45 protein-coding genes and 1 pseudogene (1 of these 46 running past the window's edge) are annotated in these 57,671 nt (G+C 65.0%); 25 read left to right on the top strand and 21 right to left on the bottom strand.

Annotation, left to right across the window (positions count from 1 at the left end; genetic code table 11):
• Positions 1–585: the end of a bifunctional diguanylate cyclase/phosphodiesterase gene (locus P0R31_RS25365; RefSeq protein ID WP_275517013.1), read on the top strand. 1,110 nt of this gene lie to the left of the window's left edge; only the last 585 of its 1,695 coding nucleotides appear in the window; its start codon lies off the left edge, out of view; the stop codon is at positions 583–585.
• Positions 586–699: 114 nt separating this feature from the next.
• Here the strand turns inward: P0R31_RS25365 and P0R31_RS25360 are convergent, their stop codons facing one another.
• The 7 genes from P0R31_RS25360 to P0R31_RS25330 form a co-directional block, all read right to left on the bottom strand.
• The gene (locus P0R31_RS25360) at positions 700–2,208 is read right to left on the bottom strand and encodes a tripartite tricarboxylate transporter permease (protein WP_275517012.1); all 1,509 of its coding nucleotides are present in this window, start codon (positions 2,206–2,208) and stop codon (positions 700–702) included.
• Between the two features lie 4 nt (positions 2,209–2,212).
• On the bottom strand, positions 2,213–2,698 hold the full coding sequence (locus P0R31_RS25355) for a tripartite tricarboxylate transporter TctB family protein (protein WP_275517010.1): 486 nt from the start codon (positions 2,696–2,698) through the stop codon (positions 2,213–2,215).
• 148 nt (positions 2,699–2,846) lie between these two features.
• Positions 2,847–3,824, bottom strand: a complete 978-nt coding sequence (locus P0R31_RS25350; RefSeq protein WP_275517008.1) for a tripartite tricarboxylate transporter substrate binding protein — start codon at positions 3,822–3,824, stop codon at positions 2,847–2,849.
• Positions 3,825–4,025: 201 nt separating this feature from the next.
• Positions 4,026–6,893 (bottom strand): PAS-domain containing protein, encoded by a 2,868-nt coding sequence (locus tag P0R31_RS25345; protein WP_275517007.1) that lies wholly within the window; start codon positions 6,891–6,893, stop codon positions 4,026–4,028.
• Positions 6,894–7,120: 227 nt separating this feature from the next.
• Entirely contained in the window at positions 7,121–7,996 is an 876-nt protein-coding gene (locus P0R31_RS25340) for an acyl-CoA acyltransferase (protein WP_275517005.1), read from the bottom strand.
• A 41-nt stretch (positions 7,997–8,037) separates the two neighbouring features.
• On the bottom strand, positions 8,038–9,018 hold the full coding sequence (locus P0R31_RS25335; RefSeq protein ID WP_275517003.1) for an amino acid--[acyl-carrier-protein] ligase: 981 nt from the start codon (positions 9,016–9,018) through the stop codon (positions 8,038–8,040).
• Between the two features lie 56 nt (positions 9,019–9,074).
• Positions 9,075–10,292 carry an acyl-CoA/acyl-ACP dehydrogenase gene (locus P0R31_RS25330; RefSeq protein ID WP_275517001.1) on the bottom strand — a complete coding sequence of 406 codons (1,218 nt, stop codon included), beginning with the start codon at positions 10,290–10,292 and terminating at the stop codon, positions 9,075–9,077.
• 359 nt (positions 10,293–10,651) lie between these two features.
• On the opposite strand from P0R31_RS25330, the gene P0R31_RS25325 reads away from it, so the two are divergent.
• From P0R31_RS25325 to mtnA, 3 genes are all read left to right on the top strand, one after another.
• Positions 10,652–10,924, top strand: a complete 273-nt coding sequence (locus P0R31_RS25325) for a phosphopantetheine-binding protein (protein ID WP_275516999.1) — start codon at positions 10,652–10,654, stop codon at positions 10,922–10,924.
• A gap of 86 nt (positions 10,925–11,010) precedes the next feature.
• The gene (locus tag P0R31_RS25320; RefSeq protein WP_275516998.1) at positions 11,011–11,886 is read left to right on the top strand and encodes an S-methyl-5'-thioadenosine phosphorylase; all 876 of its coding nucleotides are present in this window, start codon (positions 11,011–11,013) and stop codon (positions 11,884–11,886) included.
• Between the two features lie 30 nt (positions 11,887–11,916).
• Positions 11,917–13,023, top strand: coding sequence for an S-methyl-5-thioribose-1-phosphate isomerase (mtnA, locus tag P0R31_RS25315; RefSeq protein ID WP_275516997.1), 1,107 nt, complete (start codon positions 11,917–11,919; stop codon positions 13,021–13,023).
• 122 nt (positions 13,024–13,145) lie between these two features.
• On the opposite strand, the gene P0R31_RS25310 is transcribed toward mtnA, so the two are convergent.
• A complete protein-coding gene (locus P0R31_RS25310; RefSeq protein ID WP_275516996.1) occupies positions 13,146–13,781 on the bottom strand; it encodes an HAD-IA family hydrolase in 636 nt (211 codons plus the stop codon).
• A gap of 104 nt (positions 13,782–13,885) precedes the next feature.
• Here P0R31_RS25310 and P0R31_RS25305 point away from each other — a divergent pair, with 104 nt between their 5' ends.
• Together P0R31_RS25305 and P0R31_RS25300 are read left to right on the top strand one after the other, a co-directional pair.
• Positions 13,886–14,644, top strand: coding sequence for a S1 family peptidase (locus P0R31_RS25305; RefSeq protein ID WP_275516995.1), 759 nt, complete (start codon positions 13,886–13,888; stop codon positions 14,642–14,644).
• A gap of 125 nt (positions 14,645–14,769) precedes the next feature.
• Entirely contained in the window at positions 14,770–16,272 is a 1,503-nt protein-coding gene (locus P0R31_RS25300; protein WP_275516994.1) for a flavin-containing monooxygenase, read from the top strand.
• 230 nt (positions 16,273–16,502) lie between these two features.
• Here the strand turns inward: P0R31_RS25300 and P0R31_RS25295 are convergent, their stop codons facing one another.
• Positions 16,503–17,429, bottom strand: coding sequence for a response regulator (locus P0R31_RS25295; protein WP_430516859.1), 927 nt, complete (start codon positions 17,427–17,429; stop codon positions 16,503–16,505).
• Positions 17,413–20,784, bottom strand: a complete 3,372-nt coding sequence (locus tag P0R31_RS25290) for a hybrid sensor histidine kinase/response regulator (RefSeq protein ID WP_275516993.1) — start codon at positions 20,782–20,784, stop codon at positions 17,413–17,415. The genes P0R31_RS25295 and P0R31_RS25290 overlap by 17 nt, the downstream gene beginning before the upstream one ends.
• Positions 20,785–20,953: 169 nt before the next feature.
• Here P0R31_RS25290 and urtA point away from each other — a divergent pair, with 169 nt between their 5' ends.
• The 9 genes and pseudogenes from urtA to P0R31_RS25245 all read left to right on the top strand — a co-directional run bounded on the left by urtA (position 20,954) and on the right by P0R31_RS25245 (position 31,385).
• Positions 20,954–22,213 (top strand): urea ABC transporter substrate-binding protein, encoded by a 1,260-nt coding sequence (gene urtA, locus P0R31_RS25285; protein WP_275516992.1) that lies wholly within the window; start codon positions 20,954–20,956, stop codon positions 22,211–22,213.
• Between the two features lie 145 nt (positions 22,214–22,358).
• Positions 22,359–23,285: an urea ABC transporter permease subunit UrtB gene (urtB, locus tag P0R31_RS25280; protein ID WP_036002129.1), complete on the top strand. Its 927-nt coding sequence runs from the start codon at positions 22,359–22,361 to the stop codon at positions 23,283–23,285.
• A 17-nt stretch (positions 23,286–23,302) separates the two neighbouring features.
• The gene (urtC, locus tag P0R31_RS25275; protein ID WP_275516991.1) at positions 23,303–24,445 is read left to right on the top strand and encodes an urea ABC transporter permease subunit UrtC; all 1,143 of its coding nucleotides are present in this window, start codon (positions 23,303–23,305) and stop codon (positions 24,443–24,445) included.
• A 10-nt stretch (positions 24,446–24,455) separates the two neighbouring features.
• Positions 24,456–25,211 (top strand): urea ABC transporter ATP-binding protein UrtD, encoded by a 756-nt coding sequence (gene urtD / locus P0R31_RS25270; RefSeq protein ID WP_275516990.1) that lies wholly within the window; start codon positions 24,456–24,458, stop codon positions 25,209–25,211.
• Positions 25,212–25,436: 225 nt separating this feature from the next.
• Positions 25,437–26,126 (top strand): urea ABC transporter ATP-binding subunit UrtE, encoded by a 690-nt coding sequence (urtE, locus tag P0R31_RS25265; protein WP_036002119.1) that lies wholly within the window; start codon positions 25,437–25,439, stop codon positions 26,124–26,126.
• A 27-nt stretch (positions 26,127–26,153) separates the two neighbouring features.
• Positions 26,154–27,383 carry a formamidase gene (gene fmdA, locus P0R31_RS25260; RefSeq protein WP_157285379.1) on the top strand — a complete coding sequence of 410 codons (1,230 nt, stop codon included), beginning with the start codon at positions 26,154–26,156 and terminating at the stop codon, positions 27,381–27,383.
• Positions 27,384–27,494: 111 nt separating this feature from the next.
• Positions 27,495–27,872 (top strand): FmdB family zinc ribbon protein, encoded by a 378-nt coding sequence (locus tag P0R31_RS25255; protein WP_275516989.1) that lies wholly within the window; start codon positions 27,495–27,497, stop codon positions 27,870–27,872.
• 34 nt (positions 27,873–27,906) lie between these two features.
• A pseudogene (amiE, locus tag P0R31_RS25250) lies at positions 27,907–28,032 on the top strand (aliphatic amidase); the annotation flags it as partial.
• A 356-nt stretch (positions 28,033–28,388) separates the two neighbouring features.
• Positions 28,389–31,385, top strand: coding sequence for an autotransporter outer membrane beta-barrel domain-containing protein (locus tag P0R31_RS25245; protein WP_275516988.1), 2,997 nt, complete (start codon positions 28,389–28,391; stop codon positions 31,383–31,385).
• Positions 31,386–31,828: 443 nt separating this feature from the next.
• On the opposite strand, the gene P0R31_RS25240 is transcribed toward P0R31_RS25245, so the two are convergent.
• The 4 genes from P0R31_RS25240 to P0R31_RS25225 form a co-directional block, all read right to left on the bottom strand.
• Complete coding sequence (locus tag P0R31_RS25240; RefSeq protein ID WP_275516987.1) at positions 31,829–32,653, bottom strand: MlaD family protein; 825 nt, start codon at positions 32,651–32,653, stop codon at positions 31,829–31,831.
• Between the two features lie 148 nt (positions 32,654–32,801).
• Positions 32,802–35,021 carry an acetate--CoA ligase family protein gene (locus P0R31_RS25235; protein ID WP_275516985.1) on the bottom strand — a complete coding sequence of 740 codons (2,220 nt, stop codon included), beginning with the start codon at positions 35,019–35,021 and terminating at the stop codon, positions 32,802–32,804.
• Positions 35,022–35,154: 133 nt separating this feature from the next.
• On the bottom strand, positions 35,155–35,724 hold the full coding sequence (locus P0R31_RS25230; RefSeq protein ID WP_275516983.1) for a class GN sortase: 570 nt from the start codon (positions 35,722–35,724) through the stop codon (positions 35,155–35,157).
• Positions 35,725–35,894: 170 nt separating this feature from the next.
• Entirely contained in the window at positions 35,895–38,159 is a 2,265-nt protein-coding gene (locus P0R31_RS25225) for a marine proteobacterial sortase target protein (RefSeq protein ID WP_275516982.1), read from the bottom strand.
• A gap of 187 nt (positions 38,160–38,346) precedes the next feature.
• Here P0R31_RS25225 and P0R31_RS25220 point away from each other — a divergent pair, with 187 nt between their 5' ends.
• The 10 genes from P0R31_RS25220 (at position 38,347) to P0R31_RS25175 (ending at position 49,620) form a co-directional block, all read left to right on the top strand.
• A complete protein-coding gene (locus P0R31_RS25220; protein ID WP_275516980.1) occupies positions 38,347–39,117 on the top strand; it encodes a helix-turn-helix domain-containing protein in 771 nt (256 codons plus the stop codon).
• A gap of 116 nt (positions 39,118–39,233) precedes the next feature.
• Complete coding sequence (locus tag P0R31_RS25215; RefSeq protein WP_275517120.1) at positions 39,234–40,370, top strand: acyl-CoA dehydrogenase family protein; 1,137 nt, start codon at positions 39,234–39,236, stop codon at positions 40,368–40,370.
• Positions 40,371–40,492: 122 nt separating this feature from the next.
• On the top strand, positions 40,493–41,656 hold the full coding sequence (locus tag P0R31_RS25210) for an acyl-CoA dehydrogenase family protein (RefSeq protein ID WP_275516978.1): 1,164 nt from the start codon (positions 40,493–40,495) through the stop codon (positions 41,654–41,656).
• A complete protein-coding gene (locus P0R31_RS25205; protein WP_275516976.1) occupies positions 41,656–42,312 on the top strand; it encodes a glutathione S-transferase family protein in 657 nt (218 codons plus the stop codon). Before P0R31_RS25210 ends, P0R31_RS25205 begins: the two co-directional genes overlap by 1 nt.
• 189 nt (positions 42,313–42,501) lie before the next feature.
• Positions 42,502–43,302, top strand: a complete 801-nt coding sequence (locus P0R31_RS25200) for a helix-turn-helix transcriptional regulator (RefSeq protein WP_275516974.1) — start codon at positions 42,502–42,504, stop codon at positions 43,300–43,302.
• Positions 43,303–43,441: 139 nt separating this feature from the next.
• Complete coding sequence (locus tag P0R31_RS25195) at positions 43,442–44,308, top strand: 3-keto-5-aminohexanoate cleavage protein (protein ID WP_275516972.1); 867 nt, start codon at positions 43,442–43,444, stop codon at positions 44,306–44,308.
• Between the two features lie 121 nt (positions 44,309–44,429).
• Entirely contained in the window at positions 44,430–46,046 is a 1,617-nt protein-coding gene (locus P0R31_RS25190; protein ID WP_275516971.1) for an acyl-CoA carboxylase subunit beta, read from the top strand.
• Entirely contained in the window at positions 46,043–48,019 is a 1,977-nt protein-coding gene (locus P0R31_RS25185) for an acetyl-CoA carboxylase biotin carboxylase subunit (protein ID WP_275516969.1), read from the top strand. The genes P0R31_RS25190 and P0R31_RS25185 overlap by 4 nt, the downstream gene beginning before the upstream one ends.
• A 234-nt stretch (positions 48,020–48,253) precedes the next feature.
• Positions 48,254–49,057, top strand: coding sequence for a hypothetical protein (locus P0R31_RS25180; protein ID WP_275516968.1), 804 nt, complete (start codon positions 48,254–48,256; stop codon positions 49,055–49,057).
• Between the two features lie 152 nt (positions 49,058–49,209).
• A complete protein-coding gene (locus P0R31_RS25175) occupies positions 49,210–49,620 on the top strand; it encodes a hypothetical protein (protein WP_275516966.1) in 411 nt (136 codons plus the stop codon).
• 55 nt (positions 49,621–49,675) lie between these two features.
• On the opposite strand, the gene P0R31_RS25170 is transcribed toward P0R31_RS25175, so the two are convergent.
• The 7 genes from P0R31_RS25170 to P0R31_RS25140 form a co-directional block, all read right to left on the bottom strand.
• The gene (locus P0R31_RS25170; protein ID WP_275516964.1) at positions 49,676–50,662 is read right to left on the bottom strand and encodes an ABC transporter ATP-binding protein; all 987 of its coding nucleotides are present in this window, start codon (positions 50,660–50,662) and stop codon (positions 49,676–49,678) included.
• Complete coding sequence (locus tag P0R31_RS25165; RefSeq protein ID WP_275516963.1) at positions 50,659–51,666, bottom strand: ABC transporter ATP-binding protein; 1,008 nt, start codon at positions 51,664–51,666, stop codon at positions 50,659–50,661. Before P0R31_RS25165 ends, P0R31_RS25170 begins: the two co-directional genes overlap by 4 nt.
• The gene (locus P0R31_RS25160) at positions 51,666–52,559 is read right to left on the bottom strand and encodes an ABC transporter permease (RefSeq protein WP_275516962.1); all 894 of its coding nucleotides are present in this window, start codon (positions 52,557–52,559) and stop codon (positions 51,666–51,668) included. The genes P0R31_RS25165 and P0R31_RS25160 overlap by 1 nt, the downstream gene beginning before the upstream one ends.
• Positions 52,560–52,568: 9 nt before the next feature.
• Positions 52,569–53,516: an ABC transporter permease gene (locus tag P0R31_RS25155; protein WP_275516961.1), complete on the bottom strand. Its 948-nt coding sequence runs from the start codon at positions 53,514–53,516 to the stop codon at positions 52,569–52,571.
• 33 nt (positions 53,517–53,549) lie between these two features.
• Positions 53,550–55,148, bottom strand: a complete 1,599-nt coding sequence (locus tag P0R31_RS25150) for an ABC transporter substrate-binding protein (RefSeq protein ID WP_275516959.1) — start codon at positions 55,146–55,148, stop codon at positions 53,550–53,552.
• A gap of 436 nt (positions 55,149–55,584) precedes the next feature.
• Positions 55,585–56,739 carry an iron-containing alcohol dehydrogenase gene (locus P0R31_RS25145; RefSeq protein WP_275516958.1) on the bottom strand — a complete coding sequence of 385 codons (1,155 nt, stop codon included), beginning with the start codon at positions 56,737–56,739 and terminating at the stop codon, positions 55,585–55,587.
• 368 nt (positions 56,740–57,107) lie between these two features.
• Entirely contained in the window at positions 57,108–57,353 is a 246-nt protein-coding gene (locus tag P0R31_RS25140) for a PilZ domain-containing protein (protein ID WP_172789685.1), read from the bottom strand.
• Between the last annotated feature and the right edge of the window lie 318 nt (positions 57,354–57,671).

The following is a 57,671-nucleotide window of genomic DNA, read 5'->3' as shown; positions in this document are numbered from 1 at the left end:
CTCGGCCTGATCCGCCTGGTCGATCACCGCGTGCTCGAGCTCGTGGTCGCCGAGCTCGCGGCGGCGCCCGACGTCTGCCTCAGCCTCAACATCTCGCCGGATACGACCATGGATCCGGACTGGTGGGCGGGGATCGAATCGCTGATGCTGGCCCATTCCGGCGTTGCCGAGCGGCTGATCGTCGAGATCACCGAGACGGTCGCGATCCAGGACATCGACGATGTCCGCGCCTTCGTCAGCCGCCTCAAGCATTTCGGCAGCCGTATCGCCATCGACGATTTCGGCGCCGGCTACACCTCGTTCCGCAATCTGCGCAAGCTCGGGGTGGACATCGTCAAGATCGACGGCGCCTTCGTGCAGAACATCACCCATTCCGCCGACGACCGCGCCTTCGTGCAGACCCTGATCGATCTCGCCCGCCGCCTCGACATCAAGACCGTCGCCGAATGGGTGCAGGACGACGAAGCCGCAAACATGTTGCGCGACTGGGGCTGCGACTACATCCAGGGCCGCCTGATCGGGCTGGCTTCGGCGGAGCGGCCGTGGGGCGTGCCGTCGGACAGTGCTCTGCCTGCGGCGAGCTGAGATGCTGTAGGGTGGGTTAGCCGAAGGCGTAACCCACCACTTTACTGTCCGCGTCGAGAGAGAAGCGGTGGATTACGCCTTCGGCTAATCCACCCTACAGACTACGAGATCTCCTCACGCTCCCTCGTCCAGCGCCACCAGCTCGCGCTTCTTGCGTAGCGACGGCAGCAGCGGCGCGATCAGCAGCACCAGCGCAAACGCAAGACACACTGCCGAAATCGGCCGCTGCACGAAGGTCCAGAGATCGCCCTGCGACAGGATCAGCGACTTGCGCAAATTGTTCTCCATCATCGGACCCAGCACGAAAGCCAGCACCAGCGGTGCCGGCTCGTAGCCGAGCTTTCGCATGAAATAGCCGATGATCCCGAACGCGATCATCACATAGACGTCGAACACGTTGTTGCTCGAGCAGTAGACGCCGAGGATCGTGAACAGGATGATCAAGGGGAACAGGATGTTGTAGGGCAGCTTGAGCAGTTGCACCCACATGCCGATCATCGGCAGGTTCAGGATCAGCAGCATGACGTTGCCGATATACATGCTGGCGACGATGCCCCAGAACAGGCCGGGGTTCTGCGTGATCAGCAGCGGCCCCGGCTGCAGGCCGTGAATGACGAAGGCTCCGAGCAGCAGCGCCATCACCACGTTCGGCGGGATGCCGAGCGTCATCAGCGGAATGAAGGCGCCGCCGGCCGCGGCGTTGTTCGCCGATTCCGGGCCGGCGACGCCCTCGATCGCGCCATGGCCGAACCTTTCGGGCGTCTTCGACAGCCGCTTCTCCAGCGCGTAGGACGCGAATGACGAGATCACCGCGCCGCCGCCCGGCAGGATGCCGAGGAAAAAGCCGAGGATCGTGCCGCGGCCGACCGGACCTGCGCTCGCCTTCCAGTCCTCCTGGCTGGGCAGGAGATGGGTGATCCTGGTGTTGATGACGTCGCGCTTGATCGCCTGCTCGGTGTTGAGCAGCACCTCGGCGACGCCGAACAAGCCCATCACCACGGGCACGAGGCCGATGCCGTCGATCAGCTCCATGCGGCCGAAGGTCAGCCGCGGCTGCGCGGTGATGCTGTCGAGCCCGATCAGCCCGAGCACGACGCCGATGCACGCCATCAGCAATGCCTTCGGCATTGATCCCTGGGTGAGGAAGGTGAGCACGACGAGGCCTAGCACCATCAGGCTGAAATATTCGGCCGGGCCGAAGGCAATGGCGAGGCTGGCAAGCTTCGGCGCCACCAGCATCAAGGCAACCAGCGCAAAGGTGCCGGCAGCGAAGGAGCCGAATGCAGCAATGCCGAGCGCGGGGCCCGCGCGGCCCTGCTTCGCCATCTGGTGGCCGTCGATGCAGGTCACGACCGAGGCGGCCTCGCCGGGAATGTTGACCAGGATCGAGGTGGTCGAGCCCCCATACATCGAGCCGTAATAGATGCCGGCCATCATGATGATGCCCGATTCCGGCGTGCCCGACAGCGTCACGGGCAGCAGCAGCGACATCGCCGAGATCGGGCCGATGCCGGGCAGCACGCCGACCAGCGTGCCGATGAAGACGCCGATGAAGCAATAGAGCAGGTTGATCGGCAGCAGCGCGACGCCGAAACCATGTGCCACGTTGACGAGCGTATCCATGGGGTCAGCCGATTCCGAACAGGCCTGACGGCAACTGGATCAACAGCAGCCGCTTGAGCACCCACCACATGCCCAATGGCACCAGCACCGCGATCGGAATCGCCAGCGTCCAGCGCACCGGATCGATCAGCCGCAACAGCAGCAGCATCAGCGGGATCGATGACAGCAGGAATCCCAGCGGCTCCAGCGCGAAGGCGAATGCGGTGAGGCAGGCGATGAGGACAAGCGGCTTGCTCCAGCGCACGTTCTCCCAGCGCGAGGCCAGCGTCGGCCCGCCCTCGGTGATCGCCGAGACGATGATGGCGCCCGCGAACACGCACATCAGGATGCCCGTGTAGAACAGCACATAGCCGGAGCCGGGATCGTTGATGGTGCCGAGCTTGAGCCTCAAGCCCGACCAGACCACGAAGCCGCCGAGCGCGAGTCCGATCAGCCCGCCCCAGAGTTCGGAGTTGCTGAGGCGCAGCTTGACGTTGGTGTCGTTGTTCATATGAAACGCCTTGAGATCACCGTCGTCCTGAGGTGACAGAGCGCAGCGTAGCCCTCGAAGGGCGACGGTGCCCCGATCCATCCTTCGAGGCGAGCCGCAAGTACGGCTCGCATCTCAGGATGACGCCAGCGCGTGTGGCAGCAGAGCTTTACTTCTTCGCGAGCCCGAGCGTCTCGATCACCTTGCGCTCGGACGCCGTGACCTCGACGATGAACTTCTTGTAGTCCTCGGTGTTCTTGTAGTTCGGCACCATGTCGTATTTGGCGAGCGTGGCGATCACCGCTGGATCCTCGACCGCCTTCTTGAAGGCATCGTGCAGCTTGGCGACGATCTTTGGATCCATCCCTTTCGGTCCTGCAATGCCGAACGGGGAATCATAGACCATGGGATAGCCGAGCTCCTTCAGCGTCGGCACGTCGGGATAGTTCGGCGACCGCGCGCCGGTCCACACCATCAGGAGCCGCAGCTTGCCGGCGTCGACCAGTGGTCGCCATCCCGTGGAATCAGCCTGCAGCATGGTGTGCTGCCCCAGCACGGCGGCGTTGGTCTCCGCCCCGCCCTTGAAAGGGACCTGGGTCAGCTTGATGCCGGACATCGCGGCGATCTGCTCCATGCCGATATGCAGCGAGGTGCCGGCGCCGGGCGTGGCATAGGTCACCTTGCCCGGATTCGCCTTTGCGAACTCCACCACGTCCTTCCAGCTCTTGAACTGCGATTCCGCGCTGGTCGTCACGCCGAAAGTGTAGCCGGTGAGATGGACGATATAGGTGAAATCCTTTGCCGGATCCCACGACACTTCCTGCATCAGGGGCAGGCGGAACACGGTGATCGGAATCTGCGAGATGGTATAGCCGTCCGGCTTCGCCGCCGCCGCCATCGTCGCCGGTCCGACCGTGCCGCCGCCGCCGGCCTTGTTGTCGATCACGATCGGCTGCCCCAGCACCTTCGAGGCGCTTTCGGCGATCGCGCGCATCGAGATATCGGTCGATCCGCCGGCCGGCCAAGGCACGATCAACGTGATCGGCTTCGTCGGGTAGTCCTGCGCATTGACGGCCGTGGAGAGCAATGCGCCCATGACGGCGTGCACCGCGGCAAATGCAATCGTCTTCAGCCCGTATCCCGACATCGAAAGCCTCCCTCGCGGCGGCCTCTCTGGGGTCGCCGTCTCTCGTTGTGAGGCGATTGTTCCTGAATTTGACGGAGAAGAAAAGCGTGTTGCGCACATCGCTGTGCGGCCGTCGGTCAGCCAACGCCGACAGAGCCGACATCTGCGACAATTCGTCGTTTGGCCGCGTGCCGAGAGGCGGAATTTGAGCGGCCGAAGCGGTCAGGCCACGCGCCGGACCATGTTCAGCGTCTCGATGGTGCGGCCGACTTCCGAGGCGAGACACGGCTTGCCGAAATAATAGCCTTGGACCGCGGTGCAGCCGCATTCGCGGACGAAGTCGAGCTGTTCCTCGGTTTCCACGCCCTCGGCCGTGGTCTCGACCCCGAGCACGGAGCCGAGGCTCGCGATCGTCCTGACGATGGCAACGCTCTCCGGGCTTTCGCCGAGCGTGCCGACGAACGAGCGGTCGATCTTGATGCGATCGAACGGAAACTTGCGCAGGTAGCTCAGCGAGGAATAGCCGACGCCGAAATCGTCGAGGCTGACGCGCACCCCGAGCGCGCGGAGCTGGTGCAGGATGTCGATGGTCGCCTCGCTGTCGTCGAGCAGCGCCGTCTCGGTGACCTCGAGCTCGAGTCGCTGCGGCGGCAGGCCGGCTTCCGCAAGCGCGCTCGTGACCATCGCCACCAGGCCGCGGGAGCGGAACTGCACCGGAGACAGGTTCACCGCGACGGTGACGTCGGGCCAGGACGCGGCGGTGGCGCAGGCCGTGCGCAGCACCCATTCGCCGATCGGAACGATCAGCCCGTTCTCCTCCGCAATCGGGATGAACTCGGCCGGAGAGACGAAGCCGCGCGAGGGATGCTTCCAGCGCAGCAATGCCTCGAAGCCGGTGAGCGCGGAGGAATCGAGCCGCATCTGCGGTTGGAACACCAGGTGGAATTCACGCCCTTCCAGCGCGCCGACCAGGTCCTGCTCCAGCGCGTGCCGGCTGCGCGCCTGTTCCTCCATCTCGGGCTCGAACAGCTGATAGGCTCCGCGCCCCTTGGCCTTGGCCTGGTAGAGCGCGAGGTCGGCGCATTTCATCAGCTCATCGGCATCGAGTCCGTGGTCGGGCGCGATCGCGATGCCGACGGAGACGCCGACATGGATCGACTGGCTTTCCAGCGGCGGCGGATGACCGATGATCTCGACCAGGCGGCGGGCGAGCGCCTCGGCCGATTGCGGCTGCGGCCCGCGCTGGAGAACGGCGAACTCGTCGCCGCCAAGCCGCGCCACGGTGTCGTGCTCACCGACATTCTCCTTGAGGCGCGCCGCGACCCAGCGCAGCAGGCGGTCGCCGGCGGCGTGGCCGAGGCGGTCGTTGACGGTCTTGAAATTGTCGAGGTCGAAGCACAGCACGGCCATGGCGCCGCCGGCGATCGCGACCTGGTTCAGTCCCTCGCCCATCTTCTCGCGGAACAGCGTGCGGTTGGGCAGGTCGGTGAGCGAATCGTGTCGCGCCATGTGCGCCACCCGGGCTTGGGCCTTGTGGCGCTCGGTGACGTCCTCATAGGTCACGACCCAGCCGCCATGCTCCATCCGCTTGTGATTGAGCTTGATGATGCGGCCGTCTCTCAAATGGCGGTGCAGCGTGTGCTCGCCCTCGCGCAGCCTCTCGACGTAGTCGGCATAGAGCTTGGCGCCGGTCATGTTCGGATGGATGCCGAGCTCGCAGGCGTGCTCCATGATCTCGCGCATCGAGACGCCTGGCTTCACGATCTCCGGCGACAATCCATACATCTCGATATAGCGGCGGTTGCAGACGATCACGCGCAGGCTGGCGTCGAGCATGCACAGACCCTGGCTCATGTTGTTCAGGGCTGCGTCGAACCGGCGGTACTGCTCGCTCAGCTCCTCGATCGCACGCTCGCGCTCGGTAATGTCCTCATAGGTGGCGACGAAGCCGCCTTCGGCCAGCGCGCAATAGCGCACCGAGATCACCGTGTCGTTCGACATGCGCCGGCGCATCGGCGAGGAATCACGGCTCGCGATCCGCGCGCGGGCGGCTTTGAGGATCTGCTGCGGGCTGTATTCCGGGGAGAACGCGCCGTTCGCTATCGATCGCTCGATCAGCTCGGCGAGGTGGGTGCCGGGGCGGGTCTCCTCCGGCGACAACAGGTAGATCTTGAGGTAGGTGGAGTTGCAGACCCGAAGCCGCATGTCGCTGTCGAAGAAGGCGAGCCCGTGCGCCATGTTCTCCAGCGCCGCATCGAGGATGAAATTCTGCTGCCGCAGCGTTTCCTCGTATTGCAGCCGCTCCGTGACGTCCTCGTGCACCGTCACCCAGCCGCCGTCGGGCAGGAAGCGGGAGACCGCCTGCACCATCCGTCCGTCGTAGCGCATCACCAGCAGCGTCTTCGGCTTCCTGCTGCGCACATCCTCCAGCCGGCTCTGGTAGAATTCGTCGCCCGACATGCCCGGCAGGTTGCCGCGCGACATCCAGTGCTCGATCACCGTGGAATGCGAGACGCCCGGCTTCACGATCTCGGGGTCGAGGTTGTAGAGCTTCAGGAACCGTTCGTTGCAGACGACGACACGGCTGTCGACGTCGTACATGATCAGTCCGTGCGACATGTTGGCGAGCGCGTGCTGGCTGCGCTCGGTCTGCACGCGCAGTTCCGCCTCGAGCCGGGCGAGGCGGGTGACGTCGTCGCAGATCGTCATCCAGCCGCCGCCGGGGAGCGGCTTCAGCTCGAGCGACATGACGAGGCCGCTCGCCAGCATTTGCTCGGTGCGGAACGGCTTGCCCGCGGAGATCTGCGCCATCCGCGTCGAATACAACGCGTCGAGCTGGTCTTGCGGAAAGTTGCCGCGGCTTGCGCTGTGCGCGAGCACCTCGCGATAGCTGGTGCCGACCCGCACGATTTCGGCCGACATGTCGAACAGCGTGAGATAGCGCTGGTTCGTCACCACGATCCGGTTGTCGGCATCGTAGACGCAGACGCCCTGTTCCATGTGGTCGAGCGCAAGCTGGCTCAGCGCGACCAGGGCGCCTGGGCCCTGCTCACGGCCTGTACCAAGCTCGCTGTCGCGGGTCGACATCATGGGATTGGCGGGGCCTCGGCCAGCAATAGACTCAAGCAACCTAATTCAGCCGCCGAGGCTAGCGAACAGGCCGGAAAATTCCCTTAAGCGCCGTAGTTTACGGAGGGTGACCGGCGATGGTGAGCGCACGCGTAAACCGCCCGCTGCCAAGGCGATAGGCCGTAGCTCCGGACGAGCGCGGCGATATTCCCGCTCCGCTCGTACAGATTTGCAGAGCCGGGGGGACTCTACGGCCCGTAGAGCACGAGCTCCGTATCGGTGAGGTCGCCGAGCTGTGGCTGGTGCGGGCCCCTGAAGTATTTCCGACCGCGCCGCTCGGTGTAGATGCCGACGAGGCCGGGAACCGGGCCGTCGGCATCGACGGCCACCGCGATCTTGCCGAGCCGCAGCAGCAGCCGTCCGATGCGGCCGGCGCATTCGGCAAATTCTGCGGTGCTCCGGCAATAGATCAGCTTCATGGCGGGCGGTGCGATGAAACCACGGCGGATGCGCACCGGTTGCAGGATGAAGGGGAAGGTTCCCTTCGGCGTGCGGCAGACGAGGCTAAGGCAATTGTAGCGCGCATGTCGCGTCAGGAGCTCGGTCTCCGCCTCGGAAAGCCCCTTGATCTCCTTGGCGTGCGGCGGAATGACCTCGATCTCGTTCCAGCGCGGGACGCGCGCCAGCGCAGGCACTGAGAAGAATATGCCGCGGCAATAGGCGCGAAAGCCCTGCGTCTCGATGATCGGCCAGGTCCACTGCGCCGGGCTGATGTTGAAGTAAGTGACGTGCTTGTGCCGCTGGGCGATCTTGGTCAGCAGCGGCGCGTAGTTGCGGTAGGCCGGGTCGACATACCAACTCGACAAATTGCACCGGATGGCGGTCTCTTCGCCCTCCTTGCGTGAGGTGTAGATCAAGAGCAGCACGCCGACCGGCTTGCCGTCGTCGTCGAGCATGTAGCCGAAGCGCGGATAGCCCTCCGGCACGGCCCGGAAGGCCTGCCGGCGCAGGCCCTGAATCCAGTAGTCGCGTGAACGGCCGAAGAAGCCGCGCGTCAGCAAGTCCGCGATCTTGTCGACGTCGGACTCGGTGATCTCGCGGCATCGGACCTTGGTATGGATCACGCTCGTCTTGCCCGTGGAAATGGCCGGCCTCGTGAGTTGCTCTAGCGCCAACCTTCGCCATGGGCCTCGGCCGCGACAGGCGGCTGCAGGCTCAGGACGTCCCGCACCTTGGCGGGCCAGGCGGAAAGATCGGTGCCGTGGGTGTGGAACATGGCGACGGCCAGACGGTCCATGCCGAAGGCAACGCAGCCGGTATGGGCCGGCTCGCCGTTGGCGTCCTGGATTCCCCAGGTCGTGCCGAAATGCTCGCGATGATAGTTGAAGCTCATGCACGCCGTCGGCTGCTCTTCCGAGCGCAGCGGGATGAGCAGCTCGAACTTGAGCTGCTGCTGCTTCTGGCTCACCGCTTTCATCTGGCCGACCCGGCCGAAGAACGGATCGCTGGCATAGTCGACGCGGAAGCTGAGGCCGAGGTCGGTCGCGATCTTCTGCGCGCGCACCATCCAGCGCTCGCGGAAATCGGCGACGTCGTCGGGGCTGCCGATGCAGACATATTCGCGCATGCGGAACGATTGCAGCCGGTCGAGATGCTTCGACGGCTCGCGGCGGAAGCAATCCGCGGCAACGTCGAAGCGCAGGCCGCCTTTCGGCAATTGGCCGCGGCTCGCCGCGATCGGATAGACCGGATAGCAGGCAGCCGGCGACAGCACGAGATCGGCCGGCGACAGCGAAGTCGTCCAGTCGCCGCCGGCATCGAAGCGGCTCACCGCGGCGTTGATCTCGCGTTCGGTGCCGTGCAGGCCGCAGACGCAGCCGAGCAGGTTCGGAAAGCTCTTGAGATAGCCGGACTTCTCCAGCTGGGAGCGGCTCATCACCGGCGGGAAGCGCATCACCTCGGTGCCGGCCTCGCGATGAGCAGTGATCAGCGCGGCGAGCTTCTCGACGATGCCCTCATAGAGCGCGGTGCGGGCATAGACGCCATCGGCGCCCATCCGGTGGAACAGCTTGTCGGCGAGATGATCGAGCGGATCGATCATCTGCGGCGCGGTGGTGGGCGAGTTGGGGAGGACGGCAATATTCATGGGTCGATGTCCTGCTATCTCAAAAATGTTCTTGTTGAAGCGGTCGCAGAGGCACGTCAGTCGCGAAGACTCGCCGGCACGCCGCTCATCAATGTCGATGTCGCGGCATTGGCCAGGATCCGGTCGTTGTTGATCATGATCGGCGACGACAGCACGTCGCGGAGGTGACGGCCCATGGTGAAGTCGCCGTCGTTACGGTAGCCGGCAAGACCCGCGGTGCGCATCGCATGCATCACGGTCTCGACCGCGAGCTCGGAGGCCTGCACCTTCAAAAGCGTGATCGAGGACTGGAAGTCGAGCGAGGCCAGCGCACGCTCGTCGTGCTCGACGCGGGAGAAAGCGTCGATATTGGCTGATATCAGCGCGCGCAGCTTGGCCAGCGACATCTTGGCGGCGGTGAAGTGCGCTGCGGCCGGGGGCATCTGTCCGCCCGACGCGCGGGCCGCCTTGCGGATGAAGGCCTGCGCGCGCGTCACCGCCGCAGCGGCGATGCCGGCCCAGGCCGACGACCAGCACAGATGCGCGAACGGCGTCATGGTCTGGGCGTGGATCTTGTCATAGGATTCCGGGAAGACGCGGTCGGCGGGGCAGTCGACCTTCAGCTCGAACCCGGTCGAGCAGGTGCCGCGCATGCCGAGCGTTTCCCAGCCCAGCGTCCGCTTCAGCGAATAATCGTCCTTGGCGAGCGCCAGCAACACCTGATCGGAGGCGGCGGCGTCGGTGGCGCGGCGGGCGATGGTGACGAGGCCATCGGCTTCGGCGCCGTATGAGATCACGGTGGCGTCGCGCACCAGCGAGACGGTATCGCCGGCATGGTCGACCGCAGCCGCGCTGGCGCGGATGTTGCCGCCGTTCTGGCCTTCGGTGGTGGAGGAGGCGAGCAGCCACTGGTCGCGGGCGACCCGGCGCATCATGGTCTCCATCCAGGGGATGCCATGGCCGTGCCTGACGACGCAGGCGACCTTGGTCTGGTGCATCGCGTAGATCATCGCCGTGGACGCGCAGGCGCGTCCGAGCGTGTAGCAGATGTCGGTGACGTCATGGATCGAGGCACCGAAGCCGCCGAATTCAACCGGAACCATCACGCCGAGCAGCTTCTGCTCACGCGCGACGTCGAAGGCCTTGTGCGGGAAGCGGGCGTCGCGATCGACCCCGTCGGCGTCGGCCGCGGCCGCTGCGGCGGTCCGGGCGGCGCGCTCGATCAGGGAGGGACCCTGCTCGAGAAAGCTCGTCTGCATTTCGTCGACAGTGAGGACTGCTTCACGCACGTTCATGCTCGTCCGCCTCCGGTTTGCCGTTCGAGATCGCCGCCATCATTCGCGATGCCGCTTGAAGCGATCCTCCAGCCATCTTTGCTTGTGAGACGAGGCTACGGATTTAATTCAAATTCGTCGATGAAATAGAGGGTAAACAAAACCCAATTCCGAACGAACAGTTAAGGTCCGGTTGTTCGCATCACCGGATTTTCCGGCATCGCGTTAGGACTCTGGAAGAAGCCTGGATTTCCGACAATCTGAGTCATCGTTTACTAAGAATCGCGAAGTATTGGTGCCGCCCATTGCAGGACCGGCAGCCCGCACCCATCGTAGCCGGCAGTCCGGTCCGACACCGATAGACAGATGGGAATTTGCCGATGCAGGCCTTTGATACCGATTTGCGCAATCGCATCATCAAGCTGGTGAAGGGCATCCTCGAACAGAATTCGCTCACCGCGGACGTTACGCCTTCGGCCAAGCTCGTCGATATCGGCCTGACCTCGATGGACATGGTCAATCTCATGCTCGGCGTCGAGGCCGAATTCGACTTCACCATCCCGCAGTCCGAGATCACGCCGGAGAATTTTCAGTCCGTGCAGACGCTGGAGCGGATGGTCGCGATGCAGCTCCAGCCGGCGACCGCGGCCTAACAGGGGCGCATCTCCCCCCGTTCCAAATCCGCCGCAAAACTGGCATAGCTTAACCATGTCACATTGACGGACAGGGTGGAGCAGGCATGACGCAGGCGGTATTGGGCATCATCGGGGGCTCGGGCATCTATGACCTGCCCGGCCTGGAGGGTGCGCGCGAAGTGGTGATCGAGAGCCCCTGGGGCGAGCCGTCGGCTCCTTTAAGGCGCGGCTCCATCGCCGGCCTGCCGATCGTGTTCCTGCCGCGGCATGACAAGGGGCACCGGCTGTCCCCCTCCGACATCAATTATCGCGCCAACATCGACGTGCTGAAGCGCGCCGGCGTCACCGACCTGATCTCGCTCTCGGCCTGCGGCTCCTTCAGGGAGGAACTGCCGCCCGGCACCTTCGTTCTCGTCGACCAGTTCGTCGACCGCACCCATAAGCGCGAGAGTTCGTTCTTCGGCCGCGGCTGCGTCGCGCATGTGTCGATGGCGCACCCGGTCTCGCCGCGGCTGCGCATCCATCTGGCGGCCGCCGCGGAAGCGGAAGGCATCGCGATCGCGCGAGGCGGCACTTATGTCTGCATGGAAGGGCCGCAATTCTCCACCTACGCGGAAAGCATGACCTACAAGACGCTGGGCTACTCGGTGATCGGCATGACCAATATGCCCGAAGCCAAGCTCGCCCGTGAGGCGGAGATCTGTTACGCCACCGTCGCAATGGTGACGGATTTCGACTGCTGGCATCCCGACCACGATGCGGTCACTGTGCAGGACATCATCCGCGTGCTGAATTCGAACGCCGACAAGGCCAAGGCGCTGGTGGCGCGGCTGGCCAAGGATTTTCCGCGCGAGCACGAGCCGTGCCCGATCGGTTCGGACCGTGCGCTCGACACCGCGCTGATTACGGCGCCCGAGGCGCGCGATCCCGAGCTCCTGAAGAAGCTCGATGCGGTGGCCGGGCGCATCCTGCGAGCGTGAGACGCAAGAAAAACGAAAAGGCAGAATGCCATGAAGGTCGACGGCAAGCATTTCCGCAGCATCTGGCGCGAGCGCGACGGCTGGTCGGTCGGCGCGATCGATCAGCGCCGGCTGCCGCATGAATTCGTCGTCGCGCGGCTGACCTCGTGTGAAGATGCGGCCGTTGCTATCAGGGACATGCTGGTGCGCGGCGCGCCGCTGATCGGCGCCACCGCCGCCTACGGCATGGCGCTCGCGATGCGCGAGGACGCTTCCGACGCCGGGCTGCAACGCGCCTATGACACGCTGGTCGTGGCGCGGCCGACCGCGATCAACCTGAAATGGGCGCTGGACGAGATGCGCGCGGCGCTCGCGCCGATCGGTCCGGTGGAACGGGCGGAAGCAGCCTATGCGCGCGCCGATGAGATCGCCGAGCAGGACGTCGAGATCAACCGCGGCATTGCCGACAACGGCCTGAAGCTGATCGAGGCGACCGCGGCGAAGAAGCCGGGCGAGGTGGTCAACGTGCTGACCCATTGCAACGCCGGCTGGCTCGCCACCGTCGACTGGGGCACGGCGACGGCGCCGATCTATCTTGCGCATGAGCGCGGCATCAAGGTCCATGTCTGGGTCGACGAGACCCGTCCGCGCAACCAGGGCGCCTCGCTCACGGCCTGGGAGCTTGGCCATCACGGCGTGCCGCACACGGTGATCCCGGACAATACCGGCGGGCACCTGATGCAGCACGGCATGGTCGATCTCGCCATCGTCGGTACCGACCGCGTCGCCGCCAATGGCGACGTCTGCAACAAGATCGGCACCTATCTGAAGGCGCTTGCCGCGCATGACAACGGCGTGCCGTTCTACGTCGCACTGCCGTCGCCGACCATCGATTTCGCCGTTCATGACGGCATCCGCGACATCCCGATCGAGCAGCGCAGCGGCGTGGAGGTCACCGACATGACCGGCCGCACCGCGGACGGTCGGCTGGAGACGGTGCGCATCGTGCCCGACAACTCGCCGGTCGCGAACTACGGCTTCGACGTGACACCGGCGCGGCTCGTCACCGGCCTCATCACCGAACGCGGCGTGCTGAAGGCGGATCGTGACTCGCTGGCGGCGGCGTTCCCAGAGCGGATCGCTGCTGGGTCGAAGTAGTCAAGCCTGCCAGGTGAGATGCCCTCACGCCGTCATTGCGAGCGTAGCGAAGCAATCCAGAGTCTTTCCGCGGCGGCAGTCTGGATTGCTTCGCTGCGCTCGCAATGACGGAGTGTGACGCTCTAGCTCAGCTTCAATCCCGTCGCTTTCTCCAGCTCCCCGATCGCCTGCGCCCCGCTCGTCACCTTGATCGTGATCATGCCCATCTGACGCGCCGGCTTCAGGTTGACGCCGAGATCGTCGAGATAGACGCAATTGTTCGGATCGACCTTCAGCGTCTCGACCATCATCTGGTAGATGCGCGGATCCGGCTTGCGCAGACCGATCTTGGCGGACTCGATGACGTGGTCGAACAGCACCATGACCTCGGCGATGTAGAGGGAGCGTCCCGTCATGCTGCCGATGGCGTTCGCCGGCAGATTGTTGGTGATGCAGCCGGTCTTGAATTGCGCCTTGATGCGCTTCAGGGCCTCGACCATCTCCGGGCGCAGATCGCCCTGCAGCAGCGGCAGCACGTCGCGGCCGCGCACTTCCGCGCCGAGCGCGAGCGATTCGGCGGCGAACAATGCGTCGAACGTCTCGATGTCGACCTCGGCCCGCTCGAATTTGGCCCAGGCGTTTTCCAGATGATTGGCGGCGTTGGTGCGCCGGATGATGTCGGCGGGCAGGCCGCGCTCGGTCTCGAACCGCGTGAACGCCTCGAAGGGCGAGCTCGTCAGCACGCCGCCAAAATCAAAGATCACCGCCTCGATCGCCACTATCCTGCCCTCGTCAGTTGCTTTCCAAGACGGCTAGCATGCGCTATCGGCAAGGGCCAGTCTGAAGCAATCGCCCGCCTTCACCGATGCCGATGCGTGTTCCCATGAAGAAGCTTGCCACCTTCATCGCAGCTGCGCTGCTGCTCGCTGCTCCCGCTCACGCCATCGTCGGCGGCGGCACGCCGCAGGCCGATGGCGTCGCCCGCGCCGTCGTCACCATCGTCGGCTCGCGCGGCAATTTCTGCACCGGCAGCCTGATCGCCCCGCGGCTGGTGTTGACGGTCGCCCATTGCGTGCAGCCCGGCGCGGATTACAAGGTCGTCGATCGCGGCGGCGACGGCCAGCCGCAATTGCTGAACGTGCGCACCGTCGCGATCCATCCGAACTTCAACATGCAGGCGATGCAGGGGCATCGCGCCACCGCCGACGTGGCGCTGCTGCAATTGGAAATTCCACCGAAGGGAAAATCCACAGTGACGGTCGGCATGCCCACGATTCCAATTCAGGTCGGCAGCCGCTTCGTCATCGCCGGCATCGGCGTCACCGTTAGCGGTGACGGCAAGAGCGGCGGCACCGCGCGCGTGGCCGGCCTCGTTGCAACCGGACAGCCCGGCACGCTCCAGATCCGTCTGGTCGATCCCGTAACCAACGGTGTTCGCGGCGGAATTGGCGCCTGCACCGGCGATTCCGGCGGCCCCGTGTTCGAGGACAGGCCGAACGGTCCCGTGCTCGTCGGCCTCATCAGCTGGTCGACAGGACCGAACAGCGCCGCCGGTTGCGGCGGCTTGACCGGCGTGACGCCGCTGACGCTCTATCGCGACTGGATCTTGCAGACTGCGCGGAGCTGGGGTGCGGCACTGTGATTTGACCGCGACTTGATCTATGTCATTTTGAAGCGGAGGCGCGGCGGGCGATCATGCCCGTCGCGGAGGAAACGCGTCGTCCAATCAAGGATGGCCACAAAGACAAGCAAGGCATAGAAGCAACAATGAATGTCGCTGTTCGCAGTCACGCCACGGCCAAACAGGCTTCTGAACATTTCGACGTGCTGATCGTCGGCGCCGGCATCTCCGGCATCGGCAGCGCCTATCACATCCAGAAGCAGCTTCCGGGCACGAGCTACGTCATCCTGGAGACGCAGGAAACATTCGGCGGCACCTGGAGCACACATCGCTATCCCGGCATTCGCTCCGACAGCGATCTCCACACCTTCGGCTACAGCTTCAAGCCTTGGGTCGGCCCGCCGATTGCGACCGCCGAGGAGATCCTCTCCTATATGAAGGAAGTGATCGACGACAACGATATCGCGCGGCACATCCGCTACAAGCACAAGATCAATTCCGCGAGCTGGTCGAGCGAGCAGAATCTCTGGACCATCGACGCGGTGACGACCGACACCGGCGAGCCCAGGACCTTCACCGCCAACTTCCTCTGGATGTGCCAGGGCTATTATCGCCATTCCGAAGGCTACACGCCCGAATGGAAGGGCATGGATCGCTTCAAGGGCCGCATCGTCCATCCGCAGACCTGGCCCGACGATATCGATCTTGCGAACAAGAAGGTCGTCGTGATCGGCTCGGGCGCGACCGCGGCAACACTGGTGCCGAACATCACCAACAAGTGCGCCCATGTCACCATGCTGCAGCGTTCGCCGACCTATTTCCGCCTCGGCCGCAATGCCATCGAGATCGCGGAAGAGCTGCGCCGGCTGCAGGTTGATGAAGCCTGGATCCACGAGATCGTGCGGCGCAAGATCCTGTTCGAGCAGGATGCGTTCACCAAGCTCTGCGTGTCCAAGCCCGAGCAGGTGAAGAAGGAGCTGATCGGCCAGATCAGCGCCGTGCTCGGTCCGGACTACGACGTCGAGACCCATTTCACGCCAAAATACCGGCCGTGGCGGCAGCGCATCGCCTTCGTGCCGGATGCCGACCTGTTCAAGGGCATCGCCAGCGGCAAGGCCTCCGTCGTCACCGACGAGATTGAATGCTTCGTCGAGAACGGCATCCAGCTCAAGTCCGGCAAGCTGCTCGAGGCCGATGTTGTCGTCACTGCCACCGGCTTCAATCTTGCCGCGCTCGGCGACATCGCCTTCGAGATCGACGGCAAGCCACTCGCCTTCGGGGACACCGTCACCTATCGCGGCATGATGTTCACGGGCGTGCCGAACATGGTCTGGGTGTTCGGCTATTTCCGCGCCAGCTGGACGCTGCGCGTCGACCTCGTCGCCGATTTCGTCTGCCGGCTGCTCGGCCACATGAAGGCGAAGGGTGCAAAGAAGGTCGAGGTCAAGCTGCGGCCCGAAGACCACAACATGCCGATCCTGCCCTGGATCGATCCGGAAAACTTCAACCCCGGCTACATGATGCGCAACATGGACCTGTTGCCCAAGCGCGGCGACAAGCCGGAATGGCAGCACAGCCAGGATTACTGGACCGAGAAGGACGAGATCCCGAAGACGGATCTGGACGACAAGGCTTTCGTCTACAGTTGACGATGCCGATGTAAGGCGAGGTTAGCGATCGCCGCTGTCGTCCCGGGGCGCGAAGCGAGCCCGGGACCCATACTCCCAGGCGGTGGTTATAGAGCGAGGTGGTCACTCCGAGCCTTCGCCAAACTACTCCCTGGGGTTATGGGTCCCGGATCGGCGCTCCGCTTCGCTGCGCTTGTCCGGGACGACACCATTTGCTCGGTTGGCAGGGCCTCAACTCATCTACACCACGCTCAAGAATTCCGCCGGGTCGCATTCGCGGCGATCGCGGCTGCGGCGGTCCGGTTCTCCACCCCGAGCTTGGCGTAGATCTGCTCCAGGTGCTTGTCGACGGTGCGCGGGCTGAGGCCCAGAATTTGCGCGATGTCGCGGTTGGTCTTGCCCTTGCTGAGCCAAGCCAGCACCTCGCCTTCGCGCGTGGTGAGGCCGAGCTCGCTGGTGAATTCGGGCGGCAGCGCGGTGCCGGCTTCCTTGGACAGCCGCAGCAGGAATTCGTTCGGCGCGGTCTCGCCCATGTAGTAGAAGCGGAGCTGCGGATTGTCGGGCAGCGACGCGGCCTGGGATTTCGAGCCGCTCTTGGCCTTCGCCTGCTCGAGCCATTGCAGCAGCGCCGGCGGCAGCACGAACTCGTCGGCCTGCGCGCCGTGATGATCGGATAGCAGCTTCTGCGCCTGCGGCGTCGCCCACAACACGCTGCCCTGGCGATTGACCGCGAACAGGAAACGGCCGGAGACGTCGAGCGCGGCGCGCGCGCTCTGGGTCAGCCGGGCATTGCCGAGATGGACCCGGATGCGCGCCAGCATCTCCTCGATCACGATCGGCTTGGTCACGTAGTCGACGCCGCCGGCTTCCAATCCACGCACGATGTGCTCGGTTTCGGCCAGACCCGTCATGAAGATGACCGGCACATTGGCGAGACCCGCGTCGCGCTTGAGCCGGCGGCAGGTCTCGAACCCGTCGATGCCGGGCATTACGGCATCGAGCAGGATGATGTCGGGCGTGATCTGGTCGATGATGCGCATCGCCGCGGCGCCGTCGAGCGCCACCATCACCGTCATGCCGGCGCCGTCGAGCGCGTCGGTGAGCAGCCGGAGCGTCTCCGGGGAATCGTCGACGACGAGCGCGACGTCGCGCTTCTTCGATTCAATGCTCATAAGCATGCAACGTCTTCAATGTGTCCATGTACTGGTCGAGATCGAAGCGATCGACCAGCGACCGCATCTGCGCGACGAAGTCGGCATGTTCGGGGTGCTCGCTGCCGATCTCGTCCAGCTTCAGCTGGATGCCCTTGACGTAACCGATCCGGCCGAGCCCGATCAGCGCCTCGATGTGCCGCAGCGGCGGCTTCGATCCGGTCTCTGGATGCCAGAACGGCACCGCGACCTCGTGCGAGCCGTATTGCCATTCGATCTTGAGAAGCTGGCGAATCGTCGCCAGCAGCCGCGGGATGTCGATCGGCTTCATCAGGTAGCCGTCGTGGAAGGGCTGCGCCAGCGGCGTGCCATGAGCCTCGAGCGCGCTTGCCGACACCATCAGGATGCGGGCCTGATGATGGCCGCTGGCGCGCAAGGCCTCGGCGACCGCCCAGCCATCCATGGCAGGCATCGAGATGTCGAGCAGGAACAGATCGGGCCGGCAATGCTGCGCCAATGCGAGGCAGCCGGCGCCGTCGGGTGCGCTGAGCAGGATGAAGCCGAGCGGCGTCAGCACCTCGCGCAGGAGGTCGCGATGCACGGGATCGTCGTCGGTGACGAGGATGGTCTTGCGCGGGCCGTGATAGCCTGAGACCGGCGCCTCCACCGGCGCGATGCGCTGGGGATTGGCGACCTCCGAGAGCAGGATCTTGACCCTGAAGGTCGAGCCGGTGCCGACCGTGCTCGTGACCTTGATGTCCCCGCCCATCACGCCGGCGAGCAGGCGGCTGATGGTGAGGCCGAGGCCGGTGCCGGTCTGCGGCTGCGACGCGCCGAGCGCACCCCGCTCGAATGGCGCGAAGATACGTTCGAGATCGCCGCCCTGGATGCCCGGGCCGGTGTCGATCACCTCGAACTCGGCGACCGGGCTGCGGTAGTGCACCACGAACTGCACGCTGCCGGACTGGGTGAACTTGATGGCGTTCGAGAGCAGGTTGATCAGCACCTGACGCAGCCGCTTCTCGTCGGCATAGACCACCCGCGGCAGCGTCGGCGGCCGCCTGAACACGAAGTCGATGCCCTTGGCCGCGGCCTGGAGGCGGAACATGCCGACGAGCTGGTCGAGGAACTCGCTCAAGCGCACCTCGTCGCGCGACAGATACAGCCGCCCCGCCTCGATCTTGGAGATGTCGAGGATGCCGTCGATCAGGCCGGAGAGATGGTCGGCGCTGCGGCGGACGACGCGGACCTGGTCGCGCGGCTTGGCACCAAGGCTCGTATCCTGCTCGAGCAGCTGCGCATAGCCGCTGATCGCATTGAGCGGCGAGCGCAGCTCGTGGCTCAGCCCGACCACATAGCGGCTCTTGGCGAGGTTGGCCGATTCGGCGACTTCCTTGGCACGCTGGAGCTCGGCGTCGGTGCGCTTGTGCGCGTCGATCTCCTGGATCAGCAGCGTGGTCTGCCGCCGCGTCTCGGCCTCGGCGGCGCGGCGGCTCTGCTGCGCCAGCACGAACAGCCACGCCACCACGCCGATGATGATGCTGAGCGAGAAGAACACCTTCCACAGCACGTCGGACACGAGCTCGTTGTCGCCATGCACGTTCGCCGACGTCTGTAGATAGATTAGTCCCAGCACCAGGGCGATCAGGCCGGCGGAGACCACGAACACGCCGATATAGTGGCCGACTTGCGAGTTGATCCGGGCGTAGATCGGCTGCGGCATCAGCCGGCCCAGCGTTTCCGACACCTGCGCCTGGAATCTCGCATGCGGCTTACAGAGATCGTGGCAGCGCGCGTCCAGCGAACAGCACAGCGAGCAGATCGGGCCGGCGTAAGCGGGGCAGGAGGCCATGTCCTCCGGCTCGAACGAGTGCTCGCAGATGCAGCACTGGATCGCCTCGATGTTCTGCCAGCTCCGCTTCGGCTTGCGCGCGATGTAGTACTTGCCGCCCGTGGCCCAGGCGATCAACGGCGCCGTGAGGAAGGCCGCCGCGAGCGCGATGAAGGCCGACAGTGCCTTCGCGGTCGGCCCGAACAGGCCGTAGAAGGCGCTGATCGAGACGATGGTCGCGATTGTCATCGCTCCCACGCCGACGGGATTGACGTCGTAGAGATGCGCGCGCTTGAACTCGATCTGCTGCGGACGCAGTCCGAGCGGCTTGTTGATGACGAGGTCGGCGACCAGCGCTCCGACCCAGGCGATCGCGACGTTGGAATAGAGCGCCAGCGTCTGCTCCAGGGCCTTGTAGACGCCGATCTCCATCAGCAGCAGGGCCACGATGACGTTGAAGACCAGCCAGACCACGCGCCCGGGGTGGCTGTGGGTCAAGCGCGAGAAGAAGTTCGACCAGGCGATCGAGCCGGCATAGGCGTTGGTGACGTTGATCTTGACCTGCGACAGGATCACGAAGGTGCCGGTCAAGGCCAAAGCGAGGTCGGGCTGCGACAGCACGTAGCGGAATGCTTCGAGATACATGTGCGCCGGCTCGGCGGCTTCTTCGGGCGGCACGCCGTGGCTGAGTGCGAAGAAGGCGAGGAACGAGCCCGCCAGCAGCTTCAGCGCGCCCAGCACGATCCAGCCCGGCCCCGCGCTCATCAGCGCCATCCACCAGGAGGCCCTGGAGGCGCGGCGGTCGCGCGGCAGGAACCGCAGGAAGTCGACCTGCTCGCCGATCTGCGCCACCAGCGAGAACACGACCGAGGCCGCAACGCCGAACAGCAGGAGATCGAAATGCCCGTTGAGGTCGCCGTGCTCGCCGGAGAACTTGTGCCACTCCGCAAAGGAGCGCGGGTTGTGCCAGGCGATCGCGGCAAACGGAATGATGTGAAGGATCACCCACAGCGGTTGCGTCCACAATTGGAAGCGGCTGATCAGCGTGATGCCGTAGGCCACCAGCGGGATGATGACCACGGCGCTGATGAGATAGCCCACCGGCCGCGGAATCCCGAAGCACATCTCGAGCGCGGATGCGAGGATCACGGCCTCGATCGCGAAGAAGATGAAGGTGAAGGACGCGTAGATCAGCGAGGTGACGGTCGAGCCGATGTAACCGAAGCCGGCACCCCGCGTCAGCAGGTCGATGTCGATGCCGCATTTGGCGGCATAATACGCAATCGGCACCCCGCAGCCGAAGATGATGACGGAAACCACGACGATGGCGGCAGTCGCGTTGGTGACGCCATAGTTCAGCGTGATGGTCCCGCCGATCGCCTCCATCGCCAGGAACGAGATCGCGCCCAGTGCCGTGTTGGCGACGCGGGCGGCGGACCAGCGCCGCGCGCTCTTGGCGGTGAAGCGCAGGGCGTAATCTTCCAGCGTCTGGTTGGCGACCCATTGATTGTACTGGCGCCTGACGCGGTCTATTCGCTGCCGCCCTGCCACTTAACCCCACTCCCGATACGGACCCGGACCCCTCGCAAATTCCGTACCAGAAGCCTACGTCGGCATTTTGCGGTGCAGTATACGCGATCTTGCGTATGCGTGGGCTGCATAAATTCGAGCCATCCTCACCGGCACCAATCGCGTGTTCTCGAACAAAAGTGGGGTGCTCATGTCAGACGAAGCAAACAAGGGCCTGTTGTCGCCGCTGCGGCGCAAATTATTGATGGGAATGGCCGCGGTGCCGGCCATCACCATGCTGCCGGGCGGGTCATTCGCGCAGGCGCCGGCGACCTCGGCGGTCAACACCACGGGTCTGGCTGTCACCGACACCGAGGTCACGGTCGGCATCCTGCATTCGGCGACCGGCACCATGGCGATCTCCGAGACCGGCTCGATCCAGGCCGAAAAGCTCGCGATCGAGCAGATCAACGCGGCCGGCGGCGTGCTCGGCCGCAAGATCAAGTTCATCCAGGAGGACGGCGCATCGGACTGGCCGACCTTCGCCGAGAAGGCGAAGAAGCTGCTCGTCAACGACAAGGTCGCGGCGATCATGGGCTGCTGGACCTCGGCCTCGCGCAAGGCGGTGCTGCCGGTCGTCGAGCAGTATAACGGCATGCTCTACTACCCGACCTTCTACGAAGGCCTCGAGCAGTCCAAGAACGTGATCTACACCGGCCAGGAAGCGACCCAGCAGATCCTCGCCGGCCTGAACTGGATCGCCAAGGAGAAGGGCGCCAAGTCGTTCTTCTTCATCGGCTCGGATTACATCTGGCCGCGCACCTCCAACAAGATCGCGCGCAAGCACGTCGAGAACGTGCTCAAGGGCAAGGTCGTCGGCGAGGAATATTATGCGCTCGGCTCGACGCAGTTCAACTCTGTCATCAACAAGATCAAGCTGACCAAGCCGGACGTGATCTTCACCGACGTCGTTGGCGGCTCCAACGTCGCCTTCTACAAGCAGCTCAAGGCGGCCGGCATCGATCTCTCCAAGCAGGCACTGCTGACGATCTCGGTGACCGAGGACGAGATCGACGGTATCGGCGGCGAGAACATCGCGGGCGCCTATGCCTGCATGAAGTACTTCCAGTCGCTCGACAATGCGAACAACAAGGCTTTCGTCTCGGCGTTCAAGAAGATGTGGGGCGAGAAGACGGTGATCGGAGACGTCACCCAGGCTGCCTATCTCGGCCCCTGGCTGTGGAAGCTGACGGTCGAGAAGGCCGGCTCTTTCGACGTCGACAAGATCGCGACGGCTTCGACGGGCGTCGAGTTCAAGGGCGCGCCGGAAGGCTATGTGCGCATCCACGAGAACCATCACCTCTGGTCGAAAACCCGGGTGGGACGCGCCAAGCTCGATGGCCAGTTCGAGCTGATCTACGAGACCGCCGATCTCGTCGAGCCGGATCCGTTCCCCAAGGGCTACCAGTAAGAGCGTTACCAGTAAGTCGCGGCGTTCTCCGCCTCTTCTCCAGAAACCAGAGCAGCTCCCTGGCGTGGATCGCAAGTCCATGCCTCAAGCCCCCGCGTCGCGAACCTGCTCGCGACGCGGGACCCTTTCCCGACGGAGGACATGGATGTTCGGCGACTATTCGATTGGCGACCTCGGCTCGATCTTCGTCATGCAGGGGTTTGCCGGACTGATTCTGTTCTCCGTCTATGTCCTGATGGCGCTCGGCCTTGCGATCATCTTCGGCCAGATGGGCGTCATCAACATGGCCCATGGCGAGTTCATGATCCTCGGGGCCTACGTCACCTGGATGACCTCCAATCTCTTCCAGGCCTATTTGCCGAGCCTGTTCAGCGGCTACTTCTTCCTTGCCATGATATTGGCGTTCCTCGCCTCCGGCGCGCTGGGCATGTTGGTGGAATGGGGGCTGATACGGCACCTCTACAAGCGCCCGCTCGATACGCTGCTCGCGACCTGGGGCCTCAGCCTGATGCTGCAGCAGGCCTATCGCTCGGTGTTCGGTGCGCGCGAGGTCGGCGTCGAGCTGCCGCAATGGATGCTGGGCTCGCTGCGCGTCACCGACAGCATCGAAGTGCCGATCAACGGCGTCTTCGTGATGTGCCTCACCGTGCTGATCACCATTGCCGTCGCCTATGTTCTCTACATGTCGCGCTGGGGCCGCCAGGTTCGCGCGGTCGTGCAGAACCGCATCATGGCCGGCGCGGTCGGCATCAACACCGAGAAGGTCGACCGCTACACCTTCGGCCTCGGCTGCGGCATCGCCGGTGTCGCCGGCAGCGCCTTCACCATGATCGGCTCGACCGGGCCGACGTCGGGCCAGCTCTACATCGTCGATACCTTCCTGGTCGTCGTGTTCGGCGGCGCCGCCAGCCTGCTCGGCACCATCGCCTCGGCCTTCTCGATCTCGCAGACGCAATCGACGCTCGAGTTCTTCATGTCGGGCTCGATGGCCAAGGTGCTCACGCTGCTCGCCGTCGTCGGCATCCTGATGCTGCGGCCGCAGGGTCTGTTCGCCCTCAAGGTCCGCAAATAACGAGAAGCAGGCAAGTCATGATCATCAACTCACGCTTCTTCAACCGATCCGAACTGATGGGCTTCATTGCGCTCGCCGCCGTGCTGTTCGTGATCCTGCCGCTGACGCTGGACGTGTTCCGCCTCAACCTGGTCGCGAAATACCTGACCTACGCCTTCGTCGCGCTCGGCCTCGTGTTGTGCTGGGGCTATGGCGGCATCCTGAGCCTGGGGCAGGGCGTGTTCTTCGGCCTCGGCGGCTACTGCATGGCGATGTTCCTCAAGCTCGAGGCCTCGAGCGTCGAGAACACCAAGATCCAGTCGACGCCCGGCATCCCCGATTTCATGGACTGGAATCAGATCACGGCGCTGCCGTTGTTCTGGCAGCCGTTCCACAGCCTCACCTTCACCATCCTCGCCATTATCCTGGTGCCCGGTCTGTTCGCCCTGATCATCGGCACCGCGATGTTCAAGCGCCGCGTCGGCGGCACCTATTTCGCGATCATCACCCAGGCCGTCGCCGCCATCCTCACCATCCTGATCGTGGGTCAGCAGGGCTATACCGGCGGCATCAACGGCATGACCGATCTGCGCACGCTCAAGGGTTGGGACATCCGGCCGGACCACGCCAAGATCATCCTGTACTTCGTCGAGGTGGTGCTGCTGTTCGCCTGCATCGGCATCGCGCAGTTCATCCGCCTGACCAAGCTCGGCCGCATCCTGGTGGCGATGCGCGAGCAGGAGGATCGCGTCCGCTTCTCCGGCTACAGCGTCGCCAATTTCAAGATCTTCGCCTTCTGCATGGCCGCGATCTTCGCCGCGATCGGCGGCGCCATGTTCGCGCTCAATGTCGGCTTCATGTCCCCGTCCTTCGTCGGCATCGTGCCGTCGATCGAGATGGTGATCTACACCGCGGTCGGCGGGCGCATGTCGATCTTCGGCGCGGTCTGGGGCGCGATCCTGGTGAATTTCGCCAAGACCAGCCTGTCGGAATCGTTCCCCCAGCTCTGGCTGTTTGGTCTCGGCGCGCTGTTCATCGCCGTCGTGCTTGCCTTCCCCAATGGCCTGTCCGGGCTCTGGGCCGATTACGTGCAGCCGCGCATCGACCGGCTGTTCGCCTCGCGCAAGACGAAGGCGGGCTGGACCGACAATTCCGTTGCCGACGGCGCACCGGCAGAGTGAGGAGGCGATCATGCTCATCGGACATCAGCCCAAGGACTTCCTGCTCGCGGTCTCCGGCCTCACCGTCTCGTTCGACGGGTTCAAGGCGGTGAACGATCTCTCCTTCTATGTCGAGGAGAACGAGATCCGGGTCATCATCGGCCCCAACGGCGCCGGCAAGACCACGGTGCTCGACCTGATCTGCGGCAAGACCAAGGCGACCTCGGGCTCGATTCAGTTTCGTGGCAAGGAGCTCACGAAGATGAAGGAGAACGAGATCGTGCAGACCGGCGTCGGGCGCAAGTTCCAGACGCCGTCGGTGTTCGAGGATCTCACCGTGTTCGAGAATCTCGAGATCTCGTTTCCGCGCGGCCGCACCGTGTTCGGCTCGCTGACCTTTCAGCGCGACCAGTCGGTGAAGGACCGGGTCGAGGAGGTCGCCGAGATGATCTTCCTCAAGGACAAGCTCAACACCTATGCCGACGAGCTCAGCCACGGCCAGAAACAGTGGCTCGAGATCGGCATGCTGCTGATCCAGGATCCCGACCTCTTGATGCTCGACGAGCCCGTCGCCGGCATGAGCGTATCCGAGCGCGCCAAGACCGCCGAGCTGCTCAACCGCATCATCAAGAACCGTTCGGTGCTGGTGATCGAGCACGACATGAAGTTCGTCGAGGACATCGCGCACAAGGTCACCGTGCTGCACCAGGGCCAGATCCTTTCGGAAGGAACGATGGAGAAGGTCAAGAACGATCCCAAGGTCATCGAAGTGTATCTGGGGCATTGAGAGATGGCGAAAGAGTTTGTAGCGGCATCGGCGGTGCACCTCTCCCCTTGTGGGAGAGGTCGGATCGCATCGTCAGATGCGATCCGGGTGAGGGGTATCTCTCCGCTGATCCAACTGCCTCTCGCGTCCACCGATGCAGACCCCTCATCCGTCGCGGACTTCGTCCGCGACACCTTCTCCACAAGGGGAGAAGGAAAGAGACACGCCGAGCCTAGGAGCACGCTGATGCTGGCTATTTCCGATCTCCACGTCGCCTACGGCCAGAGCGAGGTGCTGCACGGCCTCAACGTCAAGGTCGCGGCGAACGAGATCGTCGCGATCATGGGCCGCAACGGCATGGGCAAGACCACGCTGATGAAGTCGCTGATGGGTATCCTGCCGGCCAAAAGCGGCTCGGTGAACATGGACGGCGCCGAGCTCGGCAACCTCAAGAGCTTTGAGCGCGTCGCCAAGGGCCTCGCCTATGTGCCGCAGGGCCGCATGATCTTCTCCACCATGACGGTGAAGGAGAACATCGAGACCGGGCTCGTCGTCTCCGGCGGCTCCGAGGTGCCTGACGACATCTACGAATTGTTCCCGGTGCTGCTCGAGATGAAGGGCCGCCGCGGCGGCAATCTCTCCGGCGGGCAACAACAACAATTGGCGATCGCGCGTGCGCTCGCCACCAAGCCGAAGGTGCTGCTGCTGGACGAACCGACCGAAGGCATCCAGCCCTCCATCATCAAGGAGATGGCGCGCACCCTGAAGCGCATCCGCGACGAGAAGGGGCTGTCGATCGTCGTCTCCGAGCAGGTCCTCAGTTTCGCGCTCGACATCGCTGATCGCGTGCTGGTGATCGAGAACGGCGAGATCGTGCGCGACGATCCGCGCGACGCCGTCGATGCCGCGCAGGTCTCGAAATATCTGTCCGTCTAACCAACCGTGTAAAAGGGGAGCATCTCGATGCCAGAGACACTGATCAAGGTCGATCTCACCAAGTCGGCCTATGAAAATGACATGGTGCACAACCGCTGGCACCCCGATATCCCAATCGTGGCCTGGGTCAATCCCGGCGACGATTTCATCATCGAGACCTATGACTGGACCGGCGGCTTCATCAAGAACAACGATTCCGCGGACGACGTGCGCGACATCGACCTGTCGATCGTGCACTTCCTCTCCGGCCCGATCGGCGTCAAGGGCGCCGAGCCCGGCGACCTCCTCGTCGTCGACCTGCTCGACGTCGGTCCGCTCAAGGAGAGCCTGTGGGGCTTCAACGGCTTCTTCTCCAAGCAGAACGGCGGCGGCTTTCTCACCGACCATTTCCCGCTGGCGCAGAAGTCGATCTGGGACATCAAGGGCCTCTACACCTCGTCGCGCCACGTGCCCGGCGTCAACTTCGCCGGCCTGATCCATCCCGGTCTGATCGGCTGTCTGCCCGATCCGAAGATGCTGGAAACCTGGAACAAGCGCGAGGCCGAGCTGATCTCGACCAACCCGACCCGCGTGCCCGGACTTGCCAATCCGCCGTTCGCGCCGACCGCCCATGGCGGCCGCGCCAAGGGCGATGTGAAAGCCAAGATCGGCGCGGAGGGTGCGCGCACCGTGCCGCCGCGCGAGCATGGCGGCAATTGCGACATCAAGGATCTCTCGCGCGGCTCGAAGATCTACTTCCCGGTCTATGTGCCGGGCGCGGGCCTCTCGATGGGCGACCTGCATTTCAGCCAGGGCGACGGCGAGATCACCTTCTGCGGCGCGATCGAGATGGCCGGTTGGCTGCATCTCAAGGTCGAGGTGATCAAGGACGGCATGTCGAAATACGGCATCAAGAACCCGATCTTCAAGCCGTCGCCGATCACGCCGAACTACAAGGACTATCTGATCTTCGAAGGCATCTCGGTCGACGAGGCCGGCAAGCAGCATTATCTCGACGTCCACATTGCCTATCGCCAGGCCTGCCTCAACGCCATCGAGTATCTGAAGAAGTTCGGCTATTCCGGCGCCCAGGCGTATTCGATCCTCGGCACCGCGCCGTGCCAGGGCCACATCTCCGGCGTGGTCGACGTGCCCAACGCCTGCGCCACGCTATGGCTGCCGACCGAGATTTTCGACTTCGACGTCATGCCATCGGCGGCCGGACCCATCAAGCACATCACCGGCGACATTCAGATGCCGATCTCGCCGGACAAATGACGCCGCGCTCCCTCTCCCCGTTCTCACGGGGAGAGGGTTCGGGGTGAGGGGCTGTCTCCACACGCACGGTGGCAGCGAGTTGGGTGAACAGGCAAGAGCGTAGGTGATGCGATGCCGGTCTACGAATATCTCTGTGACGATTGCGGTCCCTTCAAGGATCTGCGGCCGATGGCGGAATGCGACGATCCGCAGAGCTGCCCACATTGCGAGACGATGGCGCCCCGCGTCATCCTGACGGCGCCGAACTTCTTCTGCATGCCTGCGGAGAAGCGCAAGGCGCACGCGGTCAACGAGCGCAGCACGCACGCACCGCAAACGCTGGCGCAATACAAGGCTTCCCATGGCCCGGGCTGCGGCTGCTGCTCCTCGGGCAAGACAGTGAAGGACAAGGGCACGACGGACAGGAAGAAGCCCGCGCGGCTGATGACCAAGACCAGGAGCGGCGCCAAGGGCTTTCCGACCGCGCGCCCCTGGATGATCAGCCACTAACCCACGCCAGCATCAAACGACAGGAGCGCTCGACAAGAACTGGATCAGGGACCCCGAAGGCACCCGCGACATGGTCGAGGCGATGACCCGCGCGACACCGGGCACCGACGAGTGTCCGATCGAGGGCATTCCGAATGGATCGGCGGCGTCCAACTACTAGCGATCGCCGGCAGGGCACGTTGAGCGGAGCTGGATACGAGGATGATCGGCCATTGACGTGAAGGGCGATTGATATGCATCGATCGCCTGAGACATCTGTGCATGCGCGGAATGATAAATGGCATTCCGCAAACCGTGGCGCGGTTGCAACATGGACCGTTGAATCGGCCCAAGACGCAGTCCGTTTGGCGGATTCTCGATACACCGTAGTTCTACTGGCCGTCCTCATGGCCTAAGTTCCACCCGGCGCCGCTGGGAGCGGCCGGGGGTAAGGGGAATAGCGTGGGGGCTTGGTTGCCATCGAGCGGGCTGGGTTGCTCGCGTCGGAGTAACACGGCCATTGGTGCGGCATTTGGGGTGAGCCTCGCCTTGGGCGCGGCGGTCGTGACGACCCCGGCTGGAGCTCAGCAATATTTCAATGGTTCGCAGACCACACCGAACGGTGCCGTCAATGGCGGCGGCGGCGTTTGGGACGCCACCACCAGCAACTGGACGGATTTCTCCGGCTCGATCAGCACCGCCTACGATCCGTTGTCGGCCGGAACGATGTTCGGCAGCAGCGGCCCTTCGACGCCGGCAACGGGTGGAACGGTCACGGTCACGCCGAGCGGCGTGCAGCTGACCAGTCTCGTCGGCTTCGACCTCACCGGCGATGGCTCGATCTATACGATTCAGGGCGGCGACCTCAGGCTGGCCCCCGGCGGCACCACGTTCGTCACCAGCGATGTCACGGGGACCGGGGATCCGTCGGCGGCGATCGTCTCGCGCATCACCGGCGGTGGCGGCATCACGGTAGAGGGACCTGGTTTGCTGGCGCTGCTCGGCGCCAACACCTATAGCGGTGGTACCTTCATCTGCAATTGCGGCTCGCTGCAGCTCGGCGACGCGACCCATACCGCGAGCATTCTCGGCGCCGTCACCAACGAGGGCCTCTTCAGCGTCGTCAATGCCGACACGTCGGGGATCACCTCGATCCAAAATGCCATCTCCGGCACGACGCTGTTTCTCAATGCCAGCTCCGCCAGCTCGATCGCGATCACCAACAGCGGCCAGCTGTATTTCGGCGATCCTAATCTGGGCGGCTCCGACACCGCGACGGCCGGTCGTGCCACCATCATCAATGACGGCGGCTTGGTCGGCTTCTTCGCGCGGACCAATGCCGGCGCGGCCAACATCACCAACCAGAGCGGCGGCGGCACCACCTTTCTTGAACAGGCCTCGGCGGGCTCGGCTACGATCGTGAACAAGGATTTCAGCGGGACCATATTCGGCACGCTGGCCGGCTCCGATACGGCGAGCGCCGGCAATGCGACCATCATCAATGAAGCCGATGGTCTCACCAATTTCGGCGCGTTCACGACCGCCGGCAATGCCACGATCATCACCAAGGACGGCGGCAAGACCGAGTTCTTCGACAATTCCACCGGCGGTAACGCCCGCTTCATCACCACCGGAACAGGCATCGTCGATTTCGGGGCCAGCATTGGCCCGAACGGCGACGGCCGCATCACGGCCGGCTCGATCGAAGGCAGCGGCTTCCATTATATCGGCGGCGGCAATACCCTCGTCGTCGGGGGCAACAACCGCTCGACCGAAGTCAGCGGCGTCATCGGCGATTTCGATCCCTGCGGTTGCGGTCCTGCTGGCCCGGGCTCGCTGGAGAAGGTCGGCAGCGGCACGCTGGTCCTCTCGGGCACGAACACCTATACCGGCGCGACCACCGTGAACGGTGGCATCCTGCGTGTCGACGGCAACATCTCGCAGTCGAGCCTCACCACCGTGAACGCGGGCGGCGCGCTGTTCGGCGCGGGGATCGTCGGCAATGCGATTATCGCCAATGGCGGCATCTATGCGCCCGGCGATGGCGGGCCGGGCTCGAGCATGTGGGAACAAGGCGACCTCGCCTTCCAGTCCGGTGCGCTGTACCTTGTTCAGGTCGGTAGCGGGACCACTGCGAGCTTTGCCAATGTCTTCGGCAACGTGACCCTGAACGGCAATGTCGGCGTCTCGCTCTACGCCGGCAGCACCATATTGCCCCAGTACACGGTCATGCAGTTTTCCGGCGCCGCAATCGGCAATTTTGCCGGCGTTGCTGCGCCCGGTGGTCTTATCGGCACGACCAGCGTGGATCCCGGCGGCATTGTCTATCTCAATTTTACGCTCGACTATGGTGCGAAATACGCTCTCGACATCAACCAGAAGAACGTCGCCACCACGCTTCAGAATTTTTTCAACGCCAATGGCTCACTGCGCGCCGAATTCGCCGGCCTCGGTCCCAACAGCCTGACGCAAGCCTCCGGCGAGTCCGCGGCAGGCTCGCAGCAGGCGACGTTCAACGCGATGAACCTGTTCCTCGGCCTGCTGACCGATGTCTACAATTCGGGACGGAGCGGCATGTCAGGTGCGGTGCCATATGCCGATGATGCGAGCGCCAACGCCTACGCTGCACGTCGCAAGGACGCCCGCGACGCCTTCGCCTCGATCCATCGCAAGGCGCCGGCGGCGACTTTCGAGCAGCGCTGGGACGTGTGGGCGGCCGGCTATGGCGGCTCGCAGAACACCGACGGCCACGCTGCTCTCGGCTCGAACGACACCACCAGCAGCGTTTACGGCACGGCCGTCGGTCTCGACTATCGCTTCTCGCCGTCCACCATCGCCGGTTTCGCGCTTGCCGGCGGCGGCACCAGCTTCGGCGTCAACGGCCTCGGCTGGGGCCGCTCCGATCTGTTCCAGGCCGGTGCTTTCGTGCGTCACACCGCTGGTCCCGCCTATATCACGGCGGCGCTGGCCTATGGCTGGCAGGATGTCACCACCAATCGCATCGTCACCGCAGCCGGGTTCGACCAGCTGCGCGCCCAGTTCAATGCCAACGCGTTTTCAGGCCGCGTCGAGGGCGGCTATCGCTACGTCATGCAATGGGTCGGCATCACACCCTATGCCGCGCTCCAGTCCACGATGTTCGGTCTCCCCGGCTATTCCGAGTTCGCGGTGGCCGGCAGTAACGTCTTCGCCCTCGACTATGCCGCCAAGGATGTGACCAACACCCGCACCGAGCTCGGTGTGCGCGCGGACAATTCGTTTGCCGCGCCCGGCGGCCTGGTGACCCTCCGCGGCCGCTTGGCGTGGGCGCATGATTACAATCCGGATCGTACCGCCAGCGCGGTGTTCCAGGCCCTGCCCGGATCGGCCTTCGTCGTGAACGGCGCCGCCCAGGCGCGCGATTCCGCGCTGACCACGGCATCGGCGCAGATGAACTGGATGAACGGCTGGTCCGCGTCGGCGACCTTCGAGGGCGAGTTCTCGAACGTCACGCGCTCCTATGCCGGCAAGGCCCTCGTGCGCTACGCGTGGTAGGGGTTCGTTGCTGGATCAGGCGGGACCACCACCCTCCTCTGGAGGGCAGGGCTATCGCATTTGAGAGCCTTTCCGTGCAGCCATCCTTCGAGACGCCCGCTTTAGGCGGGCTCCTCAGGATGAGGACGGAGTGCACGGCAGCAGTTTCAACGGGCACTGACGCTGATTGGCCTCATCCTGAGGAGGCGCGTCAGCGCCGTCTCGAAGGACGAGGCGTGCGCACCGGCCGCCGCCACAAGGCATATGCGATAGCCCTGCCCCTGGAGGGGGAGGGTCGATCGCGCGGGAGCGCGAGCGGGTGGGGTGATCTCTCAGCACGGGCAGTGTCGGATGTGGAGAGACCGTCACCCCACCCCGTCTCGCATCGCTATCGCGCTGCGAGCCGGCCCACGGGCGAGCTACGCTCGTCCCGGACCCCCTCCAGGGGAGGGTAAGAAAGAGCACTACCGCTTCTGCTCGGGCCTGCGCGGCGGGCGCGGGGGGACAGGCGCCGGCGCGCCGCTCATCTTGTTGGCGGCCTCGCTGACGTCGAGCAGCGAGCGGCGAATGTCGTCGAGATAGGCCGCCGATTTCTTCTTCATGGTGCCGGCAAGCTCGTGCAGCCCCTGGATCTTCTCGAACAGCTCGTCGGCCTTGCCATCGACGAAGCCCGGCACCGCGCCCTCGATCTTGGCGACCGCCTTGTCGAAGCCCGCAAAGGCGCTGTCGACCTTGGCCATGACCGAATCGATCTCCGCGCCCTTGCTCCTGAGGTCGGCGGTATAGGTCTCGAACGTGTGCAGGCCCTCCTTGATCCCTGGGGCGTTGTTCACGATGGTGCGGTCGACGCTGTGCAGGGTTTCGACGATGGTTTCGGCGTCGCTGAGATCGGCCGTCAGCACCGGGATGCCGTCCGCATCCAGCGGCACCGGTGGTGCAGAGGGGACGCCGCCGATCAGTGAGATCGCGGCAATGCCGGTGAGGCCCTGGAACTCGATTCCGGCCACCGTGTCCTTGCGGATCGGCGCGGTGTTGTCGAGCATGACGAGCGCCACGATCCTGCGCGGACTGTCCAGCTTGATCGACAGGATCTGGCCGGCGGGCACGCCGTCGAAATTGACCGGCCCGCCGCGGCGCAGCCCGCTGGCGGAGCCGCCTTCGAACACCACGCGCAACTGGCTGCGGCTCTGGATGGTGCGCCATTTCTGCGCGCCGAGCAGGCCGCCGAACGCCACGGCGATCGCCGCCAGCGTTGCCGTTCCGATCACAAGATTGCTCGCGCGTGCCATGCAGGGGCGATTTTACGGCCAAAGCGGGGAAGTTGGAAGAAGGCCGTGATGCTAACTGAGGCGGGTTAACGACTTGTCCGCCGAAGCTCGAAGAGCGAAGGCGGAAGCGTAACCCACCAACGCCTCGCGTCCACCCTACGCACGCACCTCAATGCCCGGCCGCACGCTTTGCAGCAGCATTGTTCAACACGATCAGGGCATCGACGGCCACGCCCGTCCTGGTGTTGATCAGGAACGGATTGATGTCGATCGAGGCGATGCGATCGCCCGCATCCGCAATCAGGTTTGAGAGCCCGACCAGTGCCTTCACCGCCGAGGCCTCGTGCAGGGCCGGCCTGCCGCGATAGCCGCGCATCTTGACGCCGGCCTTGGTGCGGCCGATCAGGAGCCGTGCCTCGCTCTCGTCCAGCGGCGCACCGGCGAGCGCGACGTCTTTCAACAGCTCGATGTCGATGCCGCCGGTGCCGAACAGCACGACAGGCCCCATCTCGGCATCGAGCGAGGCGCCGACCACCAGCTCGAGCTCGGCCTTGACCTGCTGCGCGATCAGGATGCCGTCGAGCTTCGGCTTGCCCTTGAGCTTTGCCACGCGCGCGGTGATGTCGGCGAACGCCTTCTTCACCTCGGCTGCGCTGTTGAGGTTCAGCACCACGCCGCCGATGTCGGACTTGTGCAGGATCTCCGCGCTGACGAGTTTTGCCACGACCGGAAAACCGATCTGCTTGGCAATCTTCACGGCGTCCGCCGCGGTCGTTGCGATCGCCTCCTTCGAGATCGGGATGCCATAGGCCTTGAGCAGCTTCTTCGAGGCGACCTCGTCGAGCGCGGCACCGGTCGCCGATTTCAACGTCTTCTCCAGCACGGCGCGCGCGGCGGGTTTCGAGCTCGAGACGATATCGGGCACCTCCTTGCGGAGCTTCGCATAGGCGAGCAGCGACTTGATCGCGGTCACCGCGCGATCCATGCCCTGCATGACCGCGAGATGCGGCAGCGACTTCCGCAAGTCCTTGGTGTATTCGGTGAAGCCGATCGACATCGCGCTGATGTAGATCACCGGCTTGCCCGCCTTGCTCGCCATCTCGTTGACGATGCGCAAATTGCGCTCGCGCAGCTCGTGCGGCGTCTTCGGCAGCTCGGCATCGACGATGACGATGTCGATATCGGGGTCGTCGATCATCAGCTTGATCGACTTCATGTAGACGGAGGGATCGACCACCGCGGCGAAGCCGGCATCGAGCGGATTGCCGACGATCGAGCCGGGGCCGAGCATCTTCGCCAGCTCCGCGCTGACATGCGGGCTCAGCGGCGCGAAGTTCAGGCCTTCAGCATAGAAGGCGTCGATCAGCATGCCGCGCTTGCCGCCGGACAGCGTCACCGCGGCGAGCCGGTCGCCTTTGGGTAAGCCAGCGTGCACGAAGCACTCGGTGGTCTCGATCAGCTCGTCGAGGCCGCCGACCCGGATCACCCCTTCGCGCGTCGCGATCGCGTCGAACGTCTCGATCGAGCCGGCGAGCGCGCCGGTATGCGCCATCGCCGCGGCGCGGCCGCCTTCGGAGGCGCCGAGCTTGAGCGCGATCACTGGCTTGCTCGCCGCGCGCGCCGCCTTGCAGGCGTCGCGGAAGGCCTTGGTGTTGCGCACGCCTTCGAGGTAGACGACGATCACCTTGATGTTCGGATCCTCGGCGAAGTAGCGCATCAGGTCCGGCGTCTCGAGCCCGGCCTCGTTGCCGGTGGTCACCATGTAGCCGACGCCGACACCCCGGTCTTCCAGCGCCTGGCGGATCGCCATGACGATGGCGCCGGATTGGCCGGCGATCGCCACTGCGCCCTGCTCCATGGTGACGATGCGATCGTCGATATTGGTGAAGAGGTTCTCGCCGGCGCTCAGATTACCGAGGCAGTTCGGGCCGGTGACCGCGAGCCCCGTCTCGCGCACGGCCGCCTGCAATTCGGCAGCGAGCTTCTGGCTTTCGTCATCCTGCAGCTCGCTGAATCCGGAGGTGACGATGGTGGCCGAACGCGCGCCGGCCGCGGCGGCGTCGCGGATCACCTGCACGGCAAAGCGCGCAGGCACCAGCACCAGGACGTGATCGGGCTTATCCGGAAGGCTCGCAAAATCCTTGTAGCAGGGAACGCCCCAGATGGCGTCGCGCTTGGCATTGACCGGATAGAGCCCGCCTTCGAAGCCGTATTTGACCAGATTGTTCCAGATGCGCTCGGCATAATTGCCGGGCTTGTCGGTCGCGCCCACCAGCACGATGTTGCGCGGGTGCAGCATGGCATGGATGCCCTTGACGATGTCGCTGGCATCGGGTGGCGGAGACCAGGGGCGCTGAGAAACCGACTCGGCAGGCACCTGAGCTTCCATGCGTGACCTCACCTGTTGTTCTTATTGGTGTCGCGTCACTCTGTTCTATGGCGAGTCCTTTGGCAACTGCGTGGCTGGTATGCCGTGTGGTGGAATGAAGTGCGCATCGGTGCGCGTCAGTCCGATCGGCGATCTATCCGTCGGCGCCAATCAATGTCGCATGCAGGACGTAGCGCTCGGGTCCGGATGTAACGGCATCGAACGGCCAGCAGGTCGCGAGCACAAGCTCGAAACCCTGTGCCATGGGATCGATGCCGGCTGCATCGAAGCGAACCACGGCCGAGGAATCCGCGCGATAGCGAAAGTGTCGACCGTCACTGCGCGTGACATCGATGACGTCGCCAATGGCAACATCCTTCAGGAAGCGGAAATGAGTGTCGCGATGGGCGGCATAGACGGCAACCCCGCGTTCGCCCGCATCAGCCGTGTGCTGGATGTGGCCGGGTCCGAAAGCAAGCGCCTGCCCGCTCGCGCCTTCCAGCACGATCGCGCTGGCGCCGATCCGCTTCACCTCAATCCGCGCCACCGGCCAGGTGTCGGCCCATGACCAGGGCTTCACCGCCTGTCCCGTCGCAACGCTCCTGTCGAAGGCCCGCTCCAGCAGCACCTGCGCCAGCCACGCCTTGGCGTGGATATAGGCGCCGTCGCCGAACAGGATGAGGCCGACAAGCGCGAGAGCCAGAGGAGAGATGAGACGGGGCATTTTATCCACGATCGTCATTGCGAGCGCAGCGAAGCAATCCAGAATCTTTCCGCGGAGGCAGCCTGGATTGCTTCGCTGCGCTCGCAATGACAGTAAAAAAAGGCGCGCGCGGCCGTTTGGAGGGACGGGCAGCCGCGCGCGCTAACAGAGGAGTTCGGGGAGCTCCTCTCTCAAGCGGCGTCGGTGAGCAAGGGCCGACGCCGGTTGAACACGAACACGATCAGGGCGAGCACGATCAGGATGAAGCCCGCGATCATCTTCAACTCTGCCGAGGTCGCGGTCTTGGGCAGGCGGATCGCATCGGGCGCAGCAGGCGTCGGCCGTCGCGCCGCCGGCTGATTGCGCGCATCGGCGTGACGCTCGTGCAGCTGTGTCGGCGTCAGATGCGGCCGCTCGCCGAACACCTTCTCGAAGTCCCAGCCCGCGGGCAGGTTGATGGGCAGCTCGCTGAGCTTGAGCGGCTCGCCTTCGGGCCGGCTTGGCGTCTTGTCGACCGCGACAAGGCTGGTCCGCCGCGTGACGATCTGATGGTCGAGCGCCAACGCCAGGATCGCCTTGTCGGAGGCTTCGGGCGTCATCTCGCGCAGGGTGCGCGCCACTTCCGCATCGGCGATCTTCCGCCTGGCCCAGAGCTTTGACAGCCCCTTGCCTTCGGCGGCGTCTTGCAGCGGCAGGGTCACCGACCACGGACGGTCGCCGACGCGTCCCTTGATCTCGAGCGCGCCTGCGAGCTTGTCGAGCCGCGCCGCCAGCACCAGCGGCTCGTCGCGGTAGACGTCGGGGATCATCGCCGGCGTGACGTCGGCCTGCGCTTCGGAAAACCTTGCGCTGAGCCCGGTCACGGCCGGATTCTCCAGCTTGGCGAACAGGCCGCGCATGCGCTCCTCCACCTGCTCGGTGGAACCGATATGCGTGAAGGCGCCCCGGCCGAGCTCGGCGGCGCGGGTCATCAGATAGGTGTTGGGCGCCGACCCGATGCCGACCATGAAGACGCGCGAGCGGCCGCGCATCGTCGTGATCGCATCGAACAATTGCTGCTCGTTGCCAATCGCGCCGTCGGTCAGGAACACGACCTGGCGGACCATGCCGGTGTCACCGAGCCTGTCGGTCAGTGCCGCGCGCATCGCCGGCACCATCTCGGTGCCGCCGCGCGCCTGCAAGGCGCTCACGAACGAGGTCGCCTCGCCGACATGCGCGGCATCGGCCGGCACGGAGGCCGGAAACAGCACGTCCATGGTGTCGTCGAAACGGATCACGTTGAAGCGGTCATTCGGCTGCAGGCGGCCGAGAGCGTAGAGCAGGCTCGCCTTGGCCTGCACGATGGACGTGCCGCCCATCGAGCCTGAATTGTCGATCACGAACACGACCTCGCGCGGCAGCGGCTTCTGCATCGCCTGCTCGACGCTCGGCGGGGTGATGAAGGCGAGCAAATAATCGGCGTCGCCGATGCGCTCGCGGAACAGGCCGACCGACGGCGCTTTCTCGGCAGCCGGCTTCCAGGTCAGCTCGAAGTCGCGGTCGGCGGGAACGACGCCGTCGGCGAGCGTCACCACGCGGCTCATGTTGTCCGGGCTTTCCGTCCTGACGTTGTGATGGTGGCTCTTGACCTCGCCGAGCGCAAAGCCGGCCTGCAGCCGCACAATGATGCTGGTCGGATTGACCGGCGCATGTTTGGCGGGATCCAGCACAGGCGGCGAGATGCGCTCACGATCCGGCACCGGGTCCGACGTCGTCGCGCCCCAGCCCGAGCCATCCTTGCGGAAATCCACGCTCTGGATGATCGGCGCGGGATTGTAGCGCGGCCCGACCACGAGCGGCAGGCGCAACGAATACTCGTTGCCGACTTGCTGCACCGGCTCCTGGTACTCGATCTGCACCAGCACGGTTTCGCCGGGACCGATATTGGCGACCGAGTTGGTGAAGATGTTCGGCCGCTCCTGCTCTGTGAGCGCGGCCTTCTGGCCGGCGCGTCGCGCCTCCTCGTAGATCACGCGCGCTTGCTGCCGTTCCTTGATGTCGCCGATGATGACGCGGTCGCCGACCACCATCTTCAGCGTGTCGACGGCGCCGCCGGCCGCGAGCGGATAGACGTAGGTGGCCTCGACCCAATCCTTGGTCGGGTTGCGGAATGCTTGCGTGACGCGTGCGCGCAAGGTCGGGCCCGACACGGTGATGTCGATATCGGTCCCGAGGCGGATCGCCTCCGTCGTGGTGCCATCCTCCTTCAGCAGCAGGCTGCCCGACCGCGCCTCGCCGGGCTGGAGCAGGCCGGCCTGTTCGGTCGTTGCCGACCAGCTCGCCCCAAAACTCACCAGCAGGGCCAGGAAGGCGACCAGCATCACGGCGACGCCCTGCGCCAGAAGGAACAGTCCGACCTTGATGAGGCGGCTCAACAGCGGGTGTTCGTCGCTGTCGGCCATGTCGTAGGCGTCCATTTGGCTTGCTCCCGAAGCATGTTTGCTGGTCCTCAACATCCGCCGGCGCGGCGGGATTTCGCGAGCAGAATGATCGGCAATGTTCCGCCGCGGCCGGCCCGGGCTCGCTTGAGCCGGGGCGGTCATGTGCGGTTTTGTGCTGGTTTGTCCGCCCTGCTAGAGTGACCGGCCTGGAGCAGGGCTGACGATGCAGACGCAGGACAAACTCACCGACAAACAGCTTTCGGACGAGCAGAGCCGCGAGATCGCCGAGACCATTCGCGAGGAGCTCGCCCGGCGCCGGATGTCGCGGCAGGCGCTGGCCGAGCAGGCCAAGCTGAGCCTGTCGACGCTGGAGAAGGTGCTCGGTGGCCGGCGGCCGTTCACGCTGGCGACGACGGTCCGGCTGGAGCAGGCGCTCGGCGTCTCCTTGCGCAAGAGTGTCATCGTGGCGACGCCCCCGGCCGCAAACGACGTCGCGCCCGACAGCCTCGGTTCCTATGCGCATCGCGCGGTGACCTGGCTCGAGGACGTCTACATCACCCTGCGGCCGTCGTTCGGCGACAGGGACGCGATCTTCGCCTACCGCACCGAGATCGCCTGGGAGCCGAAGGTCTCGTCGCTGGTCTTCCGCGAGGGCGAGCGGACCGATGCCGCCTACGAGCATACCGGCGAGGTCGCCGTTCCGCATCAGTCCGGCTTCATCTACCTCGTCATCATCAAGCACGGCCAGCACCGCGTGATCACGGTGTCGCGGCCGACGGTATCAGGCGAGATGTACGGCATCATCTCGACGCTGCGCGCCGGGCCCGGCTCGCAGCTCACGCCGATCGCGGCGCCGATCGCCTATGTGCCGCTCAGGAATATTCCAAAACCCTCCTTGGGCCGGGTTGCGCCCGAGGATCCCAACCATGCCCTGTATCGACAGCACTTGCGCCGCACGGTGGAAGAGCCGTTTGCGCTGTTTCTGACGTTGTGACCCCGGATAAGACGTTCACGCTCGAAGCGTCCGCACGATCAGCCACTCCGCGCAAGTGAGCGGCCAAGGTTCGAGCCATGGTGGCCGGGACGAATCCTTTCGAGGCAAGTCTCGCGATGAAGAGCCCGTTCTATACCGCCGAGCACGACGCGTTCCGCGACGTGATGCGGCGCTTCGTCGAGAAGGAGATCACCCCCTTCGCCCATGACTGGGACGAAGCCGGCGAATTCCCGCGCGAGCTCTATCGCAAGGCGGCCGAAATCGGCCTGCTGGGACTCGGATTCCCGGAAGAATATGGCGGCATCGCCGCCGACCAGTTCATGAAGATCGTGGCGAGCCAGGAGCTTGCGCGCGCCGGCGCAGGCGGCGTCAGCGCCAGCCTGATGAGCCACACCATCGGCTCGCCGCCGATCGCGCGGGCCGCTCGGGCCGAGGTGAAGGCGCGCGTGCTGCCGCAGGTGCTGGCCGGCGAGAAGATTTCCGCACTGGCGATCACCGAGCCGGGCGGCGGCTCGGATGTCGCAAACCTGCGCACCCGCGCGCGGCGCGACGGCGATCATTACGTCGTGAGCGGAGAGAAGACCTTCATCACCTCAGGCATGCGTGCCGATTATCTCACAGTTGCGGTGCGGACCGGCGGCGAGGGCGCCGGCGGCGTCAGCCTGCTCCTGATCGAAGGCGACACGCCCGGCCTGTCCAGAACGAAGCTGAAGAAGATGGGCTGGTGGGCCTCCGACACCGCGACGCTGCATTTCGACGCATGCCGCGTGCCCGCCGAGAACCTGATCGGCGAAGAGGGCCAAGGCTTCAAGATCATCATGCAGAACTTCAACAGCGAGCGCATGGGCATGGCCGCGAGCTGCACCGCCTTCGCGCGGGTCTGCCTCGACGAGGCGATCGCCTACGCCAGGGAGCGCCAGACCTTCGGCAAGCCGCTCGCGCAGCACCAGGTCATCCGCCACAAGATCGTCGACATGGCGCAGAAGGTCGCGGCATCGCAAGCGATGCTGGAGATGCTGGCCTGGCGGCTCGAGCAGGGCGAGAGCCCGGTCGCCGAAATCTGCATGATGAAGAACCAGGCGACGCAGACCATGGCCTTCTGCGCCTCTGAGGCCGTGCAGATCTTCGGCGGCGCCGGCTTCATGCGCGGCATCAAGGCCGAGCGCATCTACCGCGAGGTCAAGGTCAACGCCATCGGCGGCGGCACCGAGGAGATCATGAAGGACCTGGCGTCGCGGCAGATGGGGTTGTGACGGACGCCGTCATTCCGGGGCGACGCGAAGCGTCGAGCCCGGAATCCATCGGGCCGCACGCACCGTAGAGAAATGGATTCCGGGCTCGCGCTCCGCGCGCCCCGGAATGACGAGAGGACAAAATGCTATTCACCGACGACCACGACGACATCCGCCGCAGCCTGCAGAAGTTCATCGCGAACGAGATCAATCCGCACGTCGATGAGTGGGAAAAGGCCGACATCTTCCCCGCGCACGAGCTGTTCAAGAAAATGGGCAGCCTCGGCTTCCTCGGCCTGAACAAGCCGGTCGCGTTCGGCGGCTCGGGCCTCGACTATTCCTACGCGCTGATGATGGCGGAGGAGCTGGGCGCCATCACCTGCGGCGGCGTGCCGATGGCGATCGGGGTGCAGACCGACATGGCCACGCCGGCATTGGCGCGCTTCGGCTCCGACGAGGTGCGGCGCGAATTCCTCACCCCCTCGATCTCCGGCGACTACGTCGCCTGCATCGGCGTCTCCGAGCCGGGCGCCGGCTCGGACGTCGCCTCGATCAAGACCCAGGCGCGCTCCGACGGCGACGATTACGTCATCAATGGCGGCAAGATGTGGATCACCAACGGCACCCAGGCCGACTGGATCTGCCTGCTCGCCAACACCGGCGATGGCCCGGTTCACCGCAACAAGTCGCTGATCTGCGTGCCCATGAAGAGCAGGGGCGTCACGATCGCCCGCAAGCTCGACAAGATGGGCATGCGCTCCTCCGACACGGCGCAGATCTTCTTCGACGATGTCCGCGTGCCCAAGCGCAACCGGATCGGTGAGGAGGGCCAGGGTTTTACCTACCAGATGATCCAGTTCCAGGAGGAGCGCTTGTGGGGCGCGGCCGCCTGTCTGAAGGCGCACGAATACATCATCGACCAGACCATCGAATACACCCGCAACCGCAAAGCGTTCGGCAAGTCGATCCTCGACAACCAGGTCGTGCACTTCAAGCTCGCGGAGATGCAGACCGAGGTCGAGCTGCTGCGCGCGCTGATCTATCGCGCCGGCGAGCAGCTGGTCGCCGGCGAGGACGTGACGCGGCTCGCGACCATGGCCAAGCTGAAGGCCGGCCGGCTCGGCCGTGAGCTCACCGACGCCTGCTTGCAATATTGGGGGGGAATGGGCTTTACCAACGAGACGCCGGTCAGCCGCGCCTATCGCGACAGCCGCTTGACCTCGATCGGCGGCGGCGCCGACGAGGTCATGCTGATGGTCCTGTGCAAGATGATGGGAACGCTGCCGGGCAGCAAAGGAAGTGCTTGATGATCACGCTGTATCATTGCGACGCCGCGCGCTCGTTCCGCCCGCTCTGGATGCTGGAGGAGATGGGGCTGCCCTATGAATTGAAGATGCTGCCGTTCCCGCCGCGCGTCTTCGCCAAGGACTATCTCGCGCTCAATCCGCTCGGCACCATTCCCTTCATGATCGACGGCGAGACCAGGATGACGGAATCCTCCGGCATCTGCCATTACCTCGGCATCAAATACGGCCCGACGCCCTTGATGGTCGGACCGGAGGATCCCGCTTATGGCACGTTCCTGAACTGGATGTATTTCAGCGATGCCACGTTAACCTTCCCGCAGACGCTGGTGCTGAGATACACCCAGCTCGAGCCGGAGGAGCGTCGCAACCCGCAGGTCGCCACTGATTACGCGAAATGGTTTCTGGGGCGCCTGCGCGCCGTTGAGGCAGCGACGGCGAATGCCGAAACATTGTGCGCCGGCCGCTTCACCGCCGCCGACATCGTCATCGGTTACGCGCTTCGGCTCGCGAGCAATATCGGGCTCGCCAAGGATTTCGGGCCAAACGTCGCAGCCTATTGGGGGCGGCTGCAGCAGCGCGAGGGTTTCAAGCGCGCGGTTGCTGCGGAGCAAAAGGCCGGGCAGGAGCAGAATGTCGCGCCGAGGGTGAGGGCGTAAGGTCCAGGCTGTCATTTCCGGCGTGCGCAGCATCGACCGGAATCTAGAGGTTCCGGGTTCGCGCCTCCCGTCCCCCGGAACGATCGCGCATGTTTTCATGACAGCGCTATCTCACCGTGACAGCGCCCAAATTTCCGCTAAGGTGACCTCCGTCCGCAGCGGCCAGAGAGCCGCGCGAGGAGGACTCCAATGGAATATAACGGTCGCGAATCCGACCATCTGATGCTGATCACGCCGGAGCGCGTGTTCTATGCTGGCCTGCTCGGCCGGCCCCGCAAGCGGACACCCGGTTGCTGCCAAATCTATGTCGCGGTGAAGGGCAATCTGCACCTGACCATCGACGACGTTCTCACCACCGGCGAGCTGTTCGTCACCCTGCCGAACCAGCGGCATTCCATCGCCAGCGACTACCGCACCGTGATCGCCGTGACGCTGGAGCCGGAAAGCATGCCGGATGGCGTGATCGAAGCCTTCGCCGCGCGCCTGACCGGACCCGATCAGGCCACCTATGTTCGCAAGATCCTCGCCGCCTACGCGCTGCTGCGTCAGCGCCGCTATGGCGACATCACCACCGCCGAGTTCGACGAGATGTGCTTTGGCGAGGCGCTGCCGCGCCGCGTGCTGGATCCGCGCGTGATGCGTGCGGTGGCCCGCATCGAGCGCTTCTCCGGCGAGCCGGTGACGGCGGATACCTGCGCCGCTGAAGCCGGCCTCTCGGCCTCGCGCTTCCTGCATTTGTTCAAGGAGGAGACCGGCATCTCGTTCCGCTCCTTCCGCGCCTGGAAGCGCGCGCGGTATCTGCTGCACTTCGCCAACCAGGACCTCAACCTCGCCCATCTGGCGCAGGACATCGGCTATCCCGATTCCACGCATTTCAGCCACTCGATCCGCCGCTTCTACGGATTGAAGCCGCGGGCGATCTTCGTCGGCTCGCGCGATCTTGCGATCTATCGCAGCACCGAGACGGTGCGTATGGCGGAGGCTTCGTAGCTTCGTAGGGTGGGTTACGCCTTCGGCTAACCCACCCTACGAAAGCTCGTCTTTTTCCAGCTTCTCCGCGCAAGAAGCCGCGTGTCGCGCGTCACATGATCGCAAGCGTTGAATTCTCAACGTGCGAGACATCGAACGCATGAGCGACAAGGCCGTCATCACCTGCGCGCTGAACGGCGTGCTCACCGACCCCAAGCAGCACAACGTGCCCGTGACGCCCGAGCAGATGGCGCGCGAGGCTAGGGCCGCGTTCGAGGCCGGCGCGTCCATCATGCACATCCATCTGCGCCAGCAGGCGCCGGGCAAGGGACATCTGCCGTCCTGGGAGGTCGCGGTCAGCAAGGAGATCCAGCAGGCGATCCGCGAAGCCTGCCCGGGCGTGATCATCAACCACACCTCGGGCGTGTCGGGACCGAACTATTCAGGCGCGCTCGACTGCATCCGCGAGACCAGGCCCGAGATCGCCGCCTGCAACGCCGGTTCGCTGAACTACCTGAAGGTGAAGGCCGACAACAGCTGGGCTTGGCCGCCGATGATGTTCGACAATGCGGTCGAGAAGGTGAAGGACTATCTCGACGTCATGAACGCGGTCGGCACCATTCCCGAGTTCGAATGCTTCGACGTCGGTATCGTCCGCTGCGTCGGCATGTACCATCAGGTCGGCATGTACAAGGGCCCGCTCGAGTATAATTTCGTCATGGGCGTCGCCTCCGGCATGCCGGCCGATCCTGAATTGCTGCCGATCCTCTTGAAGCTGAAGCGCCCCGAAGCGCATTTTCAGGTCACCGCCATCGGCCGCGAGGAGATCTGGCCGCTGCACCAGCGCTGCGCCGAGCTCGGCGGCCATCTGCGTACCGGCCTCGAGGACACCTTCTATCTCTCCGACGGCAAGAAGGTCACGTCGAACGGCCAGCTGATCGAAGCGATCGCCGCCTGCGCAAGGCGCGCCGGCCGCGAGATCGCGAACCCCGCCGAGGCGCGGAAGATCTTTGGGACGAACAGGTAGTCACACACTCCGTCATTCCGGGATGGCCCGAAGGGCCAGGCCCGGAATCCATGACCACGATTGGGAGTATGGATTCCGGGCTCGCGCTCCGCGCGCCCCGGAATGACGGGCAGGAGCACTAATGTCTGTCATCGAAAACACCATCTCCCCCGGCAGCGCCGCCTACCAGGCCAACCGCGACGGCATGCTCGGCCTGATCGACCGCATGCGCGCACTGGAAGAGCGCACGCGCGCCGCATCGGCCGCGGCCAAGGACCGCTTCCACAAGCGCGGCCAGCTGCTGCCGCGCGAGCGCGTCGCGCTGGTGCTCGATCCAGGTAGCCCCTTCATCGAGCTGTCGACGCTCGCCGGCTACATGTTCGACGTGCCTGATGCGAACAAGAGTGTCCCCGGCGGCGGCGTCATCGCCGGCATCGGCTTCGTCTCGGGCATCCGCTGCATGGTCAGCGCCAGCGATTCCGGCATCGACGCCGGCGCGCTGCAGCCTTACGGCCTCGACAAGACGCTGCGGGTGCAGGAGCTCGCGCTGGAGAACAAGCTGCCTTATGTACAGCTGGTCGAAAGCGCTGGCGCCAATCTGCTGCGCTATCGCGTCGAGGATTTCGTTCGCGGCGGCAACATCTTTCGCAACCTGGCGCGGCTTTCCGCTGCGGGCCTGCCGGTCGTCACCGTCACGCACGGTTCCTCCACCGCCGGCGGCGCCTACCAGACCGGCCTTTCCGACTACATCGTCATGGTCCGCGGCCGCACCCGCGCCTTCCTCGCCGGACCCCCGCTGCTGAAGGCCGCGACCGGCGAGATCGCGACGGAGGAAGAGCTCGGCGGCGCCGAGATGCACACGCAAGTGTCTGGCCTCGGCGACTATCTCGCCGAAGACGATCGCGACGCATTGCGCATCGCACGCGAGATCATGGCGGCGCTGCAATGGGAGCGGCCGGGCAAAGCCTCAGTGCAATTCAAGCCGCCGCGCTACGACCAGGACGAGCTGCTCGGCATCATGCCGATGGACCACAAGCGCCCGGTCGACATGAAACAGGTGATCGCGCGCATTATCGACGATTCCGATTTCACCGAGATGGCGCCGAATTACGGCCCGGCCACCGTCTGCGGCCATGCCCGCATCCAGGGCCAGGCCATCGGCATCATCACCAACAACGGCCCGCTCGATCCCGCCGGCGCCAACAAGGCGACGCATTTCATCCAGGCCTGCTGCCAGACCCGCACGCCGATCCTCTATCTCAACAACACCACGGGCTACATGGTCGGGAAGGCCTATGAAGAGGCCGGCATGATCAAGCACGGCTCCAAGATGATCCAGGCGGTGACGTCGGCGACAGTGCCGCAGATCACCATCTATTGCGGCGCCTCGTTCGGCGCCGGCAATTACGGCATGTGCGGCCGCGGCTTCCATCCGCGCTTCTGCTTCTCCTGGCCCAATGCCAAGACCGCCGTGATGGGCGGCGAGCAGGCCGCCGAGACCATGGCGATCGTGACCGAGGCGGCCGCGGCGCGCCGCGGCAAGCCGATCGAAAAGGACAGGCTGGACGCCATGAAGGCTGAGATCATCGGCGTGTTCGATGGGCAGATGGATGTGTTCTCGACCAGCGCCCGCGTGCTCGACGACGGCGTGATCGATCCGCGCGACACCCGCGCGGTGCTGTCGGAGGTGCTCGCGATCTGCCGCGAGGGCGATGCGCGCACGCCCCAGCGCATGCAGTTTTCGGTGGCCCGCCCATGAGGAACGGATCAGTGCAGCATCGGCCGTTCTTCAAGGTTCTGGTCGCCAACCGCGGCGAGATCGCGCTGCGCGTGATGCACAGCGCGCGAAAGCTCGGCCTCGGCGTCGTCGCGGTCTATTCCGATGCAGATGGCGACGCGCTCCATGTGAAGCAGGCGGATCAGGCCGTGCGCATCGGCCAAGCCTTGCCGGCGCAATCCTATCTCAACATTCCCGCGATCATCGAAGCGGCGAAGGCCAGCGGCGCGGATGCCGTTCACCCCGGCTATGGCTTTCTCGCCGAGAACGAGGCGTTTGCGCGCGCCTGCAAGGATGCCGGCCTCGTCTTCATCGGCCCGTCGCCGCAGGCGATCGAGGCGATGGGCAACAAGGCCGGCGCCAAGGAGATCATGAAGAAGGCCGGCGTGCCCATTGTGCCCGGCTACCAGGGCGCTGAGCAGGGCGACGAGGTCATGCTCGCCGAAGCCGGGAAGATCGGATTCCCCGTGATGATCAAGGCAGCCGCGGGCGGCGGCGGCCGCGGCATGCGGCTCGTCACCGATGCGGCATCCTTCCCCGCCGCGCTGCGCAGCGCGCGATCGGAAGCGAAGGCCGCGTTCGGCGATCCCGCCGTCATCCTCGAACGCGCGATCCAGAATCCGCGCCACATCGAGATCCAGGTGTTCGGCGACAGCCACGGCAACGCCATCCATCTCGGCGAGCGCGATTGCTCGGTGCAGCGGCGCCACCAGAAGCTGATCGAGGAGGCGCCGTCACCCGCCGTCACGCCGGAGCTGCGCGCCAGGATGGGCGAGGTTGCGGTCGCCGCCGTGAAGGCGCTGCGCTATGAGGGCGCCGGCACGCTGGAATTCCTGCTCGATGCCAGCGGCGCGTTCTACTTCATGGAGATGAACACGCGCCTCCAGGTCGAGCATCCCGTCACCGAGGCGATCACCGGGCTCGATCTCGTCGAACTGCAGCTGCGCGTCGCCCGCGGCGAGGCGTTGCCGATGAAGCAGCAGGACATCAGATTCTCCGGCCACGCCATCGAGGTACGGCTCTGCTCGGAAGATGCCGCGCACGACTTCATGCCGCAGTCCGGCCGCATGGCGCGCTGGCAAGTGCCCGACGGCATCCGTGTCGAGCACGCGCTGCGATCGGGCTCGGAGATTCCGCCGTTCTACGATTCCATGATCGCCAAGATGATCAGCCACGGCGCCAATCGCGAAGAGGCGAGGGGGCGCCTGATTGTCGGCCTCGAGCAGCTCACGGCGTTCGGCGTGACGACCAACCAGGCGTTCCTGATGTCCTGCCTGCGCCATCCCGGCTTTGCCAAGGGCGAGGCGACGACGGCGTTCATCGGCGCCCATCGCGACGAGCTGCTTGCGCCGCGTGCGGACGCGGCGTTCGAGACGGCGCTGGCAGGCCTGCTGCTCTACGTCACCAACCCGCGCGCGCCTTCGTGGCAGGGTGGACGCAGCCTCGCCGCCACCTTTCCGCTGCCGGCGAAAATCGAAATCGTCGGCCGTGCGCACGAACTCGACATCACGCGCGAACGCGACGGCAGCTACACGGTCATTGCTGACGGCCGCCAGCATAAGTTCGAGATCGACCAGCTCGATCCCTACGTCATCCGCTTCCGCCACGCCGGGGTGATAGACAGCGCAAGATTCCTGCGTGATGGCGATCGCCTGTACCTCCAGCATCGTGGCATCCCGCTCGCCGTCACCGATCTCACGCTGGCCGCGCCGAAGGCCGCCGCAAGCAATGGCGGTGACGGCAAGGTTCGCGCCGCCATGAACGGCCGCGTCGTCGCCGTGCTGGTCAAGCTTGGGGACCGCGTCACCGCCGGCCAGCCGGTGCTGACGCTGGAGGCGATGAAGATGGAGCACGTCCACAAGGCCGGCATCGACGGCGTCATCGCCGCGATCGACGTCGCCGAAGGCGAGCAGGTCACGACGGGCCGGATCGTCGCGGAGATCGGGGCGGGGTAGCGCCACAAACGTGATCTCGTAGGGCGGGCAAAGGCGCCAAGCGCCGTGCCCCCGAATGTCCATCGCAAGCGGGAGGTGGGCACGCTTCGCTTTGCCCACCCAACGGAATCCCCGGAAATGCTAACGATTTCAATGAGGTCTGCGCTCCCTAAAGCTTGCGCATAACGTCTATTGAACATTGTTCAATCCAGAGCTACCAATAATGAACTTTGTTCAATTGCTCCGGAGCCTCGCATGTTGCACGCCGATGATCCCGCCCAAGCGGCCACTGCCGGGCTGCCTTCAGTGTCTCGCCATTTGGCGCTTGGCACGCTGCAAGCCCGCGAAAAATACCTGGCTGGTGCATTCTTCATCCTGATCCTGGCTGCGCTCTTCGCGCCCGGATTACCCGCCGCCGCCTGGCACATCCCGCATTTCATCGACGACCGCACCTGGCTCGGTGTGCCCAACGCGGGCGATGTGCTGAGCAATCTCGCCTTTCTCGCAATGGGCGTCTGGGGCTCGGAGCGGCTGCGTGCTCGCCAAGATGCGCCGGTGGGTGCGAGCTGGTTCTTCGTCGGGCTGATCCTCACTTGCCTCGGCTCGGGCTTCTATCATCTCGATCCCGACGCGCCGCAACGGCTCGTCGCCGATCGTCTCGGCATGGCGGTCGCATTCGCAGGATTTCTGGGCATCGCGGCCAGCGAGCGCATCAGCACGCGCGCAGGCGAAGCGGTGCTGGTGCTGACGATGATCGCGGGCCTGCTCGCTGCCTGGGTGGCACGCGAGAATCTCACGCCCTGGGTGGTCGTGCAGTTCGGCGGCATGGCGCTTGCGATGGGCCTCGCGTTCACACGTCCACGGCCCGGCGCGCTTGGCGTGCCGCTCGGCGGCGTGATCGTCTTCTATGTGCTGGCCAAGCTGTTCGAACTCGGCGACGTGACCGTGTTCGAAGCGACCGGGCACATGGTCTCGGGCCACACGCTCAAGCATCTCGCCGCCGCGCTCGCGGCCTGGCCGGTGATCCGGGCGCTGGGATATAGGCCGTGTCCTCATTGAGCGGCGGGCCGCCGACTGATGTCCGCTTAAGCCCCAACACCGGCGGAGAGCCGCCGGAGTCAACGCTGCGCCGTTGAACCAGAAAGTCCTTGAGGCGACAGAACACCAGGGATTCGGGAGACCTTTGACTGGTAGATGGACGGAGCCGACCCGTGAAATCTTTGCTGAGAATTATGCTTGCAACCGGCCTCGTGACTCTTGCTCCAGCCGCCGCCGCGGCGAAGAGCGCCGTCGCTTCTCCTGCCCTGCAGAAGGAGTTTGATGGCTTCATCGAGAAGTTTCGCGCGGCGCTGAGAGCAAACGATTCCGCCGCCGTCGCCGGTATGACACGATTGCCGTTCATGAACGACAGCGCAATTCGCGACGCTGCGCAATTTCGCGCCAAGACCTATGCGAGCTCGTTCACTGCGAAAAATCGCGCGTGTATCCAGCGCGGCAAGGCTATCTACGATCGCGATGACTACAAGAATGACTCTTACTTCGTCTTCTGCGGCGACCTCATCTTCGTCTTTACCAAGACGCCGGCCGGGTTCCTCTTTACGGATATTAGCGTGAACGACTGAGCCGTAGGGTTCTGGAATGTCGAGAGGCGCGTTGCGGACCCTGCGAGGACACGTCCTACTGGCTCCGTCCCGTGCCGTCGTTGAGCAGGCACGCGACCTGATGCCCATCACCGGCATCCAGCAGCGCCGGCCGTTCCGTCTTGCACCGCTCCATCGCAAACCGGCAGCGGGTGTGGAATGCGCAGCCTGACGGCGGATTGACCGGGCTCGGCACATCGCCATCCACCAGCGGCGCGAGCCTCTTCGCCAGCGGATTGGCGACCGGCACCGAGGCGAGCAGGGCCTGGGTGTAGGGATGCCGGGGATTGCGGAACAGCTCGTCCTTGTCGGCGATCTCGACGATGCGGCCGAGATACATCACCGCGACGCGGTGGCTGATATGCGCGACCACGGCGAGGTCGTGCGCGATGAAGAGATAGGAGAAGCCGTGCTGCCGCTGCAGGTCGATCAAGAGGTTGATCACCTGCGCCTGGATCGAGACGTCGAGCGCGGACACCGGCTCGTCGCAGACGATCAGGCGCGGCCCCAGCGCCAGCGCGCGGGCGATGCAGATGCGCTGGCGCTGGCCGCCGGAGAATTGATGCGGGAAATTGCGCATCTGGTCGGGCCGCAAGCCCACCTGCTCGAACAGCTTTGCGACCCGCGTCTCCAGCTCCTTGCCGGTGGCGAGCCCGTGCACGGCGATCGGCTCGCCGACGATGTCGCCGGCGGTCATGCGCGGATTGAGCGAGGCGAACGGATCCTGGAACACGATCTGCATCGAGCGGCGATGCGGCCGCAGCGCCGTCTTCGAAAGATGCGTGATGTCCTCGCCGTCGAGGCGGATCTGACCCGAGGTCGGCTCGACCAGCCGCAGCACGCTGCGCGCCACAGTGGATTTGCCGCAGCCGGATTCGCCGACGAGGCCGAGCGTCTCGCCGATGCCAAGCGCGAAGGAGACGCCATCGACCGCATGCACGGTGCCAACCTGCCGGCGCAACACGCCGGCGCGCACGGGGTAGTGCTTCTTGAGGTCGGTGACTTCGAGCAACGCCTCGGTCATGCCACCTCCGCGACTTCTTCCGCGCGCCAGCACGCGGCGAGATGGCCGCCGCCCCAATCCGCCAGCGGCGGATATTCGGCCTCGCAGCGCTTGATAGCGAGCTTGCACCGCGGTGCGAAGGCGCAGCCTTTTGGCAGCCGCACCAGCGACGGCACCGTGCCTGGGATTTCGTTCAGCCGCGCCGGCGCGGCGACGCCGGAGGCCGGAACGGCCGGGATCGAGGCCATCAGCCCGCGCGTATAGGGATGCTTCGGTGCGGCGAACAGCGCCTCGACGCTGGCCTCCTCGACCTTTCGCCCCGCATACATCACGATCACGCGTTGCGCGGTCTGCGCGACGACGCCGAGATCGTGGGTGATCAGCACCAGCCCGGTGCCGAGCTCCTTCTGCAGGTCGAGGATCAGCGCGAGGATCTGCGCCTGGATGGTGACGTCGAGCGCGGTGGTCGGCTCATCCGCGATCAGGAGCGCCGGCCGGCACGCCAGCGCCATCGCGATCATTGCGCGCTGACGCATGCCGCCGGAGAGCTGGTGCGGATACTCGCGCGCCCGCCGCGCCGGCTCGGGAATGCGCACCAGCCGCAGCATCTCGACGGCGATATCTTGCGCCTGTTTCGACGAGATGTTCCGGTGCAGCCGCACGGCCTCGACGATCTGGTCGCCGATCCGCATCACCGGATTGAGCGAGGTCATCGGCTCCTGGAAGATCATGGAGATGCGATTGCCCCGGACCGCGCGCATCTCCGATTCATCCAGCGCCAGCAGGTCGGTGCCTTCCAGCGAGACGGAGCCGCCGACGATGCGGCCGGGCGGATCGGGCACGAGCCGCATCACCGACAGCGCGGTCACGCTCTTGCCGCAGCCGGATTCGCCGACGATCGCCAGCGTCTCGCCGCGCCTCACGCTGAAGGAGAGATCGTCGACAGCCCTGAACAGGCCGGAATTGGTGAAGAACACCGTCTTCAGGTTCTTCACGTCGAGCACGAGATCGGTCTTGTCCGCCATCAGCCGCGCTGCCTCGGATCCAGGATGTCACGGAGGGCGTCGCCAAACAGATTGGCGCCGAACACGGCGAGGCTGATCGCGACGCCCGGGAAGATCACCAGCCACGGCGCGGTGCGGACATATTCGGCGGCGGATTCGGACAGCATGCGCCCCCACGACGGATAGGGCTCGGGAATGCCGAGGCCGAGGAAGGACAGCGAGGCTTCGGTCAGGATTGTCGAGCCGAGCTGCGCCGTCGCCAGCACGATCAGCGGCGCCAGCGTGTTCGGCAGCACGTGGCGGAGCGCAATCCGCATCTCGCTCATGCCGATCGATTTGGCGGCCTCCACGAACGGCTGCTCGCGCAGCGCCAGCGTGTTGGCACGGATGACACGCGCGACCGTCGGGATCAGCGGAATGGCGATGGCGATGATCACGTTCGGCAGCGACGGCCCGAGCGCGGCCGTCATCACCAGCGCCAGCACCAAGAGCGGCAGCGCCTGCAGCACGTCGGAGACGCGCTGGAACACCAGATCGACCCAGCCCGAGAGATAGCCGGAGGTGAGGCCGACGATCACCCCGATGGTGCCGCCGAGCACGGTCGAGCCGATGCCGACCGCGAGCGAGATCCGCGCCCCGTGGATGATGCGGCTGAACACGTCGCGGCCGAAGGAATCAGTGCCCATCCAGTGCGCCAGGCTCGGGCGCGCCAGCGCGCGGGCGGAATCGACCGTCAGCGGATCGTAACGCGCGATGAAATCGGCGAAGATCGCCGTCAGCACGAACAATGTCATGATGACGAGCCCGGCCGCGCCCAGCACGTGCCGCTGCGCCATGAACAGCACGCGCCGCCAGCCCACGGTCGCATGCGCCCCGGCCCGCCTCAGTTCAACGTCGAAGTCGATCGCGGCCAAGCTGATCTCCTAATCCGTGTACCTGATCCGCGGGTCGAACACCGCGTAGAGCATGTCGACGGTGAAATTGGCGAACACCACCACGACCGCGATGAACATCACGAGGTTCTGCACGATCGGATAGTCCCGCCAGCGGATCGCCTCGACCAGGAAGCGGGCAACGCCGGGAATGTTGAACACGGTCTCGGTGACGATCAGGCCGCCGATCAGGAACGCCGCCTCGATGCCGATCACGGTGATCACGGGCAGAATCGCGTTCTTCAGCGCGTGCTGATAGTTCACCGCCGCTTCGGAGGCGCCCTTGGCGCGCGCGGTGCGGATGTAATCCTGCCGCAGCACCTCCAGCATCGAGGAGCGCGTGATGCGCATGGTCAGTGCCGCGCTGCGGAAGCCGACGGCAGCGGCCGGCACGGCGTAGGTCGCGAACGCCTCGAGCCAGGTCTTCGGATTCGGATTGAAGATCGGCATCTGCCCGAACATCGCCACGGACGCTGTGAGGATCAGAAGGCCGAGCCAGAACGAGGGCAGCGACAGGCCGCTGAGGCTGACGACGCGAAGCGCGTAGTCGAGCTTCGTGCCCTGCTTCACCGCGCTGATGACACCGAGCGGAATGCCGATCGATGCCGAGAACAGCAGCGCGAGGCCGGCAAGCTTTGCCGTGATTGGAATTCGCGGCAGGATCTCCTGCAGCGCCGGCTTCTCCGAGACGTAGGAGAAGCCGAAATCGCCGCGCAGGAAGCCGCTGATCCAGTGCCAATATTGCACGATCAAGGGACGGTCGATGCCGAGCTCTTTCTCCAGATTTGCCTTGTCGGCGGCATCGACATAGCCGGCGGCGGCGAACAGGATGTCGACGATGTTGCCCGGCACGATGCGCAGCAGGAAGAAGATGACGACCGAGATCCCGAACAGGGTCACGAGCATCAGGAACAGGCGCCGCACCAGATAGGCAAACATGCATCGCCCTCCGCGCTAGCCGTCAGCGTCGCGTCACTTGTCGAGCCACACGTCCTCGTAGCGGAAGCCGTTGTAGGAGCTGTTCGACATGATGGTGACGCCCTTGACGTGGGGGTGCCAGCAGGTGCCGGCCCGGGCATGGAAGATGATCGGGCGGGCGACGTCCTCCTGCAGCTTCTTGTCGATGTCCCACACCAGCGGTCGGCGCTTTGCGATATCGGTCTCCTGCGACTGCACGTCGAACAGCTTCTCGATCTCCTTGTTGCAATAGTTGGTGTAGTTCCGCTCCGAGCCGCAGGCATAGTTCTCGTAGAACGACTGGTCGGGATCGTCGACGGCATTGCCGGTCAGGTTGAGGCCGAGCATGTAATCCTTGCGCGCGACCTTCGGGAACCAGTTCGCGGTTTCCACGACGTCGAGCTCGCCGTCGATATAGATGCTCTTGAGCTGGTCGATCAGGATCACGGCGGGGTCGCGATATTCGGCGATGTTGCGCGTCGAAACCTTCACGGCGAGGCGCTTGTCCGGACCATAGCCCGCCTTCTGCATCAGCTTCCTGGCTTCCTCGCGGTTGGCGTTGATGTCGCGGCCATAGCCCGGAATGGTCTCCAGCCTGTCCTTGGGCATGCCCCAGAGGCCCTGCGGCGGCGGCAGCATGGTGCCGCCGATGTCGCCCTGGCCTTCGAACAGGATGTCGACGAACGCCTTGCGGTCGAGCGCGAGCGCCATCGCCCGGCGGATGTCGATGTTGTCGAACGGCGCCGAGGTCGAATTGACGATGATGTTGGTCGAGACGTTGGTCGGCTCGACGACGCAGGTCGCGTTCGGCGCCTGCGACTTGATGTCCTTCAGAAGCGGGATCGTGATGTGCGTCGGAAAGGTCATGTCGAACTTGCCGGCGACGAAGGCCAGGATCGCGGTCGAGCGGTTGGTGATGATGGTGTATTCGATGCCGTCGAGATAGGGCAGGCCCTTCTTCCAATAGTCCGGATTGCGCGTCAGCTTGATCGATTCATTGGCCTTGAACTCGACGAACTTGAACGGCCCGGTCCCGATCGGATGGGTGCGCATGTCCGCCGGCGAGACATGACAGGGATAGACCGGCGTGTAGCCGGAGGCGAGCATCGCCAGCAGCGAGGGCTGCGGCCGCTTCAGGTCGAAGGTGACCTCGAATTCGCCGTTGGTCGTGATCTCGTTGACCTCGCTGTACCAGGCCTTGCGCGGATTCTGCCGCAGCTTCTGCTGCGACTTGCCCATCAACAGATCGAAGCTGCATTTGACGTCGGCCGAGGTGAACGGCTTGCCGTCGTGCCATTTCACGCCCTGGCGCAGCTTGAACGTCAGCTTCTTGTTGTCGCTGCTCCAGGACCAGCTTTCGGCGAGGTCCGGCCGCAGCGTATCGGGGCTGTTCTGCGCGATGTGCTGATCGTAGATGAGGAGGTTGTTGAACACCCCCATGAAGGGAATGTTGATCGAATAGGTCGCGCCCTCGAGGATCGAGGCATTGGCCGGACTGTCGCGGTGATACATCCGCAAGGTCCCGCCCTGTTTGGGCTCGCCGGCGAGCGTGGCAGTTGAGGCCGTCAGCACAGATAACGCCGCCATTGCGGCGAGCGCCCACACGCTCCGCATGCTCATCCTCCCTGGACCTCGGCCTTTTGCGGCCTGTTTGTCCAGACGATAGCGAGGCGCGTGCAGCGAGGCAACCCGCAAGGCTTGCCGCGCCCTCGACAATTCGGATGACGGAATATCGAGAGGCGCTTCTCTCACGATGTGAGAGTGCAGGTGCGAAGAGGTGGTGCTTTGAAACCCGGTCGTCATCCCGGACAAGCGCGCCCTCAGCGCGCGCAGATCCGGGATCCATAACCCCAGGAAGATGTTTGGCGAAGACTCGGAGTTGCCAGCCCATGCCGCAACTCCTTCCTGGGGTTATGGGTCCCGGGCTCGCGACTTCGTCGCGCCCCGGGACGACAGCAGATCTTGTGGCGCTTGCGGTGCGCGCTATCCGGTACAACCCTCACACGATTCGCGACGCCTTGTTCCCGCAGTACCGGTCCCGCAGCAGCCATCAGGCGGCGAGCAGCAGGATCTCGCGCACATCGGCGGGGCCCTCGATCCTGCGCGGGTTGCGTGGAATCCAGTTCGTGCGCATCGCGGCTTGTGCGATCGCATCGAAATGCTCCGGGGAGATGCGCACATCGCCAAGGCTGTGCGGCATGCCGAGCGAGCGGATGAAGGCATCGAGCACGTCGGCGGCGTCACGGCCGGGATAGCCCATGGCCGCCGCGACGATGATCTGCCGCTCGGCATTGTCGCGCGCGTTCCAGCGCATCACCGCCGGCAGCATGACGCAGGAGGTGTAGCCATGCGGCACGTCGAAGGCCCCGCCCAGCACATAGCCGATGCCGTGGCTCGCGCCCATCGGCACGCCGGCGGCGAGCGCGCCCATCGACAGCCAGGTGCCGATCTGCGCGTCCATCCGCGCATCGAGATCTGAAGGGTCGGCCTTCACCCGCGGCAGCGCGTCGGCGAGCATGGCGAGGCCCTTCACCGCTTGCGCATCGGCATAAGGATGCGTCTCGCGCGAGCAGATCGCCTCGACGCAATGGTCGATTGCGCGGATGCCGGTCGACAGGAACAGCCATTCCGGCGTGTGCACGGTGATGGCAGGATCGAGGATGGTCGCGCGCGGCACGGCGAGCGGATGCCGCAGCATCTGCTTCACGTGGCTCGCGCGGTCGGTGACACCGGCGATCGAACTGAATTCGCCGCCGGCGATCGTGGTCGGCACGCTGACCTGCCGCACGTGAGGGGCGTTCATCTCGGGCGCGACGCCCTTGTGCACGCGGATGCGATCGATGCCCTCGATATCGTCGATGTCGTTGGCAAGGCAGAGCTGCACCGCCTTGGCGCCGTCGGTGATGGAGCCGCCGCCGATGGTGACGATCAGGTCGGCCTCCGCCGCCCGCGCCGCCTGCGTTGCCGCGATCACCGCCTCGCGCGGCGTATGCGCCGGCATGGCGTCGAACAGGCCGGCGCAGCGCGAGCCGAGCGCCTCCCTGATTTTTGTGATCTCGTCGGTCTGCCGGTTCAGCGTCCCCGACACCATCAGGAAGGCGCGGCTTGTTCCCAGCCGGTCCATCTGGGCGACGATGGCTTCCGCCGCAGGATGGCCGAACACGACCTCCTCGATCGCGCCGAAAACGACACGTCCCTGGTGCACGCCTGTCCTCCCCGGACAATTCGGTCTTGTTGTAGGGGACGCAATCTAGCCGACCCCGCCACGTCAGTCATGCGCGAAGACGCTGGCGGTTTTGCAGCGCGGGGGTGGGGCTGTTCAGATGGTGCAAACGATGCTTCGGCGTCGGGACTCCGCTCCCTCTCCCGCTTGCGGGAGAGGGTTGGGGAGAGGGCTCTCTCCGCGGCGGGGCCGTCGCGGGTGTCCCCAGAGGAGAGCTCTCCCGCGCAGGGACATACTCGGCAAATTCTCAACAACCCCAACGCGGAGACACCCTCTCCCCAACCCTCCCCCGCTCGCGGGGGAGGGAGCGCAGTGCCGATGCCGCTGCATAGGAAGTCAGGAACGATCCCTCAAAACACCACGCCCACGCGCGTGCCGCGCTTCCAGGCGATGCGGCAGCGCTTCCTGGTGTTGACGTGCAGCAGTTCGAAGCGATCGGGGATCTTCACCTGGCCGCCGAGATCGACGCAGGCCCCGCCGGGCGAATAGTCGATCAGCGTGCACGGGATCACCGGCGCGCGCGGGTCGGTGATGATCTTGGCCTGGCGTGACACCAGGCCTGCGGGCTTCACACGGACAAACTTGCGCGGATGCATTGGCACGTCTCCTCCAAGTCCGCAGGTCGCGGCGGTGATCTGTCCCAATCACGGAAAAGAGTTGATGCGATCCCCCTAAGCCGCGCCCGAGAATTTTAACGAAAAGTGTCAGCGAATGCGGAAAGCGCCGGTAGCGGGGTGTGTCCCCTCTCCCCACAAGGGGAATGGCGATGTGGCGCGCGTCTGCCTCCACCGTCATTGCGAGCGAAGCGAAGCAATCCAGAAATCCCTCCGCGGAGGCAGCCTGGATTGCTTCGTCGCAAGGGCTCCTCGCAATGACGAGGGGCGAGCGGTGCCCCGCCACTCACCCCGTCACCC

Source organism: Bradyrhizobium yuanmingense (assembly GCF_029167105.1).
Lineage (GTDB): Bacteria > Pseudomonadota > Alphaproteobacteria > Rhizobiales > Xanthobacteraceae > Bradyrhizobium > Bradyrhizobium yuanmingense_A.
Note: the sequence above shows the minus strand (reverse complement) of the source record. Positions and strands in the feature narration are given on the sequence as shown.

Excerpts from the sequence above, each read along its gene's own strand:
- urtE (WP_036002119.1), top strand. The coding sequence starts at position 25,437 with ATGCTGGCTATTTCCGATCTCCACGTCGCCTACGGCCAGAGCGAGGTG.
- P0R31_RS25295 (WP_430516859.1), bottom strand. The coding sequence starts at position 17,429 with ATGCTTATGAGCATTGAATCGAAGAAGCGCGACGTCGCGCTCGTCGTC.
- P0R31_RS25150 (WP_275516959.1), bottom strand. The coding sequence starts at position 55,148 with ATGCGGAGCGTGTGGGCGCTCGCCGCAATGGCGGCGTTATCTGTGCTG.
- P0R31_RS25320 (WP_275516998.1), top strand. The coding sequence starts at position 11,011 with ATGACGCAGGCGGTATTGGGCATCATCGGGGGCTCGGGCATCTATGAC.
- P0R31_RS25300 (WP_275516994.1), top strand. The coding sequence starts at position 14,770 with ATGAATGTCGCTGTTCGCAGTCACGCCACGGCCAAACAGGCTTCTGAA.
- P0R31_RS25235 (WP_275516985.1), bottom strand. The coding sequence starts at position 35,021 with ATGGAAGCTCAGGTGCCTGCCGAGTCGGTTTCTCAGCGCCCCTGGTCT.
- P0R31_RS25305 (WP_275516995.1), top strand. The coding sequence starts at position 13,886 with ATGAAGAAGCTTGCCACCTTCATCGCAGCTGCGCTGCTGCTCGCTGCT.
- P0R31_RS25170 (WP_275516964.1), bottom strand. The coding sequence starts at position 50,662 with ATGACCGAGGCGTTGCTCGAAGTCACCGACCTCAAGAAGCACTACCCC.
- P0R31_RS25165 (WP_275516963.1), bottom strand. The coding sequence starts at position 51,666 with ATGGCGGACAAGACCGATCTCGTGCTCGACGTGAAGAACCTGAAGACG.
- P0R31_RS25255 (WP_275516989.1), top strand. The coding sequence starts at position 27,495 with ATGCCGGTCTACGAATATCTCTGTGACGATTGCGGTCCCTTCAAGGAT.
- urtC (WP_275516991.1), top strand. The coding sequence starts at position 23,303 with ATGATCATCAACTCACGCTTCTTCAACCGATCCGAACTGATGGGCTTC.
- urtA (WP_275516992.1), top strand. The coding sequence starts at position 20,954 with ATGTCAGACGAAGCAAACAAGGGCCTGTTGTCGCCGCTGCGGCGCAAA.
- P0R31_RS25185 (WP_275516969.1), top strand. The coding sequence starts at position 46,043 with ATGAGGAACGGATCAGTGCAGCATCGGCCGTTCTTCAAGGTTCTGGTC.
- P0R31_RS25210 (WP_275516978.1), top strand. The coding sequence starts at position 40,493 with ATGCTATTCACCGACGACCACGACGACATCCGCCGCAGCCTGCAGAAG.
- P0R31_RS25240 (WP_275516987.1), bottom strand. The coding sequence starts at position 32,653 with ATGGCACGCGCGAGCAATCTTGTGATCGGAACGGCAACGCTGGCGGCG.
- P0R31_RS25220 (WP_275516980.1), top strand. The coding sequence starts at position 38,347 with ATGCAGACGCAGGACAAACTCACCGACAAACAGCTTTCGGACGAGCAG.
- P0R31_RS25325 (WP_275516999.1), top strand. The coding sequence starts at position 10,652 with ATGCAGGCCTTTGATACCGATTTGCGCAATCGCATCATCAAGCTGGTG.
- P0R31_RS25345 (WP_275517007.1), bottom strand. The coding sequence starts at position 6,893 with ATGATGTCGACCCGCGACAGCGAGCTTGGTACAGGCCGTGAGCAGGGC.
- P0R31_RS25225 (WP_275516982.1), bottom strand. The coding sequence starts at position 38,159 with ATGGACGCCTACGACATGGCCGACAGCGACGAACACCCGCTGTTGAGC.
- P0R31_RS25335 (WP_275517003.1), bottom strand. The coding sequence starts at position 9,018 with ATGAATATTGCCGTCCTCCCCAACTCGCCCACCACCGCGCCGCAGATG.
- P0R31_RS25155 (WP_275516961.1), bottom strand. The coding sequence starts at position 53,516 with ATGTTTGCCTATCTGGTGCGGCGCCTGTTCCTGATGCTCGTGACCCTG.
- P0R31_RS25215 (WP_275517120.1), top strand. The coding sequence starts at position 39,234 with ATGAAGAGCCCGTTCTATACCGCCGAGCACGACGCGTTCCGCGACGTG.
- fmdA (WP_157285379.1), top strand. The coding sequence starts at position 26,154 with ATGCCAGAGACACTGATCAAGGTCGATCTCACCAAGTCGGCCTATGAA.
- urtB (WP_036002129.1), top strand. The coding sequence starts at position 22,359 with ATGTTCGGCGACTATTCGATTGGCGACCTCGGCTCGATCTTCGTCATG.
- mtnA (WP_275516997.1), top strand. The coding sequence starts at position 11,917 with ATGAAGGTCGACGGCAAGCATTTCCGCAGCATCTGGCGCGAGCGCGAC.
- P0R31_RS25200 (WP_275516974.1), top strand. The coding sequence starts at position 42,502 with ATGGAATATAACGGTCGCGAATCCGACCATCTGATGCTGATCACGCCG.
- P0R31_RS25205 (WP_275516976.1), top strand. The coding sequence starts at position 41,656 with ATGATCACGCTGTATCATTGCGACGCCGCGCGCTCGTTCCGCCCGCTC.
- P0R31_RS25140 (WP_172789685.1), bottom strand. The coding sequence starts at position 57,353 with ATGCATCCGCGCAAGTTTGTCCGTGTGAAGCCCGCAGGCCTGGTGTCA.
- P0R31_RS25360 (WP_275517012.1), bottom strand. The coding sequence starts at position 2,208 with ATGGATACGCTCGTCAACGTGGCACATGGTTTCGGCGTCGCGCTGCTG.
- urtD (WP_275516990.1), top strand. The coding sequence starts at position 24,456 with ATGCTCATCGGACATCAGCCCAAGGACTTCCTGCTCGCGGTCTCCGGC.
- P0R31_RS25195 (WP_275516972.1), top strand. The coding sequence starts at position 43,442 with ATGAGCGACAAGGCCGTCATCACCTGCGCGCTGAACGGCGTGCTCACC.
- P0R31_RS25330 (WP_275517001.1), bottom strand. The coding sequence starts at position 10,292 with ATGAACGTGCGTGAAGCAGTCCTCACTGTCGACGAAATGCAGACGAGC.
- P0R31_RS25190 (WP_275516971.1), top strand. The coding sequence starts at position 44,430 with ATGTCTGTCATCGAAAACACCATCTCCCCCGGCAGCGCCGCCTACCAG.
- P0R31_RS25355 (WP_275517010.1), bottom strand. The coding sequence starts at position 2,698 with ATGAACAACGACACCAACGTCAAGCTGCGCCTCAGCAACTCCGAACTC.
- P0R31_RS25350 (WP_275517008.1), bottom strand. The coding sequence starts at position 3,824 with ATGTCGGGATACGGGCTGAAGACGATTGCATTTGCCGCGGTGCACGCC.
- P0R31_RS25180 (WP_275516968.1), top strand. The coding sequence starts at position 48,254 with ATGTTGCACGCCGATGATCCCGCCCAAGCGGCCACTGCCGGGCTGCCT.
- P0R31_RS25230 (WP_275516983.1), bottom strand. The coding sequence starts at position 35,724 with ATGCCCCGTCTCATCTCTCCTCTGGCTCTCGCGCTTGTCGGCCTCATC.